Origin of the sequence: uncultured Kordia sp. (genome assembly GCF_947496985.1) — a bacterium.
Lineage (GTDB): Bacteria > Bacteroidota > Bacteroidia > Flavobacteriales > Flavobacteriaceae > Kordia.
The window spans coordinates 288,358-346,028 of record NZ_CANMEZ010000001.1 but is presented as its reverse complement, the minus strand read 5'-3'; the positions used below and the strand labels follow the sequence as shown (position 1 = coordinate 346,028).

The 57,671-nt window shown below is 32.5% G+C and carries 59 protein-coding genes (2 of these 59 only partly in view); 23 read left to right on the top strand and 36 right to left on the bottom strand.

Features of this window, described 5'->3' with window-relative positions; translation table 11 throughout:
* A protein-coding gene (locus Q0828_RS01750) for a cytochrome c oxidase assembly factor Coa1 family protein (RefSeq protein WP_298417177.1) crosses the window boundary here: on the bottom strand, positions 1-121 show its 5' portion. The gene continues 314 nt to the left of window position 1, outside the view; the window shows 121 of its 435 coding nt (coding positions 1-121); it begins with the start codon at positions 119-121; its stop codon lies beyond the left edge, outside the window.
* A gap of 191 nt (positions 122-312) precedes the next feature.
* Here Q0828_RS01750 and Q0828_RS01745 point away from each other — a divergent pair, with 191 nt between their 5' ends.
* On the top strand, positions 313-507 hold the full coding sequence (locus Q0828_RS01745; RefSeq protein WP_298417176.1) for a hypothetical protein: 195 nt from the start codon (positions 313-315) through the stop codon (positions 505-507).
* Between the two features lie 64 nt (positions 508-571).
* On the opposite strand, the gene Q0828_RS01740 is transcribed toward Q0828_RS01745, so the two are convergent.
* Positions 572-748 (bottom strand): hypothetical protein, encoded by a 177-nt coding sequence (locus tag Q0828_RS01740; protein WP_298417175.1) that lies wholly within the window; start codon positions 746-748, stop codon positions 572-574.
* A gap of 213 nt (positions 749-961) precedes the next feature.
* Positions 962-1,165 carry a hypothetical protein gene (locus Q0828_RS01735; RefSeq protein WP_298417174.1) on the bottom strand — a complete coding sequence of 68 codons (204 nt, stop codon included), beginning with the start codon at positions 1,163-1,165 and terminating at the stop codon, positions 962-964.
* Positions 1,166-1,350: 185 nt separating this feature from the next.
* Between Q0828_RS01735 and Q0828_RS01730 the strand changes: the two genes are divergently transcribed.
* On the top strand, positions 1,351-1,524 hold the full coding sequence (locus tag Q0828_RS01730; protein ID WP_298417172.1) for a hypothetical protein: 174 nt from the start codon (positions 1,351-1,353) through the stop codon (positions 1,522-1,524).
* Positions 1,525-1,605: 81 nt separating this feature from the next.
* On the opposite strand, the gene Q0828_RS01725 is transcribed toward Q0828_RS01730, so the two are convergent.
* Both Q0828_RS01725 and Q0828_RS01720 read right to left on the bottom strand, forming a co-directional pair.
* Complete coding sequence (locus Q0828_RS01725; RefSeq protein WP_298417171.1) at positions 1,606-1,809, bottom strand: hypothetical protein; 204 nt, start codon at positions 1,807-1,809, stop codon at positions 1,606-1,608.
* A 109-nt stretch (positions 1,810-1,918) separates the two neighbouring features.
* Positions 1,919-3,598, bottom strand: coding sequence for a tetratricopeptide repeat protein (locus Q0828_RS01720; protein WP_298417170.1), 1,680 nt, complete (start codon positions 3,596-3,598; stop codon positions 1,919-1,921).
* A 152-nt stretch (positions 3,599-3,750) separates the two neighbouring features.
* On the opposite strand from Q0828_RS01720, the gene Q0828_RS01715 reads away from it, so the two are divergent.
* The 10 genes from Q0828_RS01715 (at position 3,751) to Q0828_RS01670 (ending at position 13,334) form a co-directional block, all read left to right on the top strand.
* A complete protein-coding gene (locus tag Q0828_RS01715) occupies positions 3,751-4,944 on the top strand; it encodes a beta-ketoacyl synthase N-terminal-like domain-containing protein (RefSeq protein ID WP_298417168.1) in 1,194 nt (397 codons plus the stop codon).
* Between the two features lie 45 nt (positions 4,945-4,989).
* A complete protein-coding gene (locus Q0828_RS01710; protein WP_298417166.1) occupies positions 4,990-5,568 on the top strand; it encodes a hypothetical protein in 579 nt (192 codons plus the stop codon).
* 4 nt (positions 5,569-5,572) lie between these two features.
* Positions 5,573-7,291 carry a flotillin family protein gene (locus tag Q0828_RS01705; protein WP_298417165.1) on the top strand — a complete coding sequence of 573 codons (1,719 nt, stop codon included), beginning with the start codon at positions 5,573-5,575 and terminating at the stop codon, positions 7,289-7,291.
* A 199-nt stretch (positions 7,292-7,490) separates the two neighbouring features.
* Positions 7,491-9,035, top strand: a complete 1,545-nt coding sequence (locus tag Q0828_RS01700) for an AraC family transcriptional regulator (RefSeq protein WP_298417163.1) — start codon at positions 7,491-7,493, stop codon at positions 9,033-9,035.
* A 96-nt stretch (positions 9,036-9,131) separates the two neighbouring features.
* A complete protein-coding gene (locus tag Q0828_RS01695) occupies positions 9,132-9,284 on the top strand; it encodes a hypothetical protein (protein WP_298417162.1) in 153 nt (50 codons plus the stop codon).
* Between the two features lie 191 nt (positions 9,285-9,475).
* The gene (locus tag Q0828_RS01690; RefSeq protein ID WP_298417160.1) at positions 9,476-9,625 is read left to right on the top strand and encodes a hypothetical protein; all 150 of its coding nucleotides are present in this window, start codon (positions 9,476-9,478) and stop codon (positions 9,623-9,625) included.
* Positions 9,626-9,776: 151 nt separating this feature from the next.
* Positions 9,777-10,742, top strand: coding sequence for an alpha/beta hydrolase (locus tag Q0828_RS01685; protein ID WP_298417158.1), 966 nt, complete (start codon positions 9,777-9,779; stop codon positions 10,740-10,742).
* Complete coding sequence (locus Q0828_RS01680) at positions 10,735-11,217, top strand: hypothetical protein (RefSeq protein WP_298417156.1); 483 nt, start codon at positions 10,735-10,737, stop codon at positions 11,215-11,217. The genes Q0828_RS01685 and Q0828_RS01680 overlap by 8 nt, the downstream gene beginning before the upstream one ends.
* Before the next feature lie 28 nt (positions 11,218-11,245).
* A complete protein-coding gene (bioB, locus tag Q0828_RS01675) occupies positions 11,246-12,355 on the top strand; it encodes a biotin synthase BioB (protein WP_298417154.1) in 1,110 nt (369 codons plus the stop codon).
* A gap of 109 nt (positions 12,356-12,464) precedes the next feature.
* Entirely contained in the window at positions 12,465-13,334 is an 870-nt protein-coding gene (locus tag Q0828_RS01670; RefSeq protein WP_298417152.1) for a cupin-like domain-containing protein, read from the top strand.
* A 9-nt stretch (positions 13,335-13,343) separates the two neighbouring features.
* Here the strand turns inward: Q0828_RS01670 and Q0828_RS01665 are convergent, their stop codons facing one another.
* Entirely contained in the window at positions 13,344-13,814 is a 471-nt protein-coding gene (locus tag Q0828_RS01665; RefSeq protein ID WP_298417151.1) for a regulatory protein RecX, read from the bottom strand.
* Between the two features lie 105 nt (positions 13,815-13,919).
* Between Q0828_RS01665 and Q0828_RS01660 the strand changes: the two genes are divergently transcribed.
* On the top strand, positions 13,920-18,017 hold the full coding sequence (locus Q0828_RS01660; RefSeq protein WP_298417149.1) for a lamin tail domain-containing protein: 4,098 nt from the start codon (positions 13,920-13,922) through the stop codon (positions 18,015-18,017).
* Here the strand turns inward: Q0828_RS01660 and Q0828_RS01655 are convergent, their stop codons facing one another.
* The 13 genes from Q0828_RS01655 to Q0828_RS01595 form a co-directional block, all read right to left on the bottom strand.
* A complete protein-coding gene (locus Q0828_RS01655; protein WP_298417147.1) occupies positions 18,018-18,662 on the bottom strand; it encodes a diphthine--ammonia ligase in 645 nt (214 codons plus the stop codon). It abuts the gene before it with no gap.
* A 20-nt stretch (positions 18,663-18,682) separates the two neighbouring features.
* A complete protein-coding gene (locus Q0828_RS01650; RefSeq protein ID WP_298417146.1) occupies positions 18,683-18,940 on the bottom strand; it encodes a hypothetical protein in 258 nt (85 codons plus the stop codon).
* Positions 18,941-19,243: 303 nt separating this feature from the next.
* Positions 19,244-20,269 carry a hypothetical protein gene (locus tag Q0828_RS01645; protein ID WP_298417144.1) on the bottom strand — a complete coding sequence of 342 codons (1,026 nt, stop codon included), beginning with the start codon at positions 20,267-20,269 and terminating at the stop codon, positions 19,244-19,246.
* An 81-nt stretch (positions 20,270-20,350) separates the two neighbouring features.
* Complete coding sequence (locus tag Q0828_RS01640) at positions 20,351-21,127, bottom strand: ATP-grasp domain-containing protein (protein WP_298417142.1); 777 nt, start codon at positions 21,125-21,127, stop codon at positions 20,351-20,353.
* A 55-nt stretch (positions 21,128-21,182) separates the two neighbouring features.
* Positions 21,183-22,511, bottom strand: a complete 1,329-nt coding sequence (locus tag Q0828_RS01635; protein WP_298417141.1) for an OmpA family protein — start codon at positions 22,509-22,511, stop codon at positions 21,183-21,185.
* Between the two features lie 435 nt (positions 22,512-22,946).
* Positions 22,947-23,396: a carboxymuconolactone decarboxylase family protein gene (locus Q0828_RS01630; RefSeq protein WP_298417139.1), complete on the bottom strand. Its 450-nt coding sequence runs from the start codon at positions 23,394-23,396 to the stop codon at positions 22,947-22,949.
* Positions 23,397-23,600: 204 nt separating this feature from the next.
* Positions 23,601-24,170 carry a Crp/Fnr family transcriptional regulator gene (locus Q0828_RS01625; RefSeq protein ID WP_298417137.1) on the bottom strand — a complete coding sequence of 190 codons (570 nt, stop codon included), beginning with the start codon at positions 24,168-24,170 and terminating at the stop codon, positions 23,601-23,603.
* Between the two features lie 9 nt (positions 24,171-24,179).
* Positions 24,180-24,866, bottom strand: coding sequence for an alpha/beta hydrolase (locus Q0828_RS01620; RefSeq protein ID WP_298417135.1), 687 nt, complete (start codon positions 24,864-24,866; stop codon positions 24,180-24,182).
* Entirely contained in the window at positions 24,863-25,243 is a 381-nt protein-coding gene (locus tag Q0828_RS01615; protein ID WP_298417133.1) for a hypothetical protein, read from the bottom strand. Before Q0828_RS01615 ends, Q0828_RS01620 begins: the two co-directional genes overlap by 4 nt.
* Positions 25,194-25,376 (bottom strand): hypothetical protein, encoded by a 183-nt coding sequence (locus Q0828_RS01610; protein ID WP_298417131.1) that lies wholly within the window; start codon positions 25,374-25,376, stop codon positions 25,194-25,196. Before Q0828_RS01610 ends, Q0828_RS01615 begins: the two co-directional genes overlap by 50 nt.
* A 162-nt stretch (positions 25,377-25,538) precedes the next feature.
* Positions 25,539-25,958, bottom strand: a complete 420-nt coding sequence (locus tag Q0828_RS01605) for a PD-(D/E)XK nuclease family protein (protein ID WP_298417129.1) — start codon at positions 25,956-25,958, stop codon at positions 25,539-25,541.
* 70 nt (positions 25,959-26,028) lie between these two features.
* Positions 26,029-27,576, bottom strand: a complete 1,548-nt coding sequence (locus Q0828_RS01600; RefSeq protein WP_298417127.1) for a ribonuclease E/G — start codon at positions 27,574-27,576, stop codon at positions 26,029-26,031.
* Positions 27,577-27,913: 337 nt separating this feature from the next.
* Positions 27,914-28,204, bottom strand: a complete 291-nt coding sequence (locus Q0828_RS01595; RefSeq protein ID WP_007095511.1) for an HU family DNA-binding protein — start codon at positions 28,202-28,204, stop codon at positions 27,914-27,916.
* A gap of 131 nt (positions 28,205-28,335) precedes the next feature.
* Between Q0828_RS01595 and mutY the strand changes: the two genes are divergently transcribed.
* From mutY to gldD, 4 genes are read left to right on the top strand one after another with little or no spacing between them, the layout of a single operon-like run.
* On the top strand, positions 28,336-29,373 hold the full coding sequence (mutY, locus tag Q0828_RS01590) for an A/G-specific adenine glycosylase (RefSeq protein ID WP_298417122.1): 1,038 nt from the start codon (positions 28,336-28,338) through the stop codon (positions 29,371-29,373).
* A 43-nt stretch (positions 29,374-29,416) separates the two neighbouring features.
* Complete coding sequence (gene ssb, locus Q0828_RS01585) at positions 29,417-29,905, top strand: single-stranded DNA-binding protein (protein ID WP_298417120.1); 489 nt, start codon at positions 29,417-29,419, stop codon at positions 29,903-29,905.
* Positions 29,906-29,931: 26 nt separating this feature from the next.
* The gene (locus Q0828_RS01580) at positions 29,932-31,233 is read left to right on the top strand and encodes a gliding motility-associated protein GldE (RefSeq protein ID WP_298417118.1); all 1,302 of its coding nucleotides are present in this window, start codon (positions 29,932-29,934) and stop codon (positions 31,231-31,233) included.
* Positions 31,233-31,796, top strand: coding sequence for a gliding motility lipoprotein GldD (gene gldD / locus Q0828_RS01575; RefSeq protein WP_298417117.1), 564 nt, complete (start codon positions 31,233-31,235; stop codon positions 31,794-31,796). Before Q0828_RS01580 ends, gldD begins: the two co-directional genes overlap by 1 nt.
* 147 nt (positions 31,797-31,943) lie before the next feature.
* Here the strand turns inward: gldD and Q0828_RS01570 are convergent, their stop codons facing one another.
* From Q0828_RS01570 to Q0828_RS01545, 6 genes are all read right to left on the bottom strand, one after another.
* Entirely contained in the window at positions 31,944-33,182 is a 1,239-nt protein-coding gene (locus Q0828_RS01570) for a PepSY domain-containing protein (protein ID WP_298417115.1), read from the bottom strand.
* 3 nt (positions 33,183-33,185) lie between these two features.
* On the bottom strand, positions 33,186-35,546 hold the full coding sequence (locus tag Q0828_RS01565) for a TonB-dependent receptor (protein ID WP_298417113.1): 2,361 nt from the start codon (positions 35,544-35,546) through the stop codon (positions 33,186-33,188).
* A 148-nt stretch (positions 35,547-35,694) separates the two neighbouring features.
* A complete protein-coding gene (locus Q0828_RS01560; RefSeq protein WP_298417111.1) occupies positions 35,695-36,078 on the bottom strand; it encodes a hypothetical protein in 384 nt (127 codons plus the stop codon).
* Positions 36,079-36,125: 47 nt separating this feature from the next.
* The gene (locus tag Q0828_RS01555) at positions 36,126-37,148 is read right to left on the bottom strand and encodes a transporter (RefSeq protein WP_298417109.1); all 1,023 of its coding nucleotides are present in this window, start codon (positions 37,146-37,148) and stop codon (positions 36,126-36,128) included.
* Positions 37,149-37,436: 288 nt separating this feature from the next.
* Complete coding sequence (locus Q0828_RS01550; protein ID WP_298417107.1) at positions 37,437-37,811, bottom strand: hypothetical protein; 375 nt, start codon at positions 37,809-37,811, stop codon at positions 37,437-37,439.
* A 138-nt stretch (positions 37,812-37,949) separates the two neighbouring features.
* Entirely contained in the window at positions 37,950-38,363 is a 414-nt protein-coding gene (locus Q0828_RS01545; protein ID WP_298417106.1) for a heavy metal-associated domain-containing protein, read from the bottom strand.
* 134 nt (positions 38,364-38,497) lie between these two features.
* Here Q0828_RS01545 and Q0828_RS01540 point away from each other — a divergent pair, with 134 nt between their 5' ends.
* Positions 38,498-39,385: a DMT family transporter gene (locus tag Q0828_RS01540; RefSeq protein ID WP_298417104.1), complete on the top strand. Its 888-nt coding sequence runs from the start codon at positions 38,498-38,500 to the stop codon at positions 39,383-39,385.
* A gap of 74 nt (positions 39,386-39,459) precedes the next feature.
* On the opposite strand, the gene Q0828_RS01535 is transcribed toward Q0828_RS01540, so the two are convergent.
* Together Q0828_RS01535 and Q0828_RS01530 are read right to left on the bottom strand one after the other, a co-directional pair.
* A complete protein-coding gene (locus Q0828_RS01535) occupies positions 39,460-41,550 on the bottom strand; it encodes a pitrilysin family protein (RefSeq protein WP_298417102.1) in 2,091 nt (696 codons plus the stop codon).
* Between the two features lie 8 nt (positions 41,551-41,558).
* Positions 41,559-42,890: a pitrilysin family protein gene (locus Q0828_RS01530; protein ID WP_298417100.1), complete on the bottom strand. Its 1,332-nt coding sequence runs from the start codon at positions 42,888-42,890 to the stop codon at positions 41,559-41,561.
* A gap of 166 nt (positions 42,891-43,056) precedes the next feature.
* Between Q0828_RS01530 and Q0828_RS01525 the strand changes: the two genes are divergently transcribed.
* From Q0828_RS01525 to rpmA, 3 genes are all read left to right on the top strand, one after another.
* Complete coding sequence (locus Q0828_RS01525) at positions 43,057-43,494, top strand: DUF4199 family protein (protein ID WP_298417099.1); 438 nt, start codon at positions 43,057-43,059, stop codon at positions 43,492-43,494.
* A 90-nt stretch (positions 43,495-43,584) separates the two neighbouring features.
* Positions 43,585-44,223, top strand: coding sequence for a 50S ribosomal protein L21 (gene rplU, locus Q0828_RS01520; RefSeq protein WP_298417097.1), 639 nt, complete (start codon positions 43,585-43,587; stop codon positions 44,221-44,223).
* Positions 44,224-44,265: 42 nt separating this feature from the next.
* On the top strand, positions 44,266-44,526 hold the full coding sequence (gene rpmA / locus Q0828_RS01515) for a 50S ribosomal protein L27 (protein ID WP_298417095.1): 261 nt from the start codon (positions 44,266-44,268) through the stop codon (positions 44,524-44,526).
* Between the two features lie 70 nt (positions 44,527-44,596).
* Here rpmA and Q0828_RS01510 read toward each other — a convergent pair whose 3' ends face one another.
* A complete protein-coding gene (locus Q0828_RS01510; RefSeq protein WP_298417094.1) occupies positions 44,597-46,729 on the bottom strand; it encodes a M3 family metallopeptidase in 2,133 nt (710 codons plus the stop codon).
* Positions 46,730-47,264: 535 nt separating this feature from the next.
* Here Q0828_RS01510 and Q0828_RS01505 point away from each other — a divergent pair.
* Positions 47,265-47,864 (top strand): hypothetical protein, encoded by a 600-nt coding sequence (locus tag Q0828_RS01505; protein ID WP_298417092.1) that lies wholly within the window; start codon positions 47,265-47,267, stop codon positions 47,862-47,864.
* A gap of 59 nt (positions 47,865-47,923) precedes the next feature.
* Here the strand turns inward: Q0828_RS01505 and Q0828_RS01500 are convergent, their stop codons facing one another.
* From Q0828_RS01500 to Q0828_RS01465, 8 genes are all read right to left on the bottom strand, one after another.
* Entirely contained in the window at positions 47,924-48,139 is a 216-nt protein-coding gene (locus tag Q0828_RS01500) for a hypothetical protein (RefSeq protein ID WP_298417090.1), read from the bottom strand.
* Positions 48,140-48,269: 130 nt separating this feature from the next.
* On the bottom strand, positions 48,270-48,467 hold the full coding sequence (locus Q0828_RS01495) for a hypothetical protein (RefSeq protein WP_298417087.1): 198 nt from the start codon (positions 48,465-48,467) through the stop codon (positions 48,270-48,272).
* 110 nt (positions 48,468-48,577) lie between these two features.
* A complete protein-coding gene (locus tag Q0828_RS01490) occupies positions 48,578-48,778 on the bottom strand; it encodes a hypothetical protein (RefSeq protein ID WP_298417086.1) in 201 nt (66 codons plus the stop codon).
* A 73-nt stretch (positions 48,779-48,851) separates the two neighbouring features.
* On the bottom strand, positions 48,852-50,552 hold the full coding sequence (locus Q0828_RS01485) for a helix-turn-helix domain-containing protein (protein ID WP_298417084.1): 1,701 nt from the start codon (positions 50,550-50,552) through the stop codon (positions 48,852-48,854).
* Between the two features lie 275 nt (positions 50,553-50,827).
* On the bottom strand, positions 50,828-52,504 hold the full coding sequence (locus Q0828_RS01480; protein WP_298417082.1) for a CocE/NonD family hydrolase: 1,677 nt from the start codon (positions 52,502-52,504) through the stop codon (positions 50,828-50,830).
* Between the two features lie 97 nt (positions 52,505-52,601).
* A complete protein-coding gene (locus Q0828_RS01475; RefSeq protein ID WP_298417080.1) occupies positions 52,602-53,570 on the bottom strand; it encodes a helix-turn-helix transcriptional regulator in 969 nt (322 codons plus the stop codon).
* Between the two features lie 72 nt (positions 53,571-53,642).
* The gene (locus tag Q0828_RS01470) at positions 53,643-54,188 is read right to left on the bottom strand and encodes a DUF1569 domain-containing protein (protein ID WP_298417079.1); all 546 of its coding nucleotides are present in this window, start codon (positions 54,186-54,188) and stop codon (positions 53,643-53,645) included.
* A gap of 79 nt (positions 54,189-54,267) precedes the next feature.
* The gene (locus Q0828_RS01465; RefSeq protein WP_298417077.1) at positions 54,268-56,649 is read right to left on the bottom strand and encodes a TonB-dependent receptor; all 2,382 of its coding nucleotides are present in this window, start codon (positions 56,647-56,649) and stop codon (positions 54,268-54,270) included.
* A gap of 224 nt (positions 56,650-56,873) precedes the next feature.
* Here Q0828_RS01465 and Q0828_RS01460 point away from each other — a divergent pair, with 224 nt between their 5' ends.
* Positions 56,874-57,671, top strand: the 5' portion of a protein-coding gene (locus Q0828_RS01460; protein WP_298417075.1) for a histidine kinase. The gene runs 315 nt beyond the window's last position; 798 of the gene's 1,113 nt are visible here — the first part of the coding sequence; it begins with the start codon at positions 56,874-56,876; its stop codon lies off the right edge, out of view.

The window sequence follows — 57,671 nt, the reverse complement described above, 5'->3', positions numbered from 1 at the left end:
TGGTTGCAATAAAAACAATAAATAATACAACAATTGTTAGGCATCCTGTAGGTATAAACCAGTTCTTATTTCGTTGCCACCAACTTTGTTTTGGTTGTTCTAGTGTATTATCATACTTCATATTACTCTTTTATAAGATTCTATAGATACGTTGTAAAATACACAAAAAGTTACAAACTCAATCATAAATAGGATACAATCGATTTTTATAAAAACAACCTAGATTTTTATGAAAATGGTTAATAATGGTTTGTAAAGTGTTGATTTTCAGAATATTTTTGAGTCGAATTATTAATCATAAAATTATTAATCATGAAAAAAAGAAGTTTAAAAAATTTACAATTAAACAAAAACCTTATTTCTAATTTAGAAAGCGCAAAAGGAGGATTCATCTCTGTGATATTATGTCCAGTAGAACCAACGAAGGAACACAGACTTTGTGAAAATTCATATGCGGGTAATACGGATATTCCAAACCCATGTCCATCAAGATATCCTTGTGTATAATAATTAATAAAAGCTCTTGAGTTATTCTCAAGAGCTTTTTATCTTTTAAAAAAATGACTACTTATTAATAGCAACTTTCATTATTGGCGCTAATCAATCTTGGGTCTTCTATTAGAATTGGTTGTTCTGTTGGTTCGTGAAAGGCGCTAGACTTCATGTCATCATCTGTACCACCAAGAATTCTATATGTAGAAATAGTGATTTTTTTTAGTGCTAACTTTTTGTGAATTTTGTTTTTCATACTACAAGTTTTAGAGTAATTAATAAAAGTGAAATAAATCAATTTCGATTATGAATCCCAATATTTAGTATCGATTTTTATAAAAAACGCATGCTTAAAATTCATAGTAAATACATATGATAAAAGAAGTTTAGAGGCTTTTTTATCAATAAAATTTAATTTCGAAATGATAATAGAAAAGTGAACAATATTATTCGCTTTTGTTGTTGCTAATTAAATGCAAGTTTGGAAGTTTCCACTAATTAATTGTGGGTCATCGTCTTCAGTCAATGGATGTAATATAGGAGCTTCTGTTGGTTCATGAAACGCGCTTGATGGAGGTGGAATTGTGTCAGTATCAATAGAACCTCCATAAATGTGATACGCGGCAATGGTAATTTTGCTTAGACTTAGTTTTTTGTGAATTGTACGTTTCATAATATTCGTTTTAAAGTTAATTAATAGTCCTAAGGACGTTAATTATCATATGTAATCCCAACAATGATTATCGATTTTTATAAAAACAAGGTAGATTTTCATGAAAGAGAGGAATGACTACTTGTGAAACGATAAAACTCAATATAATTTTGACTCAAATTATTAACTCTAAAATATTTATAATCATGAAAAAACAAAATCTTAAACACTTAGCATTAAACAAGAAATCTGTTTCTAACTTACAAACAAACGAAGTAAAAGGTGGTTTTGAAAGAGCTACAAAAACATTTATCAACGGTTTTTGTGCATGTCCAGCTCCATCAAGAGGAGATACGGCAAGCTGGTGTATTTGTTTATAATACAAATTGAGTAAACTCAATAAAAAAACCAGCAATATTCCTATTGCTGGTTTTTAATTTTTTAAATAGTTGTGTTAGTAACTATGCGCAAACATCAGCATCTCTACTTAGATATAATGAATCTATAGAATTAATTTCTGTAGGATCGTGATAAGCGCTAGAAAATGTTGGTGGATCTGTAATATCATCTTGATCATCAATTGGAGTACCTATTGCTCCATATATTTTATACGTAGAAATTGTCACTTTTTTCAAGGTCAGTTTTTTAGAAATGTTACTTTTCATGATGCTTTTTTTAGATTAATTTCTTGACGAAGTAACCTATTAATTTCATCGTTTCCCAAAACTAATAACCGATTTTTATAAAAATAGAATGTAAGTAAAAAGGTGTAACTTACATATTTTCAAGGTTTTTTATGTAAAAAGAAGGATTGAAACCTGTTCGTTTTTTAAATGCTTTTGAAAACGACTCAGACTTCTTAAAACCTATTTCTTCTGCAATAGATTGAATTGTATAAGAACGTAGTTTCTTATCATTTTTCAAAGCACTTAGCACATATGTAATGCGCATATCTGTGATATATTCTGAAAAAGATTTCTCTTTATATTGATTGATCACCTTTGATAAATAACTTGAATTGGTGTTGCACTTTTTAGCTAAAGTTGTGAGATTGTATTTCTTATCTAAGAAAAATAATTTTGCTTCAAGCGCTGTTAAATTATCCAAAATTTTTGAAGCTTTTTCATCAGATAACACATATCCTGTTGAAACGGTTTCAATAGTTTTAATCTCTTTGGTTGTTAAATCTTGAATAAGTGTATGAAACTTTTTTAACTTCTGTTTTTGTGTATTTCTATAACGTACAAAGAAAATAATTGCAATGAATGCTAATAACAAAGTCACCACAATTGTTTGAATAAAATACTTTTTAAATAAATTGGAATTAGCCTTAGCTTCATTAGCGCGATGTTCTACATTTTTTAAATCGTATCCTTTAAATATAGTTTGATATAGCTCAAAACGTTTATCTGCATTCAAGTTTTTTCGTTCAATATATTGATCATATACTTCTGCGGCAGTTTCATGATTGCCAAGTTTTACATGTGTTTTTGCTAAAAATTGATAAGTTTCATCTAAGTCAATAAATTTTAAATCTTTAGCTTTAATAATGCTATCTGTTTTATTAAAATTTTGGAGTGCTTCGTCATATTTTTTTAAACCAAACAAACATTTTCCTTTATCGAGTAATAAAAAGGGCATAATCAAATGTAGCCCAGAATTTTTTGTGGAAATTTCAAGTGCTTCATCTAATTTTGAAATGGCTTCGTTGTATTTTTTCTCTGCGGTATATACATTTCCTTTTCCTCCAATAGCAGTACATTTTCCTGAAAGATAATTGGCAGTTTCACTTACCAAAAGACTCTTCGAATACAATTCAATGGCTTTAGAATACATAGCTTCTTCGGTATACCATTTTGCAGTACTGTTCAACATCTTAACAAATCGAACCTTCAAAAAACGTGAATCAGGTTTTAGCATTAACAATGAATCATACGCATGAGTAATTCGTTCAAATTCGGCAAGTGTTTCTTTGGTATTTCTACCTTTTGCTTTTATGGTGGCAATATCAAACTGAAGCGGTAATCGGTTTTCAAAGGAACTCTTGGTAAGCATAATATCATCAGCTTTTAAATAATAATGTAGTGCATCCGTATAATTTGATTGTATAAAATAAGTAGCGCCTTTTGCATGAAAAAGCGAACCTAATAGTGAATCTTTTTTACTCTGTTTTGCTAATAAAATAGCATTGTCAATAGCGGAATGTGCTTTTATATATGCTCTAGATTTCCTGTGAATACGATATTTAAAATAATAAGATTTAACAATATAATGTGTGTCTTTCTCTTTAATTGCCTTTTCTAGGAAAGCAGCAATATAGGTTTCAATATTCTGTAAAGAATAAACATGTTCTTTCAAGTAATTGTGTTGTTCTAAAAGATTTTTTTCTTTAAAAATGGTAAGCGAATCCTGATTCATGGTAGAAACTGAAATAGGAATCAGCATAAATATCATAACAAACATTAAAAATCGAACATTCATAGCAATGGAAAATTAAGCGAATTTAAAAATACTAGAAAAATATAAAACGAATAGTATAACTTTTTGTAACAAATAAAAATGATTCCAAACATAGTTATAAACTGCAATATAAATGTTAGTAAATCATGCGATTTCTTACGATATTAGCAATCTCAATTAATACGACTATGATGCAGGAATGTATTTCTATAACGGGTATGGGCTCAATATCTCCATTGGGAAGTACACTGATAGAAATTTGGAAAAATTATACAAATTCAGACAACTTCTTCAACAAAGAAAAAAGTACCGAATATAGTGCGCCACTTTCATTAAAAGCACAACAAGAAGTTAATGTTTTGAAAGAATCGAATTCAAAATATAAAAACCTGGACAATAGTGTTTTATATGCGATAATTGCTGCTAGAAATGCTATAAAACATGCCAATTGGGAAAGTGAAAACGATTTTGGAATCAATATAGGTTCCTCACGAGGCGCAACAGCATTATTTGAAAAATATCATCAAGATTTCTTAGAAAATAATCAAGCACAAACCTTAAGTTCCCCAACGACAACACTTGGAAATATATCTTCTTGGGTTGGACACGATTTACAAACAAACGGACCGCAAATATCACATTCCATTACTTGCTCTACAGCATTACACGCGCTTATGAATGGAATTGCTTGGATGCAATCAGGAATGGCCACAAAATTTTTAGTTGGAGGAAGTGAAGCGCCGCTTACACCTTTTACCATTGCACAAATGAAAGCATTGCATATTTATGCAAAAAAAGAAACTGAGTATCCTTGTTTGTCTCTTGACTTAGAAAAAAAACGCAATACAATGATTTTGGGTGAAGGTGCTGCTGCAATATGTTTAGAAAAAGGCGAAAAATCAAATGCTTTGGCAAAAATCAGAGGAATTGGATATGCAACAGAAATCCTAAAGCATAACACGTCGATATCAGCAAATGGCGTATGTTTTGAAAAATCGATGCGCATGGCTTTAGGCAATCATTTACCTGAAGAAATAGACGCAATTGTAATGCATGCGCCCGGAACAATAAAAGGTGATTTGGCAGAATATAATGCAATAAAAAAGATTTTTTGTAACAAAATGCCAAACCTAACTACGAATAAATGGAAGATAGGTCACACATTTGGAGCTTCAGGAATGTTAAGTGTAGAACTTGCAATACTTATGATACAACATCAAAAATTCATTTCAATTCCTTATCTTGACGATGGAAAACAACCAGCACAAATCAATAAAATATTGGTCAATGCCGTTGGGTTTGGAGGAAATGCCGTTTCAGTATTGCTAACACGAGACTAATTTCAGAATAAAACATTAAAAATTAACAATTTAAAACTTTTAACTATGGCAGAATGGTTTTCAGCATTAACATATTTTGAGAAATTCTACTGGGTTATTGCAGGAATTTCATCTACAATCTTTGTATTTGTTCTCATCACTACATTTTTAGTAGGTGATGCAGACGGAGTTGATGGTGATGTAGATGCGGAAATAGAGAGTGATACAGGAATTGGGTTTCAATTCTTCACTTTCAAAAACTTGGTAGCATTCTTCACTATTTTTAGTTGGGCAGGAATCTCATGCATGGATGCAGGATACGGAAAAGGAGTAACAATCTTAGTATCTACCATTGCAGGACTCATTATGATGTTCATTATGGGAGCTTTAATATATTACATCAATAAACTGGTGAGTAGTGGAACACTAAAGCTTGAAAATGCCATTGGAAATGTTGGAGAAGTATATCTTACCATTGGTGCCAATCGTTCTAAAATAGGGAAAGTTCATGTCAACATTCAAGGTGCTTTGCGCGAATTGGATGCATTAGCAGACAGCGAAGAAACACTGAAAACAGGAACCGTAGTAGAAGTTAAGGAAATTACAGGAACAGGAATATTAATCGTACAACCATTAAATCAATAAATTTATGACACACTTATTATTGCAAACTGACAATCCATTAGCGGGCGCATCTTCGTTAATATTATTTGTCTTTGCAGGTCTTTTTATCTTTATCTTAATTACAGTATTTATCCGTAGATACAAGCGTTGTCCTTCGGATAGAATCTTAGTAGTGTATGGAAAAGTAGGTGGCGGACAATCTGCCAAATGTATTCATGGTGGAGCGGCATTCATAATGCCAGTTATTCAAGACTATGAATTCTTAGACTTAACACCAATTTCAATAGAAGTAAACTTAGTAAATGCCTTAAGTAAGCAAAATATTCGTGTAAACGTTCCTTCACGATTTACCATTGGTATCTCAACGGAGCCTGGCGTTATGCAAAATGCAGCTGAGCGTTTATTAGGATTAGGACAAAACGAAATTCAAGAATTAGCACAGGAAATTATCTTTGGACAGTTGCGTTTAGTAGTAGCGTCTATGGATATTGAAGAAATTAATAATGACCGTGATAAATTCTTAACTAATATTTCGGAAAGTGTTGAAACGGAATTAAAGAAAGTAGGTTTAAAACTGATTAACGTAAACATTACAGATATTGTTGACGAATCAGGATATATTGAAGCACTTGGTAAAGAAGCGGCAGCACACGCAATTAACGCGGCTCGTAAATCAGTTGCTGAGAAAAATAGAGATGGATCTATTGGTGAGGCAGATGCTGTACAAGATGAACGTATTAAAGTATCTGAATTACAAGCAAAAGCAAAAATTGGAGAAGCAATTGCAGCTCAAAAAGAAAGAACACAAGTTGCAGCAGCTATAGCTGAAGCAAAAATTGGAGAAGCAAATGCAAACCAAAATGAAAGAGTTCAAACAGCGAATGCAGTTGCTTTAGCAAAAATTGGTGAGGCAGAAGCGTTAAAAGATGAACGTATCAAAACATCAGAAGCAAATGCACGTGCTATTGATGGAGAAAACATAGCAAAAATATCGATTGCAGAATCTGATGCTTTACGTAGAGAAAAGCAAGCCGAAGCAGAAAAACGAGCAATAGCATCCGAAAAAGTACAAGCAGCAAAAGCATTAGAAGAATCATATGCTGCAGAGCGTGAAGCGGAAAGCGCCAGAGCAGAAAGAGAAAGAGCTTCGCAAATGGCAGACGTTATTGTACCTGCAGAAATTGATAAAAAGAAGATTGAAATTGACGCAGAAGCAGAAGCAGAAAATTTACGTAGAATTGCAAAAGGGGAAGCAGATGCTATCTTATTTAAAGCGCAAGCAGAAGCACAAGGTCAGTTTGAAGTTTTAACCAAGCAAGCTGCCGGTTTAGATCAAATTGTAAAAGCAGCAGGAAACAATACGAAAGATGCTGTATTATTACTTGTAGCTGATAAATTGCCTGAATTAGTAAAAACACAAGCTGAAGCAATTAAAAATATCAAAATTGATAAAGTTACCGTTTGGGAAAATGGCGGCGGTGGAAAAGATGGTAAAACATCTACATCAAACTTTATCTCAGGAATGTATAAAGCAGTTCCACCATTACAGGAAATGTTTAACATGGCTGGTATGGAATTGCCAGAATACTTAAAAGGAAAAGACCTTGAAAATAAAGGAAAGCCTACTGTGAACGTTGAAGCAACTACGGAAGCTAAAACAGATGTAAAACCAGTAAGTGAATCAAAACCTAAAAAGGAAACTCCGAAAAAAGATTCTGATAAAGGAACAACAGGAGAAAAATAAATTTCACCTTCACATTACAAAAAAAATCCGCCATTGTGCGGATTTTTTTATTTGCACAATCCTCAATTGTTAATTAGTATATTTACGAAATTGAGAAAACTAACCTTTCTATTTCTAGTTTGTAATGTATAAAAAACTGTTAGTAATACTATTTCTTCTAATAAGCACTGTTTTATATTCAAAAAGCCCGCTAATAGCAATGAATCGCTTTCAGAATACTGAAAAGCAGACTTTACAACAGTACATAGATATTGGGAACGAATTGCAAAAAAATGAAAGGTACGTGAAAAGTATAGCGTACTTTTTAAAAGCCATCAAACTAGCAAAAACGATAAAAGATAATGATCTTTTATTTAGAGCTTATATGAAACTTGGAAACTCATATTTTTTCAGTTGGAAAAATGAAAAAGCCATAGAAGCTTACTTCAATGCACTAACAATTGCAAGAAAAAACAAAAGTATAGATCAAGAATTGATAGCATACTCAGGATTAATAGCCTTTCTTCCGATCATACACAAAGAAGAAAAAGCAATAGATTTCTCCATATATGCTTTAAGTATAATAGATAAAGCTTCTTTTAAAAATAAAGAAAATCATGTTAGAGTATTAACAACAATTTGTGATGCATACATGGCACAAGGAAACTTTAACGCAATGTTTCCACACATAGAAAAAGGAATTCTATTAGCAAAAAAGCTAAACTTTCGAGAAGGATTAGTTGATCTATATATTAAAAAAGGAAAATACTTCAGGCATCAAAAAAAATGGAAGAAAGCATTTGAGTGCTTGTATAAAGCAGAAAAAATATTGAAAGAAAATAATATAGCGCATCCTTTCTTTCCTAAAGTAAATACAAACTATGCAATAGCACTTTGTTTCTATGATCTCAAAAAATACGATGATGCCATTCAATATCTGCTAAACTCAATTGAATTTATAAAAGAGAAAGATTTAGAAAAAGACAACGTGATAAATACATACAATTTATTAGCGCAATGTTATTCTGAAAAAGGCAATTATAAAAAAGCAACTACATTACTGAATAAAGTAATAGAAATAAAAAATGCAGCAAGTCGTAATAAAGAAAAAGCAACCAATGAATTTCATGAACAGGATAGTGAAATCTTTTTACTTCAAATTGTAGCCTTGCAAAATCAAGGAAAAGAAGACAAGCAAAAAATGAATTATTTATTATTAGGAATCATAATGGCAACTTCGGCTTTCTTTGCAACATTAATCTTACATCTAAAAAAGCAAAAAATAAATAGAGCAAGGTTTAGAAGGTTACTTAAAAGAATCTCAAGCTTAGAAAAAAACGAAAAAGAAACATTTTCTAAAAAGCCTAAAAATGAAATCAAAAATATTCCTGTTGATGATAGTACTGTGAAAGCAATAATAGTTCGATTAGATAAATTAGAAGTGCAAGAATACTTCTTAAACGCAAACTGTAATTTACAATCTATAGCAAAAAAGACAAAAACAAATGTTACCTACTTATCACAGATAATTAATAACTACAAAGGAAAAAGTTACAATGATTATATAAACGATTTACGAATTGAATATGTTTTAAAACGATTAAAAAATGATAAAAAGTTTAGATCATTTTCTATAAAAGGAATTGCTACAGAACTTGGTTATAAAAGCGATGATTCTTTCGTGAAACATTTTAAAAATAAAACAGCATTAAATCCATCTTACTATATAAAAGAGCTAAACAAGATGGAAACTTCTACTACTTAAAATTGAACCCTATTTTATCTAAAATCGGGTATTAAAATTTCGCTGATTTTCATTCGCAACATATATTTATGCCCAATAACTAAAACTTTTCTAATCATGAAAAAAAGAATAACGAAAACTAATTTCAAAAAAACTACAATAGCGCTAGTAAACCCAGAAATCATCAAGCAAATTAAAGGAGGTTCAAGTATTCCGACAGATTTTGATAACAATACTTTTCAAGACGATTGTCCGTCCTATTCTAAGTAATAACTAAGGTCGTTTAGATCACTTTTTAAGTCTTGTTTTATACAAGACTTTTTTTTATACCCTATTTTATTTAATCTCGCGACATACCTGTTTTTTTTTATACCTAAATAATTGAGATTCGTATTCAAATCTAAAATAGGGAAAGCCGAAAACCTTTAATAGAGTAGGTGCTATATTAACAACCAAAAACAATGAAAAAATCATTAAAAAACTTACAACTCAAAAAAGAAGTGATTACTAATTTTGATCTTAAAAAAGTAAATGGTGGATATGGACCAACGGATCTTATGTGTAACAGCGTGCCAAGACATTTAGGAGGAATTGGTTGTCACTTGAAGTAATCTTAAAAATCATTTTTTATGAATATTTAGTCATAAAAACTTGAATCAGTATTGAATTACGTTACACAAAATCAATAATAACTTTTTGTTTGTGTAACGTAATTCGTCTTTTACCGTCAAATAGCTATATTTACAATAAATCATTAGCTATATGAAACTATTGTCACGTCTTCTAATTGTAATTCTGTTTAGTGCAACTTCTTCAACTTTTGCACAACAAGAAGCAAACATTTACGATAAATTTGAATCAAAATTTTATACAATTGATGGCTACAAAATAAATGTAGAAATCAAAGGAACGGGAGATCCAATCTTCTTTTTACCTGGCGGACCAGGAAACTCACACGATTATATGCAAGGGAATTTTGGCCAATACTATAAAACGCACACAGTTGTATTCTTTGATTTCTTAGGAAGAGGAAAAAGTGATAATGCAAAAGACAAATCTGAATATTCCGTAGAAAATGATGTAGAACTTATTGAAAAACTTCGCAAACTTTTAAAATTTAAAAAAATCTCGTTAGTTGGTCATTCTTACGGAACAGTTCCTGCACAAGCATATGCTATCAAATACAAAGAAAATGTAGATAAAATGGTTTTAATTAATGGTTTTCATAGTGGTGCTATGTGGCAAGCAAACTGTGACAGTTACAACCATTATGCGAAAACACACTTTCCTGAAAAGTGGAAAAAAGTAGATTCTTTACGGGCTTTAGGATATGTTTCAAGCGATCCAGAATTTATGAAAGTCTATGGAAATTTTCCAACAAAATATATATATTATCACAATACAAAACTCAAACAAAATTCTCCTTCTTACAAGTATAGAGGTTGGGCAAATGATGTATACGTTTCTATCATTGGAAAAGATGGCGACTTTGATGTCTCTGGAAGTATGATCAACCAAGATTATAGAAAAAAACTGAAAGATGTAACTGCAAAAACTTTAATCATTGCAGGGCGTTATGATGGTGTTTCTACACCAGAATTTGCAGTGCAATACAAACAATTTATGCCACAAGCAACCTTTGTTATGTTTGAGCAAAGCGCACACAATCCATACTTGGAAGAACCTGAAAAATTTTACAAACTATTTACAGCATTTATGAATGAATAAAACTAAAATTGTCTTTAAAAGAAAAGTGCCAATCATGCGTTATGTATTTGGAGTTGCTTTTTTCTTTATGGGAGTTTCATGGATACTTACAGGAAATTTATTTGGAATGATTTTCTGTGGAATGTCTATTTTCTTTTTTAATAGAGATGGATCTGAAATTGATCTCAAAATAGAAAAATACAGAGAATTCATTGAACTCTTTGGACTTCGTTTTGGAGCATGGAAAGATTTGCCCGAAATAGAATACATTTCAGTATTTAGTACAACTGAATCGGCAAAAGTGAGAGCATTAACAGCAGAGGCAACCATAAAAAATGATATCATTGTATTAAATTTATTTTACAACGGAAATCATCGTATCAAAGCTTATGCTACAACAGACAAAGAAGATGCTTTCAAAGTAGCAAAACAAATAGCCGGAATATTAAAAATTGATATTTTAGACGCAACAGAAGGAGAATCTAAATGGTTATAACTATTTTTGTCACCAAACTAACTTTTTTATGAACAACATTCGACACAATTGGACTAAAGAAGAAATCATTGCAATTTACAACAAACCAATGATGGAATTGCTATATGAAGCAGCTACTGTGCACAGAGTACATCACGATCCAAACACAGTACAAGTGTCTACATTATTATCTATAAAAACGGGTGGATGCCCAGAAGATTGTGGCTATTGTCCACAAGCGGCACGTTACCATACTGATATTGAAGGAAACGATTTAATGAAAGTTAGCCACGTTAAAGCACAAGCTTTACGAGCTAAAGCATCAGGAAGTTCGCGTGTATGTATGGGAGCAGCTTGGCGTAATGTAAAAGACGGACCAGAATTTGATCAAGTATTAGAAATGGTACGTACGATCAACAAACTAGATATGGAAGTTTGCTGTACGTTAGGAATGGTGACGGAAAATCAGGCAAAACGTTTGGCTGAAGCCGGATTATACGCATACAATCACAACTTAGACTCTTCGGAAGAATACTATAAAGAAGTAATCTCAACACGTGGATACGAAGATCGTTTAGAAACGATTGAAAATGTTCGTAAAACAAATGTAACAGTTTGTAGTGGTGGAATCATAGGAATGGGAGAATCTGTAGCAGACAGAGCAGGAATGTTAGTGGCTTTATCTACACTAAATCCACAACCAGAATCTGTGCCAATCAATGCGTTAGTTGCAGTTGATGGAACACCATTAGAAGATGAAAAACCAGTAGAAATCTGGGAAATGATTCGTATGGTAGCTACAACACGAATTGTAATGCCTGAAACGCAAGTACGTTTATCAGCAGGAAGAACAAGCATGAGTAGAGAAGGACAAGCGATGTGTTTCTTTGCAGGCGCAAACTCAATCTTTGCAGGGGATAAATTACTAACAACACCAAATCCTGATGTAAATGAAGACATGAAAATGTTTGAAATGCTAGGATTAAATCCTCAAAAGCCATTTACCAAAAAAGTACAACCGCAAACGGTAGAAGCAAAAGATTCTCAATACGAATCATTAGGTGAAAAACCAAAATGGTCAAGACCTGATCATAAAATTGATCGAAATGAAGAAGCAAAAGAAAAAATGAAAGCAGCGGTATTAGAGAAAAAACAATAAAGAGTATCTAAATATAAAAACAAAGGGCTCAGAAATGAGCTCTTTTTTTAGCTTTAAAAATATTTTTTCGTAACAATTTATTAACTTAGCTAGAATAAACGTTAGAATTTTGAAATTGAATCTGCAAGAAATTCCAAGGGTTAAAACAATTACCAAAGAAGACTTTATCAAAAATTACTTTAAGCCACAAAAACCTGTGGTGATAGAAAATTTTATTGAAGATTGGCCTGCATATCAAAAATGGAGTTTGGACTATATGAAAGAAATTGCGGGTGATATGGAAGTTCCTTTATATGACGACAGACCTGTAGATTATAAAGACGGTTTTAACGAGCCGCATGCAAAAATGAAAATGGCGGAATATGTAGACTTACTCAAAAAAGAACCTACAAAATATCGTATTTTTCTATGGAATATTCTAAAAGAAATACCTTCACTCCAAAATGATTTTTCATATCCTGATTTTGGTTTAAAACTAATGAAATCATTGCCAATGCTGTTCTTTGGAGGAACAAATTCACATACATTTATGCATTATGATATTGATTTGGCAAACATATTTCACTTTCATTTTGAAGGAAAAAAACAATGCATTCTATTTGATCAAAAACAAAACAACTTTCTATATAAAATTCCGCACTCTTTAATTGTTAGAGAAGATATTGATTTCTCTAATCCTGATTTTGAAAAATGGCCAGCTTTGGAAAAAGCAAAAGGATATATCGCAAATTTAGAACATGGAAACATACTCTACATGCCCGAAGGATATTGGCATTATATGAAATACCTAACGCCTGGCTTTTCAATGAGTTTGCGCTCTATTGCTAAAAATCCTAAAAACTTAGGGAAAGCAGTTTATAATTTATTTGTAATGCGAAATTATGATAACTTAATGCGCAGAATAAAAGGTCAAAAATGGATCGATTGGAAAAATGAGCAAGCAATTACAAGAACGCACAAAAAAAATAGAATTTTATAAACGTGTTTTTTATTGTACAAGTTCATTTATCTTTTCATAGACCAAATGTGCTTCCCAGCCTCTGTAAAATAAATAATCGGCAATTTTTTTCTTTCGTTTAAACGGATTTGTCTCTCTAACCGCTTTTACTCGTTTCTCAGCGAGTTCGTGAAGTGTCTGTAAATAATCAGTTTCCTCAATTTCTTTCAAAGCAGTATCAATGTTATACTTGGAAATATTGCGAAGTTTTAATTCTCTGGTAATACGTATACGTCCCCATTTTTTAATTCGAAACTTGCCTCTGGCAAAGCTCTTTGCAAAGCGTTCTTCATTCAAAAAATTATCTTGAATCAACTCAGAAACAATGATGTCAATTGCTTCAGGGATCATGTTCATTTTTTGTAATTTCTCTACAACTTCTTTATGACAACGATCTTGATATGCACAAAATTGTTGCAGTTTTAACTTGGCTTCGGTAACAGAATACGATTCACTTTTCATACAGGTTTACAAAAGAATAACTATTTATTTACACAAACAAGTTTTTAATATTTTGATAATTAGTAAATAATCTAGTATCTTGATAGGGTATTAAATGTAGCAGTGATGAAAAAAAAAATAGCCCCCGTTTTCTTTTTTCTAATGTGTTTTATTGGTCAAGCTCAAATAATAACATTTGAGTTCAATGGATTAACAGGGAATGAAGCTTCAGCGGTATCAAATTCAAATGATGCAAACCTATCTACTTCAACTATAACTAGAGGTAGTGGACTTACAGCATCTAACAACGCAAACAGATTTAATGCTCAATCTTGGGCAACAACTAGCATAGCAAATGCAGTATCTGGAAATGATTACATGGAATTTACAATTACGCCTAACAGCGGTTACGAATTTAGTGTAACAACAATGGTTTTTAATGTGCAACGTTCAGGAACTGGACCCAGAGGACTAGCCTTGCGGAGTTCTATTGATAGTTATGCCGCCAATATTGACACTGAAATGGCAATTGCCGATAATGGCAGTACGCAAGTAATCACATTTACGGTTAGTCAAACAGGAAACACAGCAGCTGTCACATACCGAATTTATGGTTGGGCGGAAGCTACAGGTGGTTCTGGAGGATTTGAAGGTTCTGGAAATGATATCATTGTAAACGGATCAGTAACATCAACCTGTACAGATGCTGTTGATACGGGAAATATTCAATCGCCAACATCTTCTCCACAGACAATAACAGTTGGAGATACATTTAATGTTACGGCACAAGTATTTGAACTAGGTATAACTGAAGCCGCCGGAGCCGGAGCCGGAATAGAAGCTTGGATTGGTTACAATACTACAAATAATGACCCGAGTGTTGACGCTGGTTGGACATGGATTGCGGCAACATTCAATACACAATCAGGGAGTAATGACGAATTCATTGCGGAAATTGGTTCAAGTTTAGCAGTAGGAACATATTATTATGCAAGTCGTTTTAGATTAAATAGCTGCCTATTTACCTATGGAGGAACTGGCGGCGTTTGGAGTAATGATTCTGTGCAACTTGATGTAAATACACCACCTACAGCAGATGTAATCATTACAGAAATTATGTATAATACATCTGGTACAGATGATGAATGGATAGAAATTTGTAATATTTCAGGAAGCACACAAAACTTAAACTCATACATTATTGATGTTGATGGAACTACAGAGCATACTTTTAGCGTAAGCGCAACTATAGCTGATGGCGCGTGTATTACGATATCTTTGGGAAGTAATGGAGATGGAACATACAATCCTGGTTGTAATTTTACACCAGATGAAGGAGAAGATGCCAGTACAAGTAGTACGAATAACTTACCTAATAATCCTTCGGCATCAACAATTACACTCTTTGCGGCAGATGGAACTACGGTTGCTGATGTAGTTACCTATGATGATGCCGATGGAGCTGATGGTAATGATGCTTCATTACATGTTGTTGATGCTACACTAGATAATTCTGATACAGGAACCAATTGGCAAGAAGTTACTATTGGTGGTTCGCCAGGAACGAATTCCTTATTGTCGCCATGTGCAAGCACGCAAGTAGCTTTTGTTGCTACGAGTTCAACATTTGCAGAAGATGGATTATTTATAGATATATGTGTCGAAATTACCAATCCTAGTGGATCAACAGCAACAACTGTTGAAGTTGCACTTGATGGTGGAAGCACCGCAACTAACGGAACTGATTATGATGATGGAGCCGGAACACCAGCTGCGATTTCGTTTCCTGTAACGCTCACATTTCCTGCGGGATCCTCTACAAATGAATGTGTAACTATTTACATTTCAAATGATGATGCAGTAACAGAGTCAAGTGAAACAGTGATTTTAAACTTGCAAAATGTTTCAGGAGGAACAACGCCATCTATCGGAACAAATAGTACGCATACACTAACTATAACAGATAATGATGGAGCAGGTTCTAATGATATTATGATTACGCAATATTATGAAGGAACTTCTCTTAATAAATGGATAGAAGTAAAAAATGTAAGTGGTAGCGTAATTCCAGCAAATGCATATTACATAGTTGTATTGAATAACGCAGATGCTGATAGTCCAGCTTCGGCAGATCCTTCAAATGCAGCTTCTCCATCGTTCAATAATAACGTGTTAATATCTACAGATATGGCAGTAGGTGAAGTACGACGGTACAGAGAAGTTGGAGCTATATTGCCAGCTTATGCTTCTCCTGGTGAAACTGGATACGATGGAAATCCTACGTTTGATTTTCCAGCGGCGGCAAGTTTGTTTAGTGGAGACGATTTGGTAATCATAACCACAAGCTTAGATAGTAATTCTTGGGTAAATAGAGTAGATGTAATTGGAGATGGAACAACTTGGGGCGATCGCAGATGCTTTGTGAGAAATTCCTGTGTAGCTTCTGGACCGTCTACAACTTGGGATATCAACGATTGGATTGAGTTTACAGATACAGAAGTAGAAAGCCCTGTTTCTGGTACAAACCCATATTTAGGAGAACATGAAGAAGGTGTTACTATTTGGAATGGATCTTCATGGAGTAATGGAAATCCAGACAGGTCAAGAATCGCTACGTTAACAGGAGATTATGATACATCAACCGATGGAAATATTACAATATGTTCCTTAACAATTGATAGCGGCGTTACAGCTACAATTCCAGCTGGAACGTATATTGATATTGAAAATGATCTTACAGTAAACAATACAGGAGTTCTTACTATTAATCATGAAGGTTCACTTGTCATGGTAGACGATACTGGAAATGTAACGCTAAACGGAACAGGAATAATCAACGTAGAAAAAACAACAACTTCATTTGAACAATATGATTACACGTATTGGTCATCACCTATAACAAATGCTACAATTGGTTCCGCTTTAAGTGGTTGGCGATTAGATCGTGTATATAGTTACGTTGCTGCAAATTATGAAGATTTAGACGATGATGAAGTTGATGATAATAACGACGTTTGGAGCGCAGAAGCCTCTACAAACACAATGGATTCCGGAGTTGGATATGCGGCTATGGGACCAACAACAGGAAGTTTTCCAAGAACTGAATCTATTATATTTAGCGGAACCGTTACTAATGGTGTCATTACAACGCCTATAAGTTTAAGTGCAGATGCAACAGATACTGATGACGATTGGAATCTGGTTGGAAATCCATATCCTTCGGCTATAAGCGCTGATGATTTTGTTGCGTTTAATACAAATATTACAGGAACATTATATTTTTGGACACATGTAGATGATGTTTCTCCTTCAAATCCAGGGCCATTTGCTTTTAATTATAGTACAGATGATTATGCAATGTATAATACTGTTGGGGGAATTGGGACAAGTTCTGTGAGTGGAAGTACGGCGCCAACAGGTTTTATAGCTTCAGGACAAGGATTTTTCTTAGAAGCAATTACAGCTGGAACAGTTACATTTAATAATAGTATGCGAAGTAATACATACAGTAATAATGATTTTTACAGATCAAATACTGATGAAAATAACACAACTGATGAGAAAGATAGAGTTTGGGTACAACTAACTAACAGTGAAGGTTTTTTTAGTGAAACGTTGATTGGATTTTTTGACGATGCAACACTTCAAAAAGATAGATTATATGACGGAATCCGATTAAAAGGATCAAACTATGTATGTATATATTCAAAAGATGCTTCGTTTGAATATGGAATTCAAGGTCGTCCAACATTTACTGTAAATGACATTGTTCCGTTAGGATACGATTCGCAAATATTAGGCGATTTAACTATTGGTCTTGGTGACGTAGATGGAATATTAAACACTACAAACATCTATCTAAAAGATTTAGAATTAAACCTTATTCACGATTTAAAATTAGCCGATTATACATTTACAACTACAGACGGAATCTTTCCAGATAGATTTCAATTGCAATTTGTTGAAGAAGTTACGCTAAGTGTTGATGAGGTGTTGCCGGAAGATGCTATCGCAGTTTATTTAAACAATAACAATGAACTAGAAATAAAACAACAAACTAGAGTAGCAATCAATAGTGCAACTGTGTATTCTATGTTGGGCACAAAAATTAATTCTATAAATGATATGAATCAAAAAATATCACTAAATGAACAAGCTTCAGGTGTGTATATTGTAGTGATTGATACGGAAAAAGGCTCGATTACAAAGAAAATAACACGATAGCTATTCGGAAAGCGATAATTGAATAAAATTATAACCAGTTCCATTGCTCATTTTTTCACCTTTGATTACTTCAATAGGTTTGTTGAAAAGTGGGCAATCGAGCACTACTGTATGAAATTCACCGTTTTCACCGCAAATATCAACACCTTTTGCATCTAACAATTCAATCGTTTCTTTGTTAATGATTTTACCTAAAAAGTCGTGTCCTAAATCATCATTGCAAGAAACAATCATGGCAACAATTCCCGCATCAATCATTTCTGTAACAAGTGTTCTTCTATTTTGTTGCCAAAGCGGTAAATTACACTTTATATTTGCAGCTTTACAAACACTTTCTTCCCAGTCGCGATGTGATTGAATGTCAATATCACCAAAAACAGCATCACTCAATTTATATTGATTTGTAAGCGTTTTAAGTTTGTTAATAAACTTATTTGTGTAATCACTCCAAGTTGCCGAGATAAAGTGAATAGAAGCGCCTAAAGCAGTTGCTTGTGCATGTAGCAGTTCTTTAGAAAGTCCGTGCGAACGACTAATTTCACCATTTTCGTTTAAAGCATTTAATAACACAATTGGTTTGTGTTGCATTTGCATCAATGCGTAACAAGAATCCTTTCCGCCAGACCAAGAACAAAGTAGTTTCATGTGTTTATATATGTAAAAAATTAATCATAATGGATTACGTCATCAATTTCACCCAATAACATTTGAAACAAAATAAAAACATTTGAAAGACTTTTGTGGTCTTTTGTTCTAACTCCTCCAGAAAAAATGAGTTGTGGGCCTTCTAATTTGATCAATGGGTTTTTAGTTTCCATTAAAGGAATTGTACAAGCGCTGCTCAGTAAAACATCTGAAAAATGACTTTCTTTACCTTTAAAACTATAAGCTTCATTTCGAACGAGCCATATGTATGATAACATGGTTAGAAAATTCGATTTAAAAAGTTTGCAAGAAGGAAAATTTTCTTGAAGATCTGAATTTCTTGCTTTGATTGTGATTCTGTTAATCCTACGATTCCATTTAGCGTCAACCTCTATTGTCCAGTTGTCAACTGTTTCTGTGAAATGAATTGTTCCGGTAAGGAGTGTTTTTTAGCATTAACTATTGATTCACTGAACTTATGTGGCGAACTCATAAAAAGACGAATAAGAGGTTTTTAAAATTTCTAATGAAATATAGTCTATTTAAATATATTTATTCCACAAAAAGCACTTTGAAAAATCTTAAAAAGCATAATAAGTTTCGTCCACAGAAATACCTATAATGCTTGATAAATGCAATGCTTCGTGAATAATAATTTCGTCTCCCGAGTTGACTTTTGTATATACCATTTCAGGAACTTTAACCAATCCGTAAGTAGTTTTGAGCGTTCGTTTACTTCTCTTAGCGTGATTGTTTTTAGAAATAGTTGTGAGAAGTTTATCGGTAACTTGCGTGGTGACTAATTTTTTTCTTCCTTCTGCAACTGCTTTTTTATATTTTAAATGAAAAGTGAGTAATTTATATAATTGATAGATTAAAAGTAAAGGCAATGGAAAAAGAAACACCAATAATGTTCCTAAACCATTTAAGAATAAACCAATAATAGGAAGTGCTATAAAAGCAATAATTTTGAAGCGATAACGTGTTTTTTGTTTGTAAAAACCTTCCAGAGAATCTTTATCTTCTCTTGTTAACGGAGCTTTTCTAATTTTTGAATTCGGATAATTATTTCTCGAATAACGTTTGGCGTGTTTTGATTCTGTAACAACTTCTTCGAGTATTTCATAATGCAATATAACTTCAGATTTTGGTGTAACTTCAAAATAAATTAGATCGCCAACACTTACATAGTTATACATTTCATACTCTACTTTGTGTTCTTTTCCATCAACAACAATAAAATAATCACGTTTTGTACTGCTCGATCGACTTTTTGAGCCTCTAGCGCCAGCATGACTTGATGAATTATGACGAATGTTAAGTTTTTTATCTTCAACAATTCCTTCAAAACAGTTTTTAACTCCTGTCTTTATATCCTGGACTATTGACCATGCTAAATAGCCGATAATACCTGCGAATATTAATCCAAAAACACCAAATATCACCAAAGGAATATAATCAAAACCATCACTTTTTGATGAGAAATCTTTTAGAGCAAAAAAATAGATTGCTGAGAAAATAGCAATAACTACAATGGAAAATAGAGCAACAAAGCTTAATTTTTTTCGAAGCTTATTTATATCTTTCTGTGTTAACTTTTTCTGCATGAGATTGTGAAGAATTATTTTTAAAGTAAAAATAAAAACTCTTTGTAGAGAAATCAATACGAAGAGTTGCGTATATGTGCTCTAGGAAAAATAAATATTCAATGCTTTTATCAGACTATGTACGTTGAGGTTTGGATAAAATCCGGCACTATTGATACAATTGATTTCTACAATCTTCCAACCGTAATTTGTGAGACAAATATCCATTACAAAAGCTTCGGCAACCTCGTAAATTTGAATCATTTGTTTTGCAAAATCAATTCCTTCTGAGGAAACTTCGGCTTCAAACACAGCATCACCATTAAATTTATAATACACAGCGGCTACAATTTGTCCGCCAACAATCCACAAGCGCGCTTCTTTATATATGTCTTTGGGAATAGACGCTTGTATCAACGATTCTGAATTCAACAATGGTGTCTTCGGATTCTCAAGTGATTGTTGCACAAAATCAGTCCATTTCGTTTCTGTAAACACTTTTCCTGTAAAAATTTTAGCATCTTTATAAGGTTTAATGAACTTTTGTTCGTTTGGTTTCCAAGCAATAGAATTTTTAAATGAAAATATTTCTACGTCATAATTCAGTAAGTTGTCTTTATAATATTCAGCATATATTTTATACTGATGATTGCCACCATAAAATGAACCTGGATTCCAATGTGTATTTGCTTTCGCGAGTCGTGCTAATTTTACAGAACCATATACAAAAACATCAGAACGATTGGCTTCAATCGTAATTTCTTGTGTTTCTGAATTCAATTCAATTTTTTCATACGGAATATTCAAATCGTGCAACGCGTCAAAAATACGATCATGATCCGGATCAGTATAAATATTAGATTGAACTAAAAAAAGCATATGTTTTTAGTGGATGATTTACAATTAGTAGTTAAAAATATATTTTTAGAGTGTGTCAATCAATTTTTTTCAATTCAACACGTCTGTTTTTGGCTCTTCCAGAAGCTGTTTTGTTATCACCAATTGGTTTTGTTTCTCCAAACCCTTTATGCTGTAATTGATTTTTCGAAACGTTATATTTTTCTATAAGTAAGTTGGCAACTGCTGCAGCTCGCTTTTCAGATAACATTTGATTATATCCATTATCTCCTTGCGTGTCAGTATGTCCTTCAATTTGGATTTTCACAGAAGTATCAGCATTTAACATTTTGGCAATTTCTTCAATAAGCGCAAACGATTCAGGTTTAATAATACTTTTATTAGTGTCGAAATAAATTCCGTAAAGTGTTACTTTTCCTTTTGTATCTAATGTTTTCTTTAAATAATTTTCGTCTAATGAATTTGAAACTTCAAAATGAACAGCTTCTAATACTTGTGGACCAGTTTCTGCATAAAACATGCGAAATTTATATTTTCCTTTTGTTGTTGGAGCTTTAAAAGTTAGGCTTCCTTTCAGTTTTGGATTCAAATAAAAATATTCAAGATATCTACTATACGTATCTTCTTTTGCGTCTACTTTATACATACCAATCCAAGCAGTTTCTTGTAGTTTTTCATGTCCTGTGTAAGTAACAGTAATTTCTTCTGCTGCTTTGTAGACTTTTTTATCTGTATTAAAACCAATTCCAGGTAAATCAGGACTTCCTACTCTAAATGGAAGTGTTGCAATTAACCCGCCGGGATCTGAAGAATAATAACGAAGTGCATAATCGCCTGGTTTGCTTGGTGCCGTAAGGCTTATTGTATTTTCTCTTTTGTTGCCTATATATTTATAAGATTCGTATGTGAGTTTGTCTTTTGGGAGCTCTTCTTTAAAAATTCCAATCCATGCATCTTTATCAATATCAAAATTCGTTTTTATATGTACTTGAAATGAACTAGAAGGATTTATTTCTTGTGTTACAATTGTTAAGTCGTATTCATGTGGTTGTGTAGAAATTACAGAAAATTTCATTTTTTTGATAACTTTTCCAGGATCGGTATCATGAAATCGTAATTCATAATTGCCAGCAATAATAGGAGCTTTTAACGTAATTACTTTGCCTTCTTCATTTCCAATATATTCATAGGTTTCATAGTTGGTGCCTGCATCAAGTTTAAAAATTCCGATCCAAGCTTTTGAATCTAGTGAAGCATTTCCATTGGCTTTGACTTCAAAATTATATCCTTGTCTAATTTCTTTGGTAAGAATTTCCATAGAAGGATTTTGTCTCGCGAATAAAGCAGTTGAAGATACTAATAGAATTCCAAAAAGTAAGAATATCCGAGAAAGATGTAATTTCATATTTGTTTTATCGTTTTAAGTGATGTTGGTACAACACAAATATATTGATAGGATTCAACTTATTGGTGTCAATTATTGTTAATTGTTACACTGAAAAACAGTAAAGTTAGTATGGTCTTAGATTTTTACTTGAATCCTCGGAAAACAATTTTAGTAATATCTGGCTAGATAAACTTTTAACTTTTAGTCTGAGTAAATAACTTAGTTGCTAATTCTATGTAAGTATATGTTTTACACGATAAAAATGCCAATTAGTGCCAAATTGCTAACCGCAATAATAATTAGGTCTTTATGCGCTGCGTAAGATAAGATTGTTTTAATAAAAAAATAAAGCAGCATCGCTATATGCTCATTCTATCACTTGAATAGGAATGTGGGATAAGAAGTATTGTGGATTTTAAACACAAAAAACGACCAAACTTGGTCGTTTTACTATTAGGTTGCTACATAGTTGCCTGGTGTAAATAAAAAAGTTTTCATTAAGCGATTCCATGTGTTTATTTGTGTAATGGTAAGTGTAACCATGCAAATTTCTTCTTTGGAAAAGAATTTTAAAAGCGGGTTGTATACTTCATCAGGAAAAGGAGTTCTGTGTAGTTTTGTTAAGCTGTCGGCAAAAGCTAACACAGCGCGTTCTTTTTCAGTAAAGTAAGGTGTTTCTTCCCAAACACATACAGAAGAAAGTCTGAGTTCGGTTTCGCCTGTTTTTTTTAATTCTTTGTAGTGCATATCTACACAGTATGCACAACCATTTTTTTGAGAAACTCGTAATTTAATAAGTTCTAAAAGTTGTTTTTCTAAGCTAGATTTTTCAATAAAGTCTTCTGTTTTTCGTAAATAATCAAACATTCCTGTGGGAATATCTCCGTATGAAATTCGTTCCATGTTGTATAATTTATTGTTTCTGTAAAACTAGTCTACAACGTGTCTGAAACTCCTTAAGGTATCTTAAGAAAGTGAAAAATGAGTTAAAAAGAACTTTGTTTTTTTATAAAACGTTTTGCAATGATGCTTTAAAAAAACCTCCTATCTAGATTCTTGACTTCAATCAAAAAAACTCTAGTATAGGAATAAATTTTAAAACATACGCTACCTGTTTTTTCGAATCTCACTTAAATATTCTGGAGTAATGTCTAAATATGAAGCAATCATATATTGGGGAACGCGTTGCACAAAGTTAGGAATCGTATCTACAAGGTTGTAATAACGTTCTTTGCTGTTTTGTTTCATGTAGATTTCATCTTTTCGAAGAATGGCAATTAGTGTTTTTTCTGTGATGATTCGAAAAGCGCGTTCCAATTTTGGAATCTTAAAATATAACAACTCTAAATCATCTTTAGAAATATATAAAACAGTTGTTTTTTCGATAGCTTGAATCGCGTTTTGGGAAGGAATTTTATTTATAAAACTGTCTAAATTCGTAATCCACCAATTTTCAATTCCAAACAAACTTATGTTTTCATTGCCGTCATGATCAGTTCTAAAATAACGCACCAAACCTTCAATAATAAAAAATCGATACTTACACACTTGATTTTGTTCAAGTAAGAACTCTTTTTTCTGAAATTTTTGAACTGAAAGTGTATCAAAAATAATATCAATTTCCTTGAGGGAGAAAGAACTGTATCGATTTAAATAACTGGCTAATTGTGCTTTCATGGGTAATAATTAAACAATAAAATCACGAATAAAAGTTGCCAAAACATTCACATCTACTTTTTCAATTGGATGTTTAATTGCTTCAATGATTTTTAATATTCCGTTTGGTAGTTGTGTGGCTGCATTTTCAGATTCTGCTACCGAAACCATGTTATCTAATGAGCCAATTCCGATCAGTGTTTTATGTTGAATTTGATGTAAATCATCATTCGTTAACTTTTTTCCATTTGCTAAGTCTAACATCATCGAAGCTGTTTTGTTCATGACTTCTTTCCAATTATTTGGTTGATGCAATTCGTGTAATCGATTTGCAAAAGCTGGTACTTTTTCTTCAACCTTCTCAGGATTCAACATCTTAACTTCTTGTTGTGCACTTTCCAAACTCCAATTGAATTTAGTTCCTAATGTCACTATTTTATCAATCAACTCAGGATGTTTTTTGGCTAAAGTTAGCGCTACATAACCACCCATACTATAGCCGAAAATATGTGTTTGAGAAATTCCTATTGTTTGAAGCTTCTCAACAATATTATCGGCAAAGCGTTCCATGTCAAATCCATCATCTGAAGTACGTCCGCCGTGACCTTCAAAGTTCAATGTATGTACATTAAAATCGTTTGCAAGTAGTTGTTGCAATGGTTTCAATTGCACTTCGCTTCCCAAAGCGCCGTGAAGTAGGAGTAGGTTTTGTTTCAAAATGTATTTGATTTTAAATTTGCCGAATCAATTATCATTAAAAGTTTATTCATAATAGATTCAAATTCACTTTTAATCTTGTCAACTATAAAATCACTTAAATTCTCTATCTGTTCTTCTTCTAAAGTATAGCTCTTACTTAGAAAATGGATATAATTGCCACGTGCATATCCATTTTTGTTAAGGTTTTGATAGTGAATGTCTTTGTTTAGCTTTTCTTTAATTAAAGGAATTTTATTTTTGTCATTTTTCTGAAGCTCAATAATTATAGATATTTTGTTCTTTCCGTTTAATAAATCTTTGAAAATAATTGTGTAGTAAGTTTGCCTATTTTTTTTCTTTATCCCAAATATTTCTCCAAGAATCATTCTTCCCATAAGAAGAAAGATTGAGTTCAGAAGCTACTATATCTATTTGCTCAGATATAAACTTCACAGCTCCTTTAAAAGTACTAACAGCTTTTTCTATTTTTTTTGCATGTTTGAAATAAAATTTAGTTTGCTCATCCATATTTTTCGTATTGGTTAAGTTCTCTATTGTTTGAATAAAATCATTTAAATATGTGTAAAGTTTTAATTCAATATTAGCTGGTAAGCCATTCTTTTTAACCTTATTTATCCATTCTATATGAGTAATATTGATAAATTTCTCATTTAATTCAACTGGAATTGATTAAGGTTTTAATGTTAGTATGATGCCTAACTTATTTTTATATTTATAATGTTTCCAATAGTCTAATAATGGATTGTTTAAATGATGATAAATTTTATTTTCTATAATGATAACACTTTTATTATTACAATCCTCAATAACTATATCGATCCGACCTTTAGTTGTTGAAACTTCAGTAAAAACTTCGAAAGTGTCAATAATTATACTCTTGCCTGTTTTTTCTAAAATTATTTCAGCGAGAGAGTATATAAATAAGCTTGAAATATTTTCGTTTTTCTCTTGATCTAGAAAGTAAGAATAAATTCTGCTATTGATAGTTTCGTAGTGGCTTAAGCCAATAATTTCGAGAAATCCATCAGGAGGAACTTTTACGGTTGGTATTTCTAAGGCTAAGAAATCCGTTAATAAGCCATCTTTCATTTAAATGATTTTTCTAAATATATGAAAAACATCACATACAAAAAAAGCGACCATAACTGGTCGCTTTTTGTTATTTATAAACTTCATCGTTTTTATCTTTAAAACGATATTCTAGATACGTGTAAGCATCTCTTGGTAATATTTTTATCCATTTTTTATGATTCATAAACCACTTAAAACGGATGGATGGAAATCCTTTTGTGAGATACGCCGCAATAAAAGGATGCGTGTTTAACGTAACTCCGTTTAAGCCATCTTTCTTGGCTAAAATTCTTTCTAGATCAGTTGTAATTTTGTCTACGAGAACAATAGGAGCTTCTACTTCGCTACCACTACCATTTGGATTTTGTTCACGCGTTTTAATATTTACTTCTGGTCGTACTCTTTGTCGTGTAATTTGTACCAAACCAAATTTACTAGGAGGTAATATTTTGTGTTTCGCTCTGTCGTCTTTCATTTCTGTCTTCAAATGATCAAACAAAGTTCTTCTATGTTCTGCATTGGTCATATCGATAAAGTCGATAACGATGATTCCTCCCATATCGCGCAATCGTAGTTGCCTAGCAATTTCTTTTGCGGCAATTAGGTTTACTTCTAATGCAGTGTCCTCTTGCGTTTTGGCTTTGTTAGAACGGTTTCCACTGTTTACATCAATAACGTGTAAAGCTTCTGTGTGTTCTATAACTAAATAAGCGCCTTTACTCATGGAAACTGTTTTTCCAAAAGAGGTTTTAATTTGTCGTTCTACTCCATACTTTTCGAAAAGTGGAACTTTTGACTGGTACAATTTTACAATAGACTCTTTTTTTGGTGCAATCTTCTGCACGTATTCTTTAATTTCGTAATAAAGATCTTCATCATCTACTTGAATTCCTGTGAATGATTCGTTAAAGATATCTCTCAATATTGAGGATGCTTTGTTCATTTCACTTAATACCTTCGATGGATGTTCAGCTTTATATAGCTTTTTACACATTGTTGACCATTTTGTCAACAAATTTTGTAAGTCTTGGTCCAATTCAGCTACTTTTTTGCCTTCAGCTACTGTACGTACAATAACGCCAAAACCTTTAGGCTTGATACTGAGTACCAAACGTTTTAATCGGTCTTTTTCTTCTTTACTTTCTATTTTCTGTGATATAGATACACGCTCCGAAAAGGGAACAAGTACAATATATCGTCCAGCAATGGAAAGTTCAGAACTAATTCTAGGACCTTTGGTCGAAATTGGCTCCTTTACAATTTGAACAAGTAAAGATTGATTGGCTTTTATAGCATCCATGATGCTACCATTCTTATCTATATTTGGTTCAAAAGGAAAGTTTTTTAATGTAAAATCTTTTAATTTACCTGTGCTTACACGTTTTATAAATTTTAATAAGGAAGGGAGTTGTGGACCTAAATCGTGATAGTGTAAAAAGGCATCTTTTTCATAGCCTACGTTTACAAAAGCTGCGTTTAGTCCTGAAACAGGTTTTCTTATTTTAGCAAGAAACACGTCTCCAACTGCGAAATCATTATTGTCTTCTTCCTTATGTAATTCTATAAGTTTTCCATCCTTTAGCAAGGCAAAATCTACTTCAGAGGAATTGGATCTAATTATTAATTCTTTATTCACTCTGATAAAATTTTTATCTATACATAAAATGTACGGATAGATTAAACAATTTTCAACAGGTATTGTTTTTACCCAATAAAATATACACACGCCAATGTAAGCACAAGACAGAAGTGCTTACATTATTGGTATGCAATTTTTTTTCAAAGAACGTTTTGCTTTATATAAATCAGAGATCTATATAGAACAAAGAAGTAGTTATTTATAAACTACTTCTTCTTGTGACGATTAGCTCTTCTTCTCTTCTTACGCTTATGCGTAGCCACCTTGTGTCTTTTTCTTTTTTTACCACTTGGCATAATGCTCTATGTTTTTAATTAATAAATTATTTTTTCAATTACTTTACTTCAACGTTGCTCTTTACTCCTTCAACAAAAACTTTTGCAGGCTTAAATGCAGGAATGTTGTGTGCAGGGATTTTAATTGTAGTGTTCTTAGAGATGTTTCTTCCTGTTTTCTCTGCTCTAGTTTTGATAATGAAACTACCAAAACCTCTTAAGTAAACATTGTCTCCACTCTCTAAAGAATTCTTAACTTCTTCCATAAAAGTTTCTACAGTTGCCTGTACATCACCTTTTTCCATTCCTAATTTTTCTGAAATCTTTGCTACGATGTCCGCTTTCGTCATTTTAATATATTTTTGTTTATTCGTTATAAAATTAAGGGATGCAAATATATAATTAATTAGATAATATTTATATTCTAATTGATTAAAATTTAACGATATAAAGATTTATTTTTGCGTATTATTTCAATTTGATGAAGTTTTCCAAAGAAATTATACAATGGTATTTTCAAAATAAGCGCGATTTGCCTTGGCGAAAAACCAAAGATCCATACCGAATTTGGCTCTCAGAAATTATGCTACAACAAACCCGAGTAGCCCAAGGATTGCCTTATTATGAGAAGTTTACAGAAGCATTTCCAACCGTGTACGATCTGGCGAAAGCCGAAGAATCATACGTGTTGAAACTCTGGCAAGGACTCGGTTATTATTCGCGTGCACGTAATTTACATTATACAGCAAAAGATATTGTAGATAATTACAATGGACAGTTTCCAAACACCTATAAAGCGCTTTTAAAGTTAAAAGGTGTCGGAGATTACACCGCAAGTGCCATTGCTTCTATCTGTTTTGATGAAGTTGCACCTGTTGTAGACGGAAATGTATACAGAGTTTTAGCACGTTATTTTGATATTGACACTCCTATTAATAGTACGGAAGGTGTAAAGTTGTTTAAGAAATTAGCATTTGAAGTGGTAGATCATGACGATCCTGCCAATTTTAATCAGGCAATTATGGAATTTGGCGCGGTACAATGCAAACCGCAAAGTCCATATTGTATTATTTGTCCGTTAACTTCAAGTTGCGAAGGGTTAAAAAATCAGCGTGTTGGTATGTTGCCAGTCAAGCTGAAAAAAACAAAGATAAAAAACCGCTGGTTCAACTTTTTGGTAATCATTTCTAACGAACAAGAAACATTTTTAGAAGAACGGAAAGGAAAAGGAATTTGGCAAGGATTGTATCAATTTCCACTGCTTGAAACTACAAAGGAAGTAGAAAGTATTGAGGAACATCAGACTGAAATTCAAGAAATTGTAAAACTGAAAGATTTTTCTATAACACAATTCAACAAAAAAACAATTGTGCACAAACTCTCTCATCAACATCTATATACTACATTTTGGATCATAGAAACTACGGATAATTTAAAAAACGGAATACCTTTGCAGGAAATTCGGAAATATCCAGTACCTATTTTGATTGGAAACTTCATTGAAGCGTTCAATTTTTAAAGGTTTTTTTAGTACATTTGATTATACATATAAATTTGAAAACATGAGTGGAACACTAAATAAAGTAATGTTGATAGGGCATTTGGGTGATGAGGTAAAAATGCATTACTTTGAAGGTGGCGGTTGTATTGGTCGTTTTCCAATAGCAACCAATGATTCTTATACAAATAAACAAACAGGAGAGCGCGTTGTAAATACGGACTGGCACAATATTGTGGTTCGTAATAAAGCTGCAGAAATTTGTGAAAAATATTTGAGCAAAGGAGATAAAGTATATGTAGAAGGTCGTTTGAAAAACAGACAATGGCAAGGTGAAGACGGAAATACGCGTTATTCTACGGAAGTCCAAGTTACAGATTTCACCTTTTTGTCAACCAAGCAAGAATCGCAAGGAAACGCTGCGAATGCAGGAAATAATACAGCGAGCAATACGCATACAGCTACGAATCATCAAGCGGCTCAGCCAGCACAACCACAACAGACAACGCCACAAGCTACGCCAGTTGAGGAAGACGATGATCTACCATTTTAATCGAAGTTTAATTAACCATTGAAAGTTTGGATCCAGAACCCAGTATAATCATCTTTTCCACAGTCTTTAACGGACTTGTGATTTTTAAGATTGTTTTTTTTGGTATCTTATTAGGTTGCTCTGCCTTAATTTCTGGCGCAGAAGTAGCTTTTTTTTCCTTGTCACAAACAGAAGTTAATGAAGCTTCAGCATCTGATTCTGCACGTTTACGATTGGTGGCAAAATTACTTCGAAAACCTAAAAAGTTATTAGCTACTATTTTAGTTGCTAATAACTTTATCAATATCACAACGGTTTTATTATTTGCTTCATTAAGCGATCTTTTTTTTGAAGGAATTGAAACACAATGGATTCGTTTGACAATTGAAGTTGGTGTTGTAACCTTCTTGATTTTGCTTTTTGGAGAAATTCTACCCAAAGTATATGCAAGTCGAAATAAACATAAGTTTTCGGCAATGATGGCGTATCCATTAAACTTTTTACATAAAATATTTACACCTATAAGTTTGCCAATGAGTTTTATTTCTGGACTCATTGAAAAGAAATTAGGAAAGCAACGTTCGAACCTTTCGGTAGATCAATTATCACAAGCTTTAGAATTAACTTCTGAAGATGAAACTACAAAAGAAGAACAGAAAATTTTACAAGGAATTGTTTCATTTGGAAATACAGATACCAAGCAAGTAATGCAACCGCGAATGGACGTATTTGCGATAAAAGAAGATATGTCGTTTGATACCGTTTTAAGAGAAATTACTAGAAAAGGATATTCGCGAATTCCTGTATATAAAGAGAGTTTAGATGAAATCTCTGGAATCTTATATGTAAAAGACCTTATTCCACATATTGACGCCAAAAATTATAAATGGACAACGCTTTTGCGTGATGCCTATTTCGTTCCTGAAAATAAAAAGTTAGATGATTTACTACGCGAATTTCAAGAAAAGAAAATTCATTTAGCAATTGTGGTTGATGAATATGGAGGAACTTCTGGATTGGTATCTTTAGAAGATGTTATTGAGGAAATTGTAGGAGATATTAGTGATGAATTTGATGATGAAGATTTAATTTACTCAAAACTTGATGACAAGAATTATGTCTTTGAAGGAAAAACCAATTTAAAAGACTTTTATAAAGTAATTGGTTTGGACGATCCTGCTGAATTTGAATCACATAAAGGTGAATCGGAAACTATTGCAGGGTTTGTGTTGGAAATATTTAGAGGATTTCCGAAAGTAACAGATAAAATAAATTTTGGTAACTATACGTTTACCGTAGAAGTAATTGATAACAAACGATTGAAACAAGTAAAAGTAACACTCAAATAATGAAAATAGTTAAGTATATAAGTTGTATTGCGGTTCTTAGTATTTTAATGATTTCATGTGGTGGAGAAGTGTTGCCAAAACCAAAAGCATTTCTAAGTTTGGAATATCCGGAAGCTACGTATTTTAAAATACAAACAGATTGTCCGTATACTTTTGAAAAAAATCAATTAGCAACAGTGATTCCAAAGAAAGATTGTTGGATGAATTTGGATTATCCAGCGTTAAATGGAACGTTGCATTTGTCATATATAGAAGTTGATGGAAACTTGAATCAATTGCTAGAAGATGTTCAAAAACTTACCTACGAACATGCAGTAAAAGCAGACGCAATTGAGCCAACTGTTTACGAAAACAAAGAGCAAGGTGTCTATGGAATGGTGTATGAAGTAGAGGGAAATGCTGCTTCACAAGCACAATTTTATGTTACAGATAGTACAAAACACTTCTTAACAGGTTCGTTATACTTTAATACAAAACCTAATTACGATTCTATTTATCCTGCAGTTGTCTATTTGAAGAAAGATATTCGTATGTTGATTGAATCATTAGAGTGGGAAAATTAGATCCGCTTTGCTTTTAGTGGTTTTATTATGAGTGCTTTATAGTTTCGAGTTAAGTTTCTTCCTGGTATTTTTTCTATCATTACATTTTCAAATTGACATATTAAACAAAATCCCCAATCATTACAATTGAGGATTCTTTTGTTTAATTTAGTTTAACGATTTCTTTCGATTTTTAATTTTCTCATAGAGATAAATCAATACAATGCTTACGCCAAATAATGGAAATATAATTCCTAATAAGATAATTAAGCATACAATTCCTTTCCCAGCTTTAAACTTTGCAGGCACTTTTGGAATTCCCCATGAATCTTTACGTTTTCGTAAAAGGTATGAAACAATAGCTGCTGCACTCATAATGGTTAAAACAATAGCTAATCCCAATAGTAACCACCAATTCCATGCACCAAATTCACCTTGATGAAATGCCATTAACCACATACGACCACGCATTAAAACACCAACATCTTTCCAATCATTTTTTACAATTTGTGCTCCTGAATATTGATCAAAATGAAACTTTTTTTGCGCATGTAAATCAATGGTTTTGTTAGAAACACTAAAGGTGCTTTTTGATGATTTTGGAATACCAATACTAACGGATCCTTTTAAATTTAACGATTTCGCAATTGTAACCATTTCATCTAAAGAAATTGTTTTTTCAGTAAGTTCAGATTGTAGTTTTCGTCCATCCCAAGTTTCAGGATAACCTGTATTTGTTACTTTTTGTAACCATTTAAAGTTGCTTCCAACAACATCTGTCCAAGGAAACCCGCCAGCGAGTACAAGGAATAGAAATATAGAAATCCAAAATCCGGTAACTGCATGTAGGTCTCTATAAAAAGTTCTTTTATCTACTTTTGTTCTATATGTAAACAATCCTTTCAAACTCCATTTCCGAACTGGCCACCAAATAAAGATTCCTGTCAAAATTAAAACGACCATCCAACTGGCAATTAATTCCACAATTTTTGTCCCAAATGAACCACCTAGCAATTCTCCGTGTAATTTTCGAACAGTATACATGGATGTGTTTTTTGCTGCATAATTCCCAGAAATGGTCGCTTTGTATGGATCCACATATATACTTTTTTTCTTACCGAAACGTCCATAAATAAACTCAGTTGCTTCATTTGTATTACTCGGAATAGTCATGCTAGTTGGTTTATTTCCAGTATATTTGCTCACCAAATCGAATTGTTGTTGAAAACGAATTGGATTTTCTGTTGCAACCACTTTTTGTAGTCCTGCTTTTGCTTCTTGTTCGTAATCTGCATTAAACAGATATATTCCGCCAGTAATGGAAAGTAGTAAAATAAACGGCAACGAAATCATTCCCGCAATAAAATGCCACTTCCATAACCAAGCGTTTAGTTTTGTGTTTTTCATCTCTTAAAACGAATAAGAAATTCCAAAATGAAAAGCTCTAGGATTTCCAATAGAATATGAATTTTCTTTTCTGAATGTGTTGTAAGAAGCACGCACTGAATACAGTTTGTCAAAAAGATTTAATACATGTCCCCAAACTTCAACATTCCTATAACGATAGTTTACACGTGCATTAAAAATATGATGTCCGGCATAAGTGGTTGTTCCTAAAATATCATTTCCATTAGTATCTTCTCCAATAACAGCTTGTCCTTCAAAACTAGTATTGTACTTGCCTACATGTTCGTAATATAGGGAGATTCCTAAATTTTCTAAGGGTTTGTATGTTACAGAAGCATTCGCTAAAAAGTTTGGCGCTGTTTGCATATCTGTGTCAGAATAATCAATTCCATTATCAAAGAATGAAATGTATTCATGATTTGCATAACTTCCACTATAATTGAATTCTAAGAAGTTAAAAGGTGTATATATAACACCAAGTTCAACTCCGCGAGAACGTGTTTCTCCTGTATTTTTTTGGATAAAATTACCAACTTCATCACGTAAAGAAATTAATTGATCCTTTCCGTCGAGTTGATACAAGGCAACATCAATTTGTAACTTGTTTGGAATGGCAAAATATCCTCCAACTTCGTAATTGTTGTAAAAAGCAGAATTTAAATCGAAAACCGTTCCACCAGCATCATCGTTTCTACTATTTCTGAATAGTGTTGATGTTTGTGGAGGCGTAAATCCGTTTGCATAATTTGCATACATACCAAGTGTTTTAGAAAAATTATAATTTACACCTAGCTTTGGAGAAATATTATCATATTTCACTTCTGTATCACTAACGCCAGCTGTACCTTCAATTCGGTTGTCATAGTCGTATTTGAATTCGTCAAAACGTACGGCAGCTGTTACTTTTAGGTTGTCTAAAGGTGAAATTTCATATTGTAGATATCCTGCATAATTGAAAATATCTGCCTGATAATTTAAAATGTAATCATTTGCATTTACAGTAAAACTTGTGTTTTGCCCAGTTTCAGCATTGACAAGTACGTTTGTTGTTTGTCCAACATATTTTTGCGGAGAGAAATCTGCGGTAATTCCTGCAATAAGCGATGATTTTGCAAAGTTGAAATCTATTTTATGTTGAATTAAACCAACATAACTTTTAAATTTATTACTGTTTACTTCTCCTGATCCGAAACCAGTTAATTGTCCTTGTTGACGAAATTGTCGAACTCTATACGAAGGATTCTGATCCATTTGATTATTTCTAAATATCAAATTGAATGTTGTTTTTTGACGATCATTCCAGCGTGCTGCAAATGTGCTTCTAAATCGAAATGCCAATGCATCACGCTCCGTAAATGTTTGGTCACTTTCGTAGTTTCCGTCCGAATAGTTTTGCTCTGATAAAGAACCTGACATATCCGAACGATAATCTACCAATGTTACTGCATTTGTCCATTGAAAACGATTTGATAAGTCGTTTATAGTTTTAAATGTCAATGCAAATTTTTCATAATCAGAATGATCAACAGGACCATCTTTACGTTTGATAAAATGTGTTCCTAAGTAAAAACCAAAATTTTCACTTGGTGAATTTGAAATTTCTAACTCATAACGTGTTAAACCTAAATCATTAATTTGAAAACCAACACTTCCCGAAAGTTCTTTGCTTGGATTTTTTGTCATAAAGTTAAAGCTTCCACCGACAGATTCACTTCCGTAAATACTTGATGCAGGACCTTTTAAAACTTCTACACGCCCAAATGAAGTATTGTTCATTTCTAATAAAGCATTGTGATTAAAAACCGCTACAGGGCGAATTGGCAATCCATCTTCAAGATATAAAAACAAAGATTTTGTAGAAATAGGCGTTCTAGTTGCCATAAAATGCTGTTCATTGCTCGCAGCTGTTGAGGTCGACATAAATACACCTGGAACCTGATTTACCAACTGATCTATTCCAAAAGCTTTACGTTCTTTAATTTTCTCAGCTGTTAGTACAGAAACGGAAGCTGGAACTTCTGCTCTTTTTTGTTGTTCACGACTTGCAGAAATAACTACATTTTTTAGGTTTTCTAAACTTTCTTGTAAAACAATTAGTGTACTTTCTGAATCGCTTAATGTTACTTTTTGTTGTACAAATCCCATCATAGAGATGTATACAGTGTTTGTGTTTTTTAATATAATGGAAAAGTCTCCATTTTCATCACTCATACTACCTTTTGTAGCATCTTTTATAGAAACAATAGTGGCTCCTAAAATTGGATTCTTTTTATTATCTGTAATTTTTCCTTTGTATGTTGTTTGTGCAAAACTATGGCACATGAATAGTATTCCAATAAGAATACTTATAAGTATTTTTTTCATTGAATTTGTGTTATAGCGGAATGACAATAGTGTCAATACACATTGTGTTACCTCAATTTTTTATAAAATATAGGAAAGCACACCTGGCTTAATACAATGATCAAATACCAGATGTGCGGCAAGCATCACCTTTAGGGATAATGATGCTTTATATATGTAGAGTTACTGAGTTTGGAGGATGAAATACGCTATGTAAATACGAGAATTTGTAGTTATTGTAATAGCGTGAATTGCATTGTGCTAATTTGATAACTGTTTTTTTAGAAAGAAATATGAAAAAGTCAATAAACCCAATTGGATATTCTTCCATAGCAATAGGAGGAAGATTTTTTTCTTTTTCTTCAGAAGCTTCTTTGAGTTGTTTTTTTAAGTAACATTTACCATTACATTCAAGTTCAGGCTTATCTTTATTAATACACAAAAAGTCAGCTATATAATCTTGATTAACAAGATAATTAGCCAAAGGCATTACAGGACGTAACATGGCCGTTACGTACAATAGAATAAAAATATGTGCCCAAATGTTTCTCAACGAAAAATGTAACTATTTATTACTGTTTGTAATGTGGATTGTTTCTATTATTTGAAGGCGTATTGCAATCCAAACGTTAGCGTTTCTTTGTTGCGTAATTGAATTCCGTTCATATTTTGAAATAATGGTAATGCAGCTTCAAATCCAAAACGTAGATTTTTTAAAGAACCTTTAAACGCGTATAAATTAAAACCTATTCCTGTGTTAGCATAGGTCATTCCAGAATTTTGTGTGTCTGCTGTAATCACCATCATGGGATTTAAAATAGGATTTACACCTTCGATTTTATCAATCGCGCCAAGCTCAATTCTTCCAGAAAAACTTAACCATCTTGTGGCGGTAAAAGCTGCCCAATTGTTAATGCTGTAACGATTTCCTAAACGATAATCATTATCGTTTTTGCCAAAACGAAGTGTTGTTCGAGCTTGTGTTCCAAATGACCATTTGTTCCATTGCTTTAAATAGGTTAACGCTAATTCTCCATCAAAAGTTCCATTTCCAATTTGCATAGGATATGGTAAGATTACTTCGTTTGGAGTAGAAACTGGCGTTGCATCTTGTTCGTCAATACTTCCTGTAGGAATAGAAACACCAACTTGTGCATGCAATTGTTGTTTGTCTTTGTTAAAGAACGTATACATTGCAGCAACTTTTGTATCTCCAAAACCTGAAGCTTCTGTTGTAAATTTTCCGCCCATACGCGTTAAATGATCCATTTCGCTTGTTAGGTAATTTGCCATGACCATTAAGGTAACTTTGTCACTTGGAGCGTACATAGCACCTAGCATATGCATTTGCATTGGCATACTTGTCGGCGTTACCATGTATTGTGTAAGTGCATCCGCAAAAGAAGTGTTTTCGCTTCCGCGATTTACATCTTCCATATTCATATACATGTAGCGATAGCTAAACATAATTTCTCCTTTTCCGTGCGTGTGATCGCCCATTACTGAGATTGGAGCATGTCCGTCTGGTCTACTTCCTGTCCATTTTGTAGTGGTATCTTCTGTTTCTTGCGCGTACGCAAATGCTGCTGCCATGAAGATGATGGCATATATGTAGTTTTTCATTTGTAGTATTTAAATAAAGTAATTGCACATCTGTTTGATGTGTTAAAATGTGCAACAAAAATGATTTGATTTTAATTCTTAGCTTTTAGATCATGTGAAAATCATCTAAAAACTAAGAATAGATATGTAGTAACATTAATAATAGTTGTCAATTTTTTAACTAAAAAATATTATATGAATTTAGGACACTAAGTACTTCTCGATGCATCCTAAAATGTTGTTGAACCAAGTTCAATAAATAGTTTAGGACACTCAAAGTGACGTTAGAATTTCTAAAAATTATTAATGTTATGAAGTAAAAGCTGGTGGATGAAAAACCAAATTCAAGTACGAGAATTTGTAACTATTGGTGTATTGAAAATTTGAAGTGGTTGTAGTTTCAGTAGTTTGAGAAGCATCAAATGTAATGAACATCATAATTCCGATTGGATATTCTTCCATAGCAATAGCGGGAAGATTTTTTTCCTTTTCTTCGGAAGCTTCTTTTAGCTGCTTTTTTAAATAACATTTACCATTACATTCAAGTTCGGGCTTATCTTTATTAATGCATAAAAATTCAGCAATATAATCTTGATTAACCAAATAGTTTGCTAAAGGCATTATAGGACGTAACATGGCTGTTACGTATAATAGAATGAAGATATGTGCCCAAATTGTTCTCACGTATGTAAAATCGATGCAAAGGTAACTTTGAAAGTTTGTTTAATCAAGTAAAGACAATAAAAAAGTCGTCAAAACTTGACGACTTTTTGTAATTGATGTGTTACGAGTGATTTATGTTTTTTTAGTACAACATATTTACTATTCACTATCTTTTTTAGAATCAGATGTTGTTCCGAAATCTTCTACATTTTTCATGTCTGATATTTTATAATCCCCAGGAACTTTTGCAACTGTGCTTGTTAACGCGTCAAAATCAACTTTAGCTTCATTATATTCAACCATTGCTAATTTTTGTTCAAAGTCTACCGTTGCCGATTTCACACCTTCCATAGCAGCTAATTTGCCTTCAATGCGTTTAGCACAGCCAATTGCACAGGTCATTCCGTCAATTTTAAATTCAGCTTTGTTATAGTTTGCAGCGATATCTTGCGTGCTTGTCTCTTTTTTTACAGTTTCAACTTGTGTGTCAACTGTTATTGTTTCGGGCGTTGTGTTGTTTTTACAACTAACGATTGCAAGCGTTAGTACGAAAACAAATAGTATTTTTTTCATCGTGTTTTTATTTATAAAACGTACTGAGAATTCAGTATAGTTTTGACTTATATGATTATTGCAAAATTAAGGAAATATGATCAAAATATTAGAAATATTTGTCGGACTTTTGTGTGATCTTACAAAATACGGTTATGGACAATGCAAAGTTAAAATGGATTTACCTGCTTATTTTATCACTTATTTGGGGAAGTTCATTTATTCTGATCAAACATTCTCTTGAAGGGTTAACGCCAACACAAGTAGGAGCATTACGAATTGTTATTACGGCACTTTTTTTGTTTCCTGTTGGGTTAAAAAGTCTTAAAAAGTTGAAAAGAGAACATTGGAAATGGGTTCTTTGGACAGGTTTGTTAGGATCATTTTTTCCACCATTTTTATTCGCAATAGCGCAGACAGAATTGGATAGTTCCATAGCTTCTATGTTAAACTCATTGACTCCGTTGAATACAGTAGTTTTCGGAATCTTATTTTTTGGAGTTTTGGTCACGAAAAGACAAGCTTTAGGTGTGTTTGTTGGATTAATTGGTGCTTTGTTATTGATTACGGCTGGAGCCGATTTCAATCCAGATCAGAATTACTGGATGAGTATTCTTATTATTATATCAACTATTGGTTATGGCTTAAATGTGAATATGATAAAACGCTATTTGAATGATGTAGATGCTTTAGCAATTGCAACTGGAAACTTTATTATAATTGTGATTCCTGCAGTTATTATTTTGGCTTGGACAGGTTTTTTCTCAACCATTGGAAATGATCTTAAAATGCAAGAAGCTTTGTTGTATGTTTGTGTATTGTCATTGTTCGGAACTGCAATCGCAAAAGTTTTGTTTAACAGATTGGTGCAAGTTGCAAGTCCAGTTTTTGCTTCTTCTGTAACATATACAATGCCGGTGATTGCTATTTTTTGGGGATTATTTTTCGGAGAACGATTGAGTATGTATCAAATATTAGGAGGAATCATTATTCTCTTCGGGGTGTATTTGGTGAATAAACGCGCTAAGAAAACAGCAGTGTAATTCAAAAAACTGAAACATAAAAAAAGCTCTAAGATTTTCTTAGAGCTTTTTCATTATACTTTTAAAAATTGATTTTATTCAAAATCTTTCTCGGTTAAAGGAGTATTTACCTTTAAAGAAATTATTGATAATTCAATTTTTTGTCCAGCCATAGGAACAGTCATAGAGTATGGAAATTTAATTCCATCTACTTCAGTATATGCTCCATATGATGTTTCTTGAACAACTTCTTGTCCACCTTGACCTTTAGTTTTTTCAGCTTTTTTTACTTTTAAACCAGAAGCAACATCATAATAATTTGTTTCTTTTTTTCCAGCAGCATTTTCAACAACAACAACATATGCATCTTTTCCTTCAACAGATTCAATAGCAGTTAATGTAAGTTTGCTATCGGTATAGTTTAATTCTGGAAATAAACCTTTACGTGACTTCATTTCGGCTATCATTTCAGCTGGCATGTCTATTTTTTGACCTTGTTGTGATATGTATCCTTTTTCGCCGTCAAATACTTGTTTGAAAACAGAGCCCATTCCAGTTAACGTTACATCGTTTGCTAGCATGTTAGGAGACTTTTGTTTTAATGTTGTAATCATATTCATTCCTTGGAAAGATGCGCTCATTTCCTGTACAATAGTATTTACGCTCATTAACTTGTCTTTTCCACCAACAGCGTTGATGTAGTTGTCAATTACAGTTTGTGCAGTAACTCCAGCAGGAATTGGCTTTTTGAATTCAGGCTTTTTTGTTGGTGCTCCAAATTGGTCAAAGTATTTTACAGGAATCTTTTTTCCGTCAAATGTTAGGTTTTCTAAAGCATCTAAAACTTCGCTTCCTTTTCCAGTAACTACAATTCTTAATTTGTCTTTTAAGAAATACTTTTGAGCAGCTCTTAAAACATCTTCTTTAGTTACAGCTTCAATTTTTTCAAGATATGTTTTGTAAAAATCCTTTGGAAGATCTTCTGTGATGATATTTAATGCATAATTAGCAATTGTTGATGGGCGCTCAATACCTGTTACGAATCGTCCAACATATTTAGCTTTTACATTTTTTAATTCTTCATCAGAAACTAACTCTGTAGAAATCTTTTTAATTTCTTTCAAAATTTCAACAACGGCACTATCAGTTACAGCATTACGAACGCTTGCAGAAGCTCTAAAACGTGATGTAGTTTTTCTGTTATTTCCAATACTTGAATATGAACCGTATGTGAACTTTTTGTCTTCGCGAAGATTGTTGAATAAACGAGCTTCTCCACCACCACCAAGGATGTTGTTTGCAATTAAAACAGGGAAGTAATCAGCATCTTTCATTGTTAAGTTTACAGTATTCTGTATACTTAATTCAGACTGTACAGCGTTCCCCATATTGATGAAGTTCACTTCTGTAGTCATTGGGTTATTTGAAGTGTCAAAAGTGTCCGCAACAATAGCTTCATTTTTCCAATTCTTGAATAACTTCTTAACTAATTTCTTAGCTTTTTTAGCTTTTACATCTCCAATAATTACTAGGTATGCATTGTTTGGTTTGAAGTGTTTTTTGTAGAAGTTTTTAACATCATCAAGCGTTACACTCTTTACAGATTTTTCAGTTATAAATTCTCCATAAGGATGATTTGCACCATATGCCAATACAGATTCTACTCTTCTAGCAATTGTTTTAACATCTTTCTTTTGAGATTTTAATCCTTCTAAGATCTTAGCTCTTTCACTATCTAGATCTTCTTGCGTAAAATTTGGGTTTAAAGCTCCATCAGCCATTAATTCCATAATTCTAGGAAAGTATTTTGAAAGCGAACTTGCAAAAGCACTTTGCGAACCAAAATTTAAAGAAGCACCTAAGTAATCTACTTCTTCATTAAAATCATCTTTAGCGATAGAAGTAGATCCATTTCCTAATAATGAACTTGTTAAATCAGCAACGCCTGCTTTGTTTCCTTCAACAATTAAAGGATTGTCTATTCGTAATGTTGCAGAAACACGTGGTAATTTATTGTTTTCAACAATTAATACCGTTAACCCATTTTTTAGAGTGAAAGTTACTGGTTTTCCAATATTAACCTTTGGAGCTGGACCAGGTTTAGGTTGTTTTGATCTGTCTATTTGTGCTTGCATTGTTAGCGAGGCTAAAAACAATACAAGTAGTGAATATATTTTTGTTTTCATGGTCTATCTTATTTTTTTTCTCCTGATGTTTTTTCGGCTGGTAAATATTCTAATAACAAACGTTGGTTTGATTTTAAATACTTATTAGCAATTTCTCTAATTTCTTCTCTGGTGATAGATCTATAGATATCAATTTCTGTGTTAATTAAGTTGGTATCTCCATATAATACATTGTATCTCGCTAAAGAGTTTGCGATACCTTCTACGCTTGAATTAGAATTTACGTAGTTGTTTTCAAATTTGTTTTGAAGTTTTTGATAGTCTTTCTCTGAAATTAAATCTGTTTGAAGTTTTTTGATTTCTTCATCGATTTCAGCAACTAGAGATTCTAAAGAATTATCTCCTAATGGAAGTGCAAACAATGCATACGTTCCATAATCTTCTTGACTTAAGTTTACAGCTTGTACAGCTAATGCCATTTTTTTATCATCAACTAAACGCTTATATAGTTTAGAACTTTTTCCACTACTTAAGTATGAAGAAATCATGTCTAATACACGTGCATCTCTTGTTTTGAATGAAGATGTTCTGTACGCAGCAATGATAGCTGGAATTTGAATATTTTGGTCGAATGCTTTCGCTTTAAACTCTTTTGTAACAGGATTTTCTTTTGGAAAGTTTCTTACGATGTCTTTTCCTCTTGGAACTGCTCCAAAATAATCTTGAATCATTTTTTTAGTTTTCGCTTTATCAATGTCACCTGCAACTACTAAAGTAGCGTTGTTTGGCACATAATATTTTTTGTTGAAAGCTAAAAACTCATCTAAAGTTGCGGCATCTAAATGTGCCATTTCTCCAATAGTAGTCCATCTATATGGATGCTTTTTGAACATGTGTTTTTTGATGTTCTCAATAATCCCTCCATAAGGCTGATTGTCTACACGTTGTCTTTTTTCTTCTTTTACAACTTCATTTTGTGTATCAACTCCAATTTGGTTGATAACTGGATGTAACATACGCTCAGATTCCATCCATAAACCTAATTCTAGATTGTTTGAAGGGAAAACCTCATAATAATATGTTCTGTCATCAGTAGTATTTGCGTTGTTGCTTCCTCCGTTAGACGAAACAATTTTGAACCATTGTCCACGCTCTATATTTTCTGTTCCTTCGAAAAGAAGATGCTCGAAGAAATGTGCGAACCCTGTACGCTCTGGATTTTCATCCTTAGCTCCTACATGGTACATAACTGCTGTAGTTACCACAGGAGCCGAATTGTCCTGGTGAAGAATTACATGCAGACCATTGTCTAAATCATATTCTTCATACTTAACTTCTTGTGCTTGGGAAACGAATCCAAAAAGCAGTAAAGAAGCTATTGAAAATAATCTTTTTTTCATTGCGCTATTACTTTTTTTGCTTGAGTTATTTTGTATCTGACGCAAGTTCTATAAAAATGTTACACCATACAAATTATAAAACAACTTTAATATTATTTTGTTATCTCATTGATTTTTTGTAAGTTAAAGATTATCAGTTAATTACTAATATAAAATAAAATTTGTGATGGAAAAGAAAACATTAAAATATGGCGGATTTATTGCATTAGCATTGATAGTATATTTCTTAATTGTACGATTATTCGGAATGCACGAAAATCCTTGGCTACGATTGCTAAATGGCTTTATTATAGCATACGGAATTTATAAAGTAATCAAAGACTTAAAAGCAGAAAACGGAATAAAATTTAACTATTTTGAAGGATTCAAAGCAGGAATTTTTGCAGGTTTCTCTGCAACTTTAATTTTTGCACTCTTCATGGGAATCTATATTTTTCATATTGATGTTGCTTTTGCAGAAAAGATAATGGCAATGGGATTAGGAAGTTATGCCACAGAACCAGGCATTTTACTCTTTATTATATTAATAGAAGGATTCGCGTCTACAGTGATTTTAAGCCTTTTATTTATGCAAAAATTTAAGCCAAGTTGGAATATCTCATAGAAAGTAGTGTAGAAGTGTTTGTAGATTAATTAATTAGATGTATATTTGCGTCCATTTTTTGGACAAAATTAATTAATTAAACGATACGCTATGTATGCAATTGTAGAGATGGCAGGGCAGCAATTTAAAGTTGCGAAAGACCAAAAAGTATTTGTACACCGTTTAGCTGTAGAAGAAGGAAAGAAAGTTACTTTCGACAATGTTCTTTTATTAGATGACAATGGACAAGTTACGATTGGCGCCCCAGCTATAAACGGAGCCGCAGTAGAGGCCAAAGTTTTAAAACACCTTAAAGGTGATAAAGTTATTGTTTTCAAGAAGAAAAGACGTAAAGGTTACCGTGTTAAGAATGGTCACCGTCAGTCTTTAACAGAAATTGTTATTGAAAACATTGTAGCTTCAGGAGCTAAAAAAGCAGCTCCAAAGAAAGAAGAAGCTAAAAAAGAAGTTGCTAAACCAGCTGCTAAAAAAGCAACATCAACTAAAGCTGATGATTTAAAAAAGATTGAAGGAATTGGTCCTAAAATCGCATCTACTTTAGTAGAAGCTGGAATTTCAACATTCGCTGAATTAGCGAAAACTGAACCAGCAAAAATTTCTGAAATCATTTCTGGTGTTCGTGGAAATCACGTGACAGATACTTGGCCAGCACAAGCGCAATTAGCTGCTGATGGTAAGTGGGATGAGTTAAAGAAATGGCAAGACGAATTAGATGGTGGTAAAGCGTAATTGCATTATTACTTAAGTATAACAAAATAAAACCTTACTAAAATGGCTCACAAAAAAGGAGTTGGTAGTTCGAAAAACGGTAGAGAATCAGAATCGAAACGCTTAGGTGTTAAGATTTTTGGTGGACAAGCGGCAATCGCTGGTAACATCATCGTTAGACAAAGAGGTACTACTCACAATCCAGGAGAAAATGTATATATGGGGAAAGACCATACATTACATGCAAAAGTAGACGGTCTTGTGAAATTCACAAAGAAAGCTAACAACAGATCTTATGTGTCAATCGAAGCATTCGAAGCATAATTAAGATTTGATTTATATAAAAAAAGCCTGAACATTTATTTGTTCAGGCTTTTTTTATGGAAAAGATCTGTTACTCAACAAATCCTTTTTTCTTTAATAAAGGACCAATTTCTGGTTCAGCACCGCGGAAACCTTTGTATAATTCCATTCCAGGTTGCGAACCACCCATACTAAGCATTTTGCGATAACGTTTAGCAGTTTCAGGATCAAAGATATTCCCTGTGTCTTTAAATACTTGGAAAGCATCTGCATCTAATACTTCTGACCATAAATAACTGTAATATCCAGAAGAATATCCTGTCGCACTTGAAAATATATGTCCAAAATATGTATTTCTATAACGTGGAATGATTTCATCAATCAATCCTAGTTTATCCATGGTTTCTTTTTCAAAAGCGTTTGCATCTGTAGGCATGTTATCCTTTTTGGAATGCCAAGCCATATCTAAAAAAGCAGCAGCCATGTATTCAACAGTTGCAAAACCACCATTGAAAGAGTTTGCATCTTTCATTTTCTTGATCATACTATCCGGAATAACTTCTCCCGTTTTATAGTGCTTAGCAAATAAACGCAATACTTGAGGTTCGCTCATCCAGTTTTCCATTACTTGCGATGGAAATTCTACGAAGTCTCTTGGTACATTTGTTCCAGATAATGATTCATACTTTACATTAGAGAATAATCCGTGTAGTGCATGACCAAATTCATGAAATAAAGTTTCTGCTTCTGTAAATGATAACAATGAAGGAGAATCTCCAGAAGGAGCGGGATAGTTGAAGTTGTTTGTTACGATTGGCGTTACCATTCCGTTTACGTTCATTTGACTACGTAAGGCATTCATCCATGCGCCACCACGTTTACTTTCGCGTGCAAAGAAATCCATATATATGATTCCTAAGTGCGAGCCGTCAGCTTCTACAACTTCAAATACTTGTTGGTCTTTATGCCATTTAGGGATATTTTTCATTTCTTTAAACGTTAACCCAAATAGTTGATTTGCTAATGCAAAAACACCATCTCTAACGGCATTTACTTCAAAATATGGACGTGTTTGCTCTTCATCAAAATTGTAGCGTTCCTTTCTAACTTTTTCAACATAATGTCTCCAATCGCTTCCTGTAAAAGTTCCAGAAACACCTTCACTTTTCATCTTTTTGGCTAATGCTTCACGCTCTGATTTTGCCATTTCCAATGCAGAAGGCCATAACTTATTCATAAAACCATAAACAGCTTCTGGCGTTTCAGCCATATTATCAGAAAGAATGTAAGCAGCGTGCGAATCGTATCCTAAAAGTTTGGCTTTTTCTAAACGTAAAGATGCCATTTCAATTAGAATTGCTTTGTTGTCATTTTCATTATTATTGTTAGCACGCATAGCGTAACCATCAAATAATGCTTTACGCGCATCTCTGTTTGGAGACGATTGTAAAAAAGGATTAATGCTTGGTCGTTGCAAAGTAAATGACCAACCGTCTTTATGACCTCTGTTTTTTGCTTCTGCTGCAGCCAAGGCAATTAAACTTTCTGGAAGATTTCCTAAGTCCTTTTTGTCTTTGGTGTGATATTCAAAAGCATTGGTTTCATCTAGTAAATTTTCACCAAAATCACCGCCAAGCCCTGCTAATCTGGTATTAATTTCGCGCAAGCGATCTTGCTTTTCACCTTGCAAGTTAATTCCTGAACGGACAAAACGTTTGTGAGTTTCGTTTAATAGACGTGTTTCTTCAGGAGACAGATTTAGTTTGTCTTTCTGGTCATATACAGCTTTTACACGCTTGAATAAATCAGCATTTAGGTTAATAAAATCCGTATGTGTTGCAATAGCTGGTGTAATTTCTTTTGCTGCTATTTTTAGAATACTATCTGTATTTGCACTATTTACTGCATAAAATACACGTTGTAATCTGTTTAAGTTTTTTCCACTAAATTCTAGTGCTTCAATGGTATTCTGAAAAGTTGGTGCTTCCGAGTTTTCAGTGATTTGTTTAATTTCTTGTTTGTTTTCTTCTAGCGCAATTTTAAAAGCAGGTAAATAGTCGCTACTTTTTATTTTATCGAAAGGAGGCACGCCAAAAGGTGTATTCCATTCGGTTAATAAAGGATTATTGGTCATAGATGTGTCTGATTTTTTTTCGGGTGTAGCATCTTTGCATGAAGCAAATAATAAAATACTACTCATAATAGCTATTGAGGTACGTTTCATTTGTTTACAAAATTAGAATAACAAGATACTGTTTTTGTGTTAAAATGATCACATGTTCTATGATCTTAACATACTTTGGAAATCGTATAAGTACAGAAAATTGTGTGATCTTTAGCTTTTAAATCTTGTATAATTCTCCTAAATCTAAATATGTATTTATGGAAAAAAGAGATTTCTTTTTTTTATTTCATTTTGAGATAGCGAAAAAATGGAGTTATTTATTGTTAAAAATTCAAGGGATTTTATGTGTTTTTGATTGTAGGTAATTTATATATTTTCAAGTTAAGATTAAACTTATTTAGTTCCATAATATTTGTGATTCGGTACGAATTGTAAATTCTATACGTTTTAGTTGTATATTGATTACAAACCTAGTCTTATGAAACTTATCATTACTATTATTTTTTGCTTTATTAGTTTTGCTGTTTTTAGCCAAAAGAAAATACATGTATTTGTGGCGTTGTGCGATAATGTAAATCAAGGAATTATACCGGTTTCGAAGTCGTTAGGAAATGGTTAAAATCCACGAACCAATTTGTATTGGGGCGCTTTGTATGGCGTAAAAACACATTTTAAGAAAAGTAAGGGTTGGACATTTGTCAAAACGATTCCTTCTAGCAATTCAAAGATTTTAGAACGAATTTTATTTAAACATAAAACATCTAATACGTATTTATTGGCAGATGCATATGATGGAAAATACATAAAACAAACAACCATCGATTTTTTACAAGCCAGTAGTGGAGCAAATCCTGAAGAAATCACCGTAAATAAACAAAAATTAAGTTTTGGAGGAAACCCCAATTTGTTAGCATATGTTGGTCATGATGGTTTAATGGAGTTTAACTTAGATATTCAATTGAAACCAAAAAATAAAGAAAAGCGTGATGCAATTATGCTTGCCTGTATTAGCAAAGATTATTTTAAACCATATATAGAAAAGACAGGCGTAAATCCGTTAGTTTGGTCTACTGGTTTAATGTCTCCAGAAGCTTATACGTTACAATGGGCAATAGACGGCTGGATTTTAAATGAATCAAACGCAGAAATTAGAGAACGAGCTGCAAAGGCTTATCATACTTATCAAAAATGTGGAATGCGTGGTGCGCGACGACTTTTAGTTACTGGATATTAAATATAAAAGGCACTTTATTCATAAGAAATAAAGTGCCTTTCGTTATTACTAGTTAGGTGTTATCTATAGCAACCAACATTAGACCAAAATGGATCAGCACTTGATGGCCAACATTCTGCACATTGTGTTTTTGGTAATGATAACCAAGCTGGTGCATCAGCTGGCTTTACAGGCTCGTGACCTCCATTATTAGGAAGTGCTCCACCATGTACACTTTCTAAGTTAGATACTACGTTTTTCTTGAATGTTAATTTGTTTCCAATTTTTTTCTTCATGATATAAATTTTATGTGATTTATACTTTAGTTAGGAAAGCATATTTTTGTTACCCAATAGTTACGAGAAATTTGAAAGCACTTTATGTTTCATAAAGTGCTTTCGTACTATTATTAACTTACTAACTTTTTTAACATGTTGTTACTGGACAAATAGAGAATGATTTGATACAAGTAGGTTTGAATGTGTCACAATTTGCTTGACACGTTTTGTAATATCTATTTGTAAACTCACATGTTGTTCCAGTAATTCCACCTTTCAATGCTTCTAATTTTAAACTAGAAATGTTTGTTTTGTTGAGGCTGAGTTTCATTTTTGCTTTTTTCATACATATTGTTTTTAATGTTAAACGTGATATGAAGTTAAAATGATTTTTGCCTTAAAACTATTTTTGCGAGCTTCAATTCATGAACTAAAGGTGTTGTTTTTGAGTACTATTTATTCAGTATCTGTTGTTGAAGGTTGGTCGTTTTTCCCGGTTCCACTACAACCTTTTACACCTTGAGATGTAGGACTGGGATTTGGGTCTGTTGTACCTTGAGAAGGAGAATTACAAGGGTTGGTGGCTCCTCCGTAAATACTATTGAAATTAGCAATTTTCGATTTTCTTAATCGCAATACAATTGATTTTCTTTTCATCATAAAAAATTTAATGTTAATGACTGCAACATAAATGATATTGATAGAGTTTCATAATACAATAACCTTTGATTTATGAATCAGAGGTTATTTTTTTAATAAAATAAGAAGGGTAAATTCCTGTATGTTGTTTAAAAGCTCTAGAAAACGAACCTTCACTTTTAAAACCTAATTCCTCGGCAATTCCTTTAATGCTAAACGATCGGAAAATTTTGTCATTTTTAATACGCTGTAAAGCATAATTAATTCGTAATTCAGTAATATAATTTGTGAATGATTTTCCTTTATGTTGATTTATTATTTTAGATAGATAGTTCGTATTGGTGTTTAATTTTTTAGCCACAAAATTCAAACTGGTTTTTGGATTTAAAAATTCATTTTTGTTTTCGAACTTTTCTAAACTTTTTAATAATGTTACTACTTTTTCATTGGAAATCGTGTTGGTAGATGTAGATTTTTGTTGATTTGTTTTGGTCTGTTTTTGTTGACTCTCTAAAGAGTTAATGTGTGCTAGTAATTTGTTGAATTTCTTCTTGTTGGTACGTTTGTTTTTGATAAATAAACCAATTATAACTAATAATAAAACAGATAAGAATCCTCCAGTAGTTTTTAAAAGATTATTTTTCTTCTGTTCTTTAGCAGTAACATCTTTAAGTTTTTGAATTTCCTCTTTAAAATTTGCAATTTCATACTTTTCTTTAATTTTTTTAGAAACATTTATTTTTACATGATCTTTCTTATCATTTAAAGAACTACCTAATTCAAAATTTTCAAGTGCTTTATTTTGATTACCAATTTTAGCATAGGATTTGGCTAGTGATGTAAAAATTTCTTGTAATTGAAAATGCTGATAGCCTTTGTTTTTGTATAGCTCTTTTGCTTTTTCAAGTATAGTTATAGCATCATTGTAATTTCCAGACTTAAATAAAGTCTTGCCTTTTAGCCTGTAAATTGTAAATAAATTGCCTTTGTTTTCTAAATTAGATATGATACTATCTGCTTTATTAAATGCGAGTAAAGCTGCTGTAAAGTGATTTTGATGATATGCTATTTTTCCTTTATACATATAATGATAGCTTAAGTCATCTGAATTATTACTTTTTGTAGCTAATTCTTTTACAACACTATTATAATAAATTGCTTTCTCTAAATCGACTTCTATATGTGTTGATGCAAGCGATATTAAGGTGTTTGTGTATAAAGATTCATTGTATAAAGCAACATCATTAGATTTTAATTTGGTTAAATTATCTTGGAAAATAGAAATTGCTTCTTTAGTATTTCCTATCTCTGCTTTTATAATAGCAATATTATGATTTGATCGCATTTGTTGTAAAGGATCATTAATTTCTTTAGCAATAGAATCAACTTTTAAATGATATGAGATTGAATTGTCATAATCGCCCATATTACGATAAATATTACCTTTTACTTTATAAGCAAATAATAAGGTTCTATCTCTTTTATATTGGTGACAATACGTAATACAAGTGTCTATATATTTTAGAGCTAAGTTGTAGTCTTCATTGTAGTTTTCAAGATTTCCTAATAAAATATAAGACTTTGCCACTTTAGGATACGCTTTCTCTGCTATTGCTTTCTTTAAAAACCTATTCACATAAATTCTTGCAAGTGAGATATCTGTATTTCTAAGCTCATAGTGTTTTAGTTCTAATTGATTGTATGTCAGTTTAGCTAAAGAATCTTGTTGTGCATTTGCAACACATATGCATAAGAATAGTATACAGCTTATAAAGCGTTTGAAAATATTCATTATATAAAGTTTATTTTTTAGGGAAAAACATCGCTAGGTATATAAACTAGTAACGAGAATTATTAATTGTTACCCGAATATAATAAAAAAGAAAGTGAATTATTACAAAACGATTCTTCTATAAATGAATTATCTAAAAAAAATATTTCATCATATTAGAGATTATTTTACGGTATTTCTTATTGCTTTAGTAGAATGAAAAATGTTTTATATAAAAAAACACCTTTTCAATTTTGAAAAGATGTTTTCTGCGAAAATTAAATAAATAAACTAAATTATAGTGTAGGGATTTGTAAATACGATTGACGATTTTCGCCAGTATAAATGGTAGTGTTTCCGTAGTTTACATTGTTTTTATGACTTTCTTGAGATTCAACAATATCATTACCTTGAATCACAAGAATGAGTTGTTCTCCTGCTTTATATTTTGTTGTAGTTGGCCATATTTCAACATCAACTTCTACAATTTGATTTGGTGTAATGGTTTCAATCATATCGTGACTATGATAAGGAACTTCTTCGGTAGTTTTGCTCATGTCTAACGCTCTTTTTGAAACACGAAGCCATCCTGAAGCGACCTGTCCTTCTGCGTCTCCAGGTCCTTCAAAATAAATAATGTTATCGTTTGCATCCGCTTTTTGAATACCGACAAATAAATCAATATCGTTTGCTTGATCTGTACTTACAAAAAGTTTCAATTTCATGGTTCCAACAATATCGGTTTCTTGTGTAAATGTGTGTTTAAAAATTACACGTTGATTGTCTGTAATAAGTTCAGGATCTTCTAAAACAGTAGCATCATAAGAAACATTCGAAGCATTTGTTGTGATTGAATTGTTTAATGTGTTATTGCTAGCATCTAAATATAACTTAGATAAAGTTCTTCCTGAAATTGGCCAATTGTTGGCAGTTTCAATATTTCCGTCATAGTATGCTTCTCTAAGTTCATAACGTACTGTGGGTTGACTCAAAATACTGTTATCTGTTTCTTTTAGGAAGTGATCAAAGAATTTTTTCTGTCTACTCATAGCATCTTGACTATAGTAAAACTCCCATTTTTTTCTTCCGTGTAGTTCTAACCATTTTTGAGAAGAAGAAATTGCTTGAAAACCATTGATAGTTCCTCTAGTATGCAATCCATGATCTTGAATGCTTACTGCAATGTATGAAGGAATTGTAATTTGTGCCAATCTGTCGCCAATACTTAGTTCTTGATAAATAGATGCAGAAGCTAATGGATTAGCGGCAACTTCCATTGGTAAATCTCTGTACCCAGTGTTGGTAGCAGAAAGATTATCTAGCAACCTATATTGAAACCATCCATCAATAAACTCGCTAGGAATACCTCCGTGATAAAAACCATCTCTGTACGGATCGGTAAATCCTTCCCAACAAATCATAGCGGTTAAGTGTGGCGGATTGAGCGCAGCAGCTTTCCATTGTGATATTCCGTAAATAGAAACACCATTGAGACCAACTTTACCCGAAGACCAACTTTGTACACCTGCCCATTCGATAAGATCATAATAATCTTCTGCTTCTTGATTTTCAAATACATTTAAAGTTCCTTCAGATTGTCCAGAACCTCTAGTGTCTGCAGCAATTACAATATAGCCATGTTGTACCCAAAAAGCAGGATCAGGTGTTTCAAAAGCAGCATATTCAGAAACAATTATATTTCCATCATCTACTGGATCGTATTCTGCAGGCAAATTATCCTTTCCGTAAGGACCAAATGAAAGTATTACAGGAAATGTTCCATCTGCATCAGGTCTGTAAACATTGACTGCCAATTCTACACCATCTCTCATTTCAACTTTAATATTATTTTCTATTTTTAAAGAAAAGTCTTCATTAGGTAGTATAGGAACTGAATTATCATCTTTACTACAGTTACCAAAAAAAAAGATCATTGAACCAATAAAAAAGAATTTAAAAAAACGTGAACGCATATATATTTTTTTATAGTTAATTACACTACAAAACTAAGTTCGACGTATTTGATTTTTTAACCCAAAAAGACTTTTGATTACTCCTAAAAGTTCAAGTTTAGCTATTAACTTCTTTAGGTAATGCGTTGTGGAATTTTTTAAACGCTTTTGTAAATTGACTCAGATTGGAATACCCTAAAAGATATCCTACATCGGAAACAGAATGCTCTTTTTTTAAGAGTAGTTCCATTGCTTTGTTCATTTTTAAAGCCAAATAATATTGATACGGACTTTCGTGAAATACCTGCTTAAAGCGTTTTTTAAACTTGGAAAGACTCATGTTGGCAAGTTCTGCTAAAGATTCGTTGGAAGGTGTTTTGTCCCAGTTTTCTTCAATAGATTTTTTTGCGATGAGTAAATTTTTAATATCTACAGCATTTATATTTGTAGTGTGATCGAAAGTTGGACGCGATTCTACTTTGTTGAAAAAGTGAGTGAGCATTTTTAAAATATCAGCAACTAGCCAAATTTTTCCCTTGCTTTTTTCAGAATCTATAATGGATTGATAAGTATTGTGAAAAGTATAATCCAAATTTTCAAATAGATAAATAGCTTTTTCATTAGAAAACAAACTATTTAGAGTTCCATTCGGATTTACAGTATCAAGCACGTTTTTTTGTAGCCAATCTTTAGAAAAAGTAATGTTGAAAATTTTAATTGGTAAATTTGGCGGAATGATACTTTCGGAAGCAGTCATGCCAGAAGATAATAATACGCCATAATGCTCAAAAGATGTTTTTTGTTGTTGTGCTATTTTTTGTGGGACTTCAGTTTTTGAAAAATAGAAATTTAAAATAAAATGATTGTTTGAAGTATCTGGACTTCTAGTCAATTTTAATCCAGATTGAAGCATTACATCTATAAATGTAATGTGTAAGCCTTCCTGAATGGTAATGACTTCAATAGTTCCAGTGCCACTTTCTTCTTCTAAGATAAGTAGATTTTTCGTTAATGTTGAAGCAATATGTTTGTGGATAATTTTGATCCAAGTATTGGAGTCAGTGATGTTGTAGGAGACCTTCTTCATTGTATCTATTAGAATATCTCTAACGTTATTTTGTATGAACTATTGTGATACCTTATTAATCTTCTTCCGAAGCTATTCACTTTTTAAAATATCTGTGATAATTTTTAAATGATGCATTGTATGCACTTCCAAAAAACGAATGGTTTGTGCTTTGTCTAACATACCAAAAATAGGATGATCAAAATTTGCATTATTATCTAACTCTTGAAGCTTTTTAATATTCTTTATAGCTGTTACAATTTGTGTATGAATGTCTTTGGTTAAAATGATTTCTGGTGGACGAACACTTTTTGGTGATTGTGCACGTCCGCGCGGAATAATGCCACCTGTTAAAGATACAATTCTAGGAACGTTAAAAGAGCTTTCATAGGTTGAAGGATTTGAGTTTTCAAGTGATTCCGTTAGTGTGTTGATAGTTTTCAACATATGATCTAAATGCCAAGCAATATTTGCTGTTGAAATTTCTACATTGTCGATATCTCGAAATTCAATATTGTTTTCGATAGTTGAAATTAATGGACGGAGTACTTCTGGATTTGATTGATTCATTCTAAATTTTGTAAAAAAGTATAAAGAAATAATAAGTGCAAACACAACTAAAATGATACGTCTTTTCATGCTGATGAATTTTAATAGTTAAGAAAACGCCTTATTCATGGTGAACAAAGCGTTCTCAAGAATTAAATAAACTAAGTTTCTAAAACTGTAATCTGTAACCGACATCAGGGAAAAAACCAATTTGATCAACCTGATCTACATTATTAGTCAAACGATTATAACGTCTTACAAAAACATTTTCCTGGTTGGTAACGTTCTGTAAATCCACAAAAAACTGATGTGATAATTTTTTTGATTTGCTATTAATTTTGATTCCAAACTTTATATCCCATCTGAAGTAATCATTGTATTGTTGACTAAACGCAATATCTTCTTGCAATACTTCAAAACCAGCTTGTTGTGAAGCTTGTAAATCTACAGGAGTAAAATAACGTCCGCCAGCAAACGTAACTCGTGTATCAAAAAACAGTACATTTTGCTTTGCTTTCCCAATGGCGAATTCACGTCCAGCTAATACATTAAAAACATAACCGTTGTTAAAAGGTGTATTACGTTCAATGCCGTCACTTCCTTCATATTTGCTTTCAAAAATTGAAGTCGTTAACAAACCATAATAACCATCACTAAAGAATTTTTCTAGCGTTAATTCCAATCCTTGATTATATCCTGTTCCATTGTTTGTCAATGAAACCCTATCGTTATCAAATACAAAATCAGTTCCTTCCGTTAGGGAAGAGTAACTAGATGGAAAAGCTTCAACAGCAGCTTTATCAATGTCTTGATAATATACTTCTAACTTTCCGCGCCAACCTCTGGCAATTTTTACATCATAACCCAATACATAGTGTGTGCTTTTTGTGAAATCTAAATCAATATTTGTTTGTACTAACTCGCCATTAATTTCTTCGTTCAGAAACAATAAAGGTAAAGGTGCTTGTTGATGATGAATTCCAAAACCAAAATTTAAACTATGTTTTTGGGCAATTTTATAACGCAACGCTGTTCTAGGTTCAAATACAAACTGATTATTTAAGTCACTGTATTGTGCATGCAAGCCAGCATTTAATGTTAACTTTTTAGTCAATCGAAATTGTCCTTGAATATATGGTTGTAGCAAACCAAAACTTTCATCTGTATTTCGAAATGTAAATAAATCAGGATCGCCGTCGTTGTTAAGATCTGGTTGTTTTTCACGATCGCGTAATAACGATTCTATTCCAAAGCTTTCATATAAAACACCAGTTCGTAGCGTAATTTTATTACTCAATTTTGTATTGAAAAGTGTAGAAAACGTAAAACGACTTTGTGTATCATCAGCTTCTGTATATCGTATAACACGTTCTTGAGGTGTGTCTTTATCAATAAAACGATCCGATTCAAATGTATTAGTTGAGGTTGATAAAGAAACGATTGTTTTTAAATAATTTTTGCGCCCAATATTCAATCTGTGATTCAATCCAACCACACCAAATCCTGATTCTACAAAAGAATTTTCATCTTCTGCAGAAAATAAGTCATCTTCATCAATATCATCGCCTAAAAATTCAATATCAGAGTTTCCAAGAATTCCAAACAAACTTAAATTTCCAAACTTTCCAGTTCCAAAATCTACATTGAATGAAATATCACTATAGTTTGGAGTAGCTGAAGTTCCGCCAGCACCAACACCTAATAACCCAACAAGTGAATAACGTGCCGCTACTAAAAACGAACCTTGTTTTTTACCTAAAGGACCTTCTGCCATCGCTTCTACACCTGTAAAAGCACCAACTTGCGCTGTATATTCATAATTGTCAATATTTCCTTTTCTAAAGCCTAAATCAAATACACCACCAAGTGCATTTCCATATTCCGCAGGAAATGCAGAAGTTAAGAAATCTGAGTTTTTTAGCATGTTTGTATTCAATGCAGAAACAGGTCCGCCAGTAGTTCCAAGAGTAGAGTAGTGGTTTGGACTCGGAATAGGGACACCTTCCAAACGCCATAACAATCCTGTTGGCGAGTTTCCTCTAATAACAATATCATTTCTACTATCATCAGGAGCAGAAACTCCAGCGAAATTTGCGGCTAATCGTCCAACATCACTTCGTCCACCAGAAAAGCGATTCACTTCTTCCAAACTAAATTGTCGTGCAGAAACGGTTGCCAATTTATTAATAGTTCGGTCTTTATTTGTTGGAGGCGCTAATACAACTGCATCAAGTTGATCAAAAGCTTCTTCCAAACTAACATTTATAATCGCATCTTTTCCAGTAGTTACTACAATATTTGGAATGGTAATCGATTCAAAACCAATATAACTTACTTTGATACTTTGTCGCCCAACAGGAACATTTTCAATTGTATAATAACCATTTATATCTGTAGTAACTCCGGTGGCAATTTTTGCATTGACTAATTCAATTGTTGCGCCAGGCAATGGTGTTTCTGATTGTTTGTCTAAAATTCTACCCTTAATAATTCCAGTTTGTGCAAAACTGAATGAGCAACAGAGTATAAATAGCACGGTGAGTTTATTCATGATTTCTTAGTTTTGACTCAAATTTGAAATAATCAAATTAGGGGTGAAATCAAGAAAACTTAAGTTGTGGAATTTTTACTTGAGTTGTATTACAGCATGTTTAAGTGTTGATTATGCGGTGTAAAAACTAGAAATTCAATTGAGTGTTTTAATTTGACAGTTCAAGTGTTTATTTAACAATTCAAGCTACGAAGTCTATTTTGAAGATAAATATCTGGTTATCTTTGGATTTACTTGTAGATAAGAGCATGATTCAAAAAGCATATTTAAAGAAACTATTAATTCGATTTATCATTATCACGGTGGTGTTTTTTTTAGTAAAACTAACCATTGATCACGATGAAATGGAACCTGCTGTAGATTTTACAGCAATCTTTTATTATATCTCTGCTTTTACCTTATTTATGCTGACTTGGGAAGTGAATGATTGGTTGGTGCGTCGTGAAAAAAAATCACCAGTAATTGTAAGTGTTACGATTTCGAATAGTATAAAAAAATTGTTGATAACAATGGCGATAGTATTGCCTGTAGCAGCAACTATTTATTATATAGGAATTTTTGAAATTGACGCTATTTGTAATGTAGATATTGGAAAAGAATGGTTGCGATTTCGAATCGATTTTTTGCGTGCAACTTTGATAACAGCTTCTTTAACCATATTTAATCAGTTTTATAGAACAACACAAGAAAAGAAAGAAATAGAAATTTCATTACAGTTGTTGAAACAGGAAATGATGACTTCAAAATACAATTCGTTAAAAAGTCAGATAAGTCCGCATTTTTTGTTTAATAGTTTAAACACGCTGACTTCGCTCATGTATGAAGATCGTGATTTGGCTTCTGATTTTGTATCACGTTTGGCTTCTTGTTATCGTTATATTTTAGACAATAGAGAAACTGATTTGGTAAGCTTGGAAAAGGAACTACAGTTTTTAGATTCTTTTATTTTTATGATGAAAGTCAGGCATGATGGCGCTATTGCAATTCATACAAATATCAACACACAACCACATAAATTTGTT

What these genes read in the sequence shown, in the direction of transcription:
- Q0828_RS01745 (WP_298417176.1), top strand. Translation starts at nt 313, where the DNA reads ATGAAAAAAAGAAGTTTAAAAAATTTACAATTAAACAAAAACCTTATT.
- Q0828_RS01740 (WP_298417175.1), bottom strand. Translation starts at nt 748, where the DNA reads ATGAAAAACAAAATTCACAAAAAGTTAGCACTAAAAAAAATCACTATT.
- Q0828_RS01735 (WP_298417174.1), bottom strand. Translation starts at nt 1,165, where the DNA reads ATGAAACGTACAATTCACAAAAAACTAAGTCTAAGCAAAATTACCATT.
- Q0828_RS01730 (WP_298417172.1), top strand. Translation starts at nt 1,351, where the DNA reads ATGAAAAAACAAAATCTTAAACACTTAGCATTAAACAAGAAATCTGTT.
- Q0828_RS01725 (WP_298417171.1), bottom strand. Translation starts at nt 1,809, where the DNA reads ATGAAAAGTAACATTTCTAAAAAACTGACCTTGAAAAAAGTGACAATT.
- Q0828_RS01720 (WP_298417170.1), bottom strand. Translation starts at nt 3,598, where the DNA reads ATGATATTTATGCTGATTCCTATTTCAGTTTCTACCATGAATCAGGAT.
- Q0828_RS01715 (WP_298417168.1), top strand. Translation starts at nt 3,751, where the DNA reads ATGCGATTTCTTACGATATTAGCAATCTCAATTAATACGACTATGATG.
- Q0828_RS01710 (WP_298417166.1), top strand. Translation starts at nt 4,990, where the DNA reads ATGGCAGAATGGTTTTCAGCATTAACATATTTTGAGAAATTCTACTGG.
- Q0828_RS01705 (WP_298417165.1), top strand. Translation starts at nt 5,573, where the DNA reads ATGACACACTTATTATTGCAAACTGACAATCCATTAGCGGGCGCATCT.
- Q0828_RS01700 (WP_298417163.1), top strand. Translation starts at nt 7,491, where the DNA reads ATGAATCGCTTTCAGAATACTGAAAAGCAGACTTTACAACAGTACATA.
- Q0828_RS01695 (WP_298417162.1), top strand. Translation starts at nt 9,132, where the DNA reads ATGAAAAAAAGAATAACGAAAACTAATTTCAAAAAAACTACAATAGCG.
- Q0828_RS01690 (WP_298417160.1), top strand. Translation starts at nt 9,476, where the DNA reads ATGAAAAAATCATTAAAAAACTTACAACTCAAAAAAGAAGTGATTACT.
- Q0828_RS01685 (WP_298417158.1), top strand. Translation starts at nt 9,777, where the DNA reads ATGAAACTATTGTCACGTCTTCTAATTGTAATTCTGTTTAGTGCAACT.
- Q0828_RS01680 (WP_298417156.1), top strand. Translation starts at nt 10,735, where the DNA reads ATGAATAAAACTAAAATTGTCTTTAAAAGAAAAGTGCCAATCATGCGT.
- bioB (WP_298417154.1), top strand. Translation starts at nt 11,246, where the DNA reads ATGAACAACATTCGACACAATTGGACTAAAGAAGAAATCATTGCAATT.
- Q0828_RS01665 (WP_298417151.1), bottom strand. Translation starts at nt 13,814, where the DNA reads ATGAAAAGTGAATCGTATTCTGTTACCGAAGCCAAGTTAAAACTGCAA.
- Q0828_RS01660 (WP_298417149.1), top strand. Translation starts at nt 13,920, where the DNA reads ATGAAAAAAAAAATAGCCCCCGTTTTCTTTTTTCTAATGTGTTTTATT.
- Q0828_RS01655 (WP_298417147.1), bottom strand. Translation starts at nt 18,662, where the DNA reads ATGAAACTACTTTGTTCTTGGTCTGGCGGAAAGGATTCTTGTTACGCA.
- Q0828_RS01650 (WP_298417146.1), bottom strand. Translation starts at nt 18,940, where the DNA reads ATGTTATCATACATATGGCTCGTTCGAAATGAAGCTTATAGTTTTAAA.
- Q0828_RS01645 (WP_298417144.1), bottom strand. Translation starts at nt 20,269, where the DNA reads ATGCAGAAAAAGTTAACACAGAAAGATATAAATAAGCTTCGAAAAAAA.
- Q0828_RS01640 (WP_298417142.1), bottom strand. Translation starts at nt 21,127, where the DNA reads ATGCTTTTTTTAGTTCAATCTAATATTTATACTGATCCGGATCATGAT.
- Q0828_RS01635 (WP_298417141.1), bottom strand. Translation starts at nt 22,511, where the DNA reads ATGAAATTACATCTTTCTCGGATATTCTTACTTTTTGGAATTCTATTA.
- Q0828_RS01630 (WP_298417139.1), bottom strand. Translation starts at nt 23,396, where the DNA reads ATGGAACGAATTTCATACGGAGATATTCCCACAGGAATGTTTGATTAT.
- Q0828_RS01625 (WP_298417137.1), bottom strand. Translation starts at nt 24,170, where the DNA reads ATGAAAGCACAATTAGCCAGTTATTTAAATCGATACAGTTCTTTCTCC.
- Q0828_RS01615 (WP_298417133.1), bottom strand. Translation starts at nt 25,243, where the DNA reads ATGGGAAGAATGATTCTTGGAGAAATATTTGGGATAAAGAAAAAAAAT.
- Q0828_RS01610 (WP_298417131.1), bottom strand. Translation starts at nt 25,376, where the DNA reads ATGGATGAGCAAACTAAATTTTATTTCAAACATGCAAAAAAAATAGAA.
- Q0828_RS01605 (WP_298417129.1), bottom strand. Translation starts at nt 25,958, where the DNA reads ATGAAAGATGGCTTATTAACGGATTTCTTAGCCTTAGAAATACCAACC.
- Q0828_RS01595 (WP_007095511.1), bottom strand. Translation starts at nt 28,204, where the DNA reads ATGACGAAAGCGGACATCGTAGCAAAGATTTCAGAAAAATTAGGAATG.
- mutY (WP_298417122.1), top strand. Translation starts at nt 28,336, where the DNA reads ATGAAGTTTTCCAAAGAAATTATACAATGGTATTTTCAAAATAAGCGC.
- ssb (WP_298417120.1), top strand. Translation starts at nt 29,417, where the DNA reads ATGAGTGGAACACTAAATAAAGTAATGTTGATAGGGCATTTGGGTGAT.
- gldD (WP_298417117.1), top strand. Translation starts at nt 31,233, where the DNA reads ATGAAAATAGTTAAGTATATAAGTTGTATTGCGGTTCTTAGTATTTTA.
- Q0828_RS01570 (WP_298417115.1), bottom strand. Translation starts at nt 33,182, where the DNA reads ATGAAAAACACAAAACTAAACGCTTGGTTATGGAAGTGGCATTTTATT.
- Q0828_RS01565 (WP_298417113.1), bottom strand. Translation starts at nt 35,546, where the DNA reads ATGAAAAAAATACTTATAAGTATTCTTATTGGAATACTATTCATGTGC.
- Q0828_RS01555 (WP_298417109.1), bottom strand. Translation starts at nt 37,148, where the DNA reads ATGAAAAACTACATATATGCCATCATCTTCATGGCAGCAGCATTTGCG.
- Q0828_RS01545 (WP_298417106.1), bottom strand. Translation starts at nt 38,363, where the DNA reads ATGAAAAAAATACTATTTGTTTTCGTACTAACGCTTGCAATCGTTAGT.
- Q0828_RS01540 (WP_298417104.1), top strand. Translation starts at nt 38,498, where the DNA reads ATGGACAATGCAAAGTTAAAATGGATTTACCTGCTTATTTTATCACTT.
- Q0828_RS01535 (WP_298417102.1), bottom strand. Translation starts at nt 41,550, where the DNA reads ATGAAAACAAAAATATATTCACTACTTGTATTGTTTTTAGCCTCGCTA.
- Q0828_RS01530 (WP_298417100.1), bottom strand. Translation starts at nt 42,890, where the DNA reads ATGAAAAAAAGATTATTTTCAATAGCTTCTTTACTGCTTTTTGGATTC.
- Q0828_RS01525 (WP_298417099.1), top strand. Translation starts at nt 43,057, where the DNA reads ATGGAAAAGAAAACATTAAAATATGGCGGATTTATTGCATTAGCATTG.
- rplU (WP_298417097.1), top strand. Translation starts at nt 43,585, where the DNA reads ATGTATGCAATTGTAGAGATGGCAGGGCAGCAATTTAAAGTTGCGAAA.
- rpmA (WP_298417095.1), top strand. Translation starts at nt 44,266, where the DNA reads ATGGCTCACAAAAAAGGAGTTGGTAGTTCGAAAAACGGTAGAGAATCA.
- Q0828_RS01510 (WP_298417094.1), bottom strand. Translation starts at nt 46,729, where the DNA reads ATGAAACGTACCTCAATAGCTATTATGAGTAGTATTTTATTATTTGCT.
- Q0828_RS01500 (WP_298417090.1), bottom strand. Translation starts at nt 48,139, where the DNA reads ATGAAGAAAAAAATTGGAAACAAATTAACATTCAAGAAAAACGTAGTA.
- Q0828_RS01495 (WP_298417087.1), bottom strand. Translation starts at nt 48,467, where the DNA reads ATGAAAAAAGCAAAAATGAAACTCAGCCTCAACAAAACAAACATTTCT.
- Q0828_RS01490 (WP_298417086.1), bottom strand. Translation starts at nt 48,778, where the DNA reads ATGAAAAGAAAATCAATTGTATTGCGATTAAGAAAATCGAAAATTGCT.
- Q0828_RS01485 (WP_298417084.1), bottom strand. Translation starts at nt 50,552, where the DNA reads ATGAATATTTTCAAACGCTTTATAAGCTGTATACTATTCTTATGCATA.
- Q0828_RS01480 (WP_298417082.1), bottom strand. Translation starts at nt 52,504, where the DNA reads ATGCGTTCACGTTTTTTTAAATTCTTTTTTATTGGTTCAATGATCTTT.
- Q0828_RS01475 (WP_298417080.1), bottom strand. Translation starts at nt 53,570, where the DNA reads ATGAAGAAGGTCTCCTACAACATCACTGACTCCAATACTTGGATCAAA.
- Q0828_RS01470 (WP_298417079.1), bottom strand. Translation starts at nt 54,188, where the DNA reads ATGAAAAGACGTATCATTTTAGTTGTGTTTGCACTTATTATTTCTTTA.
- Q0828_RS01465 (WP_298417077.1), bottom strand. Translation starts at nt 56,649, where the DNA reads ATGAATAAACTCACCGTGCTATTTATACTCTGTTGCTCATTCAGTTTT.